This is a genomic window from Winogradskyella sp. KYW1333 (assembly GCF_003335675.1).
Lineage (GTDB): Bacteria > Bacteroidota > Bacteroidia > Flavobacteriales > Flavobacteriaceae > Winogradskyella.
Genome location: NZ_QPHL01000017.1, coordinates 519,043 through 576,713 on the forward strand (window position 1 = coordinate 519,043; position 57,671 = coordinate 576,713).

The window sequence follows — 57,671 nt, forward strand, 5'->3', positions numbered from 1 at the left end:
TATTATAGAAAAAACTTTCACCATTACGACCACCAACAATAATTATTTTCCCGTTATGTACAATAGTACCAGGTTCAAAATGTGATCTTTTTGCAGGAAGGTCAGCAAGGCGCGTCCAACTATCTGTTGTAGGATTGTAAACATCTAAAAACTTTTGATCATCGACACTAACATCATGCCCAAACTGTCCACCAATCGCATATACAAGACTATTGAAACTGGCACCACCGAGGTGATTTCTTGGATCTGGAAGTTGAGCTGCTGCAATCCAACCCAATCCTGGATTATTTGTGTCAAAAATATAATGTTCTCCTACATCAGTTTGTCTATCAGGCATCAATCCACCGAAAAAATGAACTTTTCCATTATTGAAAGCACTCGCCCCAGATGCTCTAGGTGCTGGTAGATCTGGGCCATAGCTCCAGCTATCGGAGACAGTATTATAGATTTGGACCTTATCGGTAGCAACGCCTGGGTGACTGCCAATAAAACCACCAATAATCCAGATGTCAGTGCCTACTTTAGCAATCCCAGCATGGGTTAAGGGTTCAGGCATTGGTGCACCATAACTCCATGTGTTTGAAATAGAATCGTAAATTTCAGTTGCTCCAGTAATTTGTAAACCACCTAAAAAACCTGCAAAAACATACAATTTGTCACCAATCTTAGCACTTTGTGCTTCAATTTTCTCTAAATCAGAGTCTGCAAGAGGATTCCATTGACAAATATCAGGTGAGGTTACATTTATGTTTAGACTCTCTGTATCTGTGTTACCTTCTTCATCGGTAACTGTTAAGGTAACTTGGTAGCTTCCTGGTTGATTAAACGTATAATTAGGGTCTGCAATATTTGAACTATCACCATTTCCAAAATCCCAATTATAGCTTACAATACTATTATTGTCATCTGTTGATGCAGTTCCAGTAAAATCGACGTTGAGAGGAGTCTCACCAGTTAACACGCTGGCGGAAGCCACTGCGTTTGGTGGTTGATTTCCAGTTAGGGAAACTTGAATAACTTCAATGGCATTGATTAGAGGATTCTCTACTTCATGACCAAAAGAAATATTTAGTATGCCATCATCTACTGATGCTGGGTAAGACAGCATCCCAGCAACTTGATGACCAAAGCGAGTTATTAAATCAATATTATCTTGAACTAAATTACCTTCAATAAAAATATCATAAATTCTATTCCCGGTCTGATTTGTGCCTTCAAAACTGTTACCCGAATATAAATTAACTGTATAATTTCCATTTGTAACAGGTATACTGAACTCCATTTCTGGGGCCGATGAAGAATCATATCTTTCACTATTGAATAATCCATTAAAGGTTACCTCATCAATATAATCTGGAATAGAATTATCCCTATTTGAATATTGGAAACTCGAAGCAAAAATTTTGCCAGTGTTTACCGAATATGAGCCACTATTGTAAGCCCCTTCGGAAGGATTTGACTCCCAATCTGGACCAGCATCAGTACTGTTAATTATTGTTGGGCTACCAGCACTTATTCTTACCACAGGTACTTCAATAGTTATTTCAGATGTTAAAGAAACAGATAAGGGACTATTGGAACCATTATGTATAATCTCTAATGTTGCGGTTTTAGTGCCTCCATTATTATCTGGAGTGAACGCTATTGGAATTAATGCGTCAGCCTGCGGGCCAATTTGTATGGGTAAACTTAAATTACTATTAAATAGATCGGCGTTTGTACCAACAAAATTGAGTTGCGTAATCTCAATGGCTCCATTATTTGGATTTCCAAGATTCTTTAAGGAAAGATTTAATTCATTTATGCTACCTCCGGTATTTGATTGCCCAAAATCTAACATATTTGGCAATGGTTCTAAGGAATTTACAGAATCTTCAACAACATTTATGAAATCCCAAGTAGCTATATATTCACTTTCTGAACTACCAGATGTACTAATAATTCCTACTGCCACACCAACACTATCATTTGGATCTAAAAAGCTTGCAGGTAATGTTATTGTTGAACCCAAAGAAGATATTGTTATACCATTATTTAGAGAGTAATAAACTTGAGCTGAATTAGTACTGGGATTCACGGAAATGTACAAATTTACACCAGTGGCTTGAAGTAGATTTGCAACATCATAGGTTGCAGAAGTACTAACTCCATTTTCTTCTAAGACAACTTTAAAACCATAAGTAGAGTCACCACTAACAGTTCCGTCCATTATAGCAACTTGGAGGTAATTGTCTTGATCTCCATTACCGATATAAATTCCATAAGATTGACCTGCCAAGGGAGCACTACCATTAAATGGAGTTTCTATTTTTGAATAAACAGTAAATGGATTTGAATTGGTATCTAAATTAACTCCAAATTGAAATGCATTTTCTTGGTTATTAGTTTCATTCAATGAGGTGCCCGAAGAGACTTCATCTACTGTTGCTTTTCCTCCTGCACCTCCAAAAGACAAATTATCAGAATTAAATTGATTAAGATAATCTGTAGCTCCAGATGGGTTTAATTGTAAACCAGTAAATCCTAAACCAAAAAAGCCTGTTCCAGGATCATTATTCCAAAACGGATAGTTAAGGGGTAGATTAGTACCAAGACCATTTTGAGCATCAATGGGGAAAGCATCATTAACATCTAAAATTCCATCATTGTCATCATCAGGATCAGTCAAGTCAGAAATAAAATCTGCATCATTGTCATCTGGTTGACTGCCGGCTGAGCAATGATTTGTTCCATTACTAATTTCGTCATCATTTATATAACCATCATTATCGTAGTCCTCAGAACCAACATAATTTATATCATTGGGTTGAGGGCATTCACCAAAATCGACAGGTTCAAAAACAGTTACATCATTAGCTCCATAAGTTACTACCCAAATCGTTCCTGCATAAGTATGTGAATCACCTAAAGCTATTAAATCTAGTGGGATGCTACCGAAACCATTTAGAAATCCATTGTCTTTTGATAACAAGGTTGTCCCATCTGTATTAAATACATATCTGTTTATATTACCATTAAATGAAGCTGAAAGTATATCACCTTGCATTGCGCCATCAAAATTTGTGGCGGTATATTCACAAATTCCATTTGTAGACGAATTTACAATATCAAGAATGTTTACATCTACACTATTCAGTGACCTGTCATAATTACCTTGTCTTGGATCATTTGGAAAATCAACCATTGTAAATCCAGTAGGATTAAAGTAGCCAGTTACACCAGAAATTAAACTTGACCAGTCATAAGCGCCATTCTCCACCCAACTTGAACCATTATATTGATATTTATACACTCCCGCTTTATCAGGAAATGCTCTTATTGGCACCGGGTGACCACCATAGTATGTGTTATTAGCATCGTTGATAGTACCAACATAATGTAAGGCATCACCCTGTGTAGTCCCATTTTCTATATTGAATTGATTCGTTACATAATCTCCAGAACCTGAATTATATGTGGTTGAATTCTGGGTACCCTTAAGAGTATCATTATTATCATATATCAATGGAGCTCCACCCCAACCTGCATTAGGTCCATTATCATAAGTAAAAATTCGACCATCTTCCGTTATAACTACATCATACGCGTTTCTGTAACCTGGCGAAAAAATTTGAACTGGGCCACCATTTTCTGAAAATGTTTGATTAAGTCCGTTATTGCCTCCAAAAGGATCGCCTAAATCTATGGTGGCATTATACATTGGGTGTGAGGAATCATATGGAAAACTTGGGTGTGTATTATCAATATCCTGACGCTCTGGATCGTTAAGTGAAGGTAAATCATATATGTAAGCGGTGTTGGCAGTTCTAGGATCTAAGTAAGGCCCACCATTATTAGACTCCATTTGTTCTAGTTGCGTAAGGTTAACAATAAGTAGAGCACCACTTAAATAAAATTCAGTAGAACCAGCAAAATTATTACTAGGCGCCCCTTCATTAGTATTTCCACCTACTTGTATTAATAGATATGTGTTTCCGCCACTTGTAAACAAATCTAAACCGTTCGTGGAATGATTCTCTTCACACCTAGGAAGTCCACGCACCAAATCAACTTTTTCCCAAGCGTTTCCATTCCAGCTAAGTCTTGATAAAACTCCTGAATTTGTATCTAAATTTACATCATTTCCAGCACTGCCTCCACCACCTATGCGCGAATCCGAAGATGTGATATATAAAATTGGATTAGAAGCTGTACCTGCTGTTAGTATTCCAGTAATCTGTCTTGCTTGAGTTGAATTATTGGTCCCATCATCGTTATGATTTGGAGTATTATTTTTTATTAATGTTATTTGATTTGTATTAGTAATTGAATATGTGCCATTTCCAGCCGAAGCACTATCTCTTTCAACATCATACTCCCATATTGTTCCATTTTGTTGGGACACATACAATTTTCCATTTGGACCAAAATCCAAAGATGTAGGGTTATTTATGTTGGTTCCAACTAAACCTGAAGAACTAAAGCTTATTGACTGGGAGTTGATAATTTTATGGCTGAAAAGTAAAAGCAGACATAAAAATGTGAATCTAATTTTTAGGAACATAACGGATTGATAAATAGCGGCATAAAATTCTATAAAGTTTTATAAATACCCAATATATTTATATAATATTTGATGTTTAACGAGATTTATCGATGAAGTACTTGGGTTATATTTTTTCGACTATTTATGTCAAAATGCTTAGTTCAAAATAAAGCTGTAAATATTACCTCCTTCAGTGCTATGGCGCTCGTCAGTTATTATTAAGATGGAGTCATTTTTAAAGCAGATTCCTTCTTTTTGCGAATTATGCTTAAGGGGTAGTTTTTCTTTTTTACCTGAGAAAAAGTTGGTCTCATCATAATCAGTGAATTTCCATAGCCGTTTATGGTTTAATAACACTACAGATTTGCCGTCAAAACTGATATCGGCTGAGGTCACCCTTGTGTCTTTACCTTCGAGTTCCAAAGAAGATATATAAGTTGCTGTATGAGTACCAACAGCATTTGGTACGGTAAAAACACTAAAAATCTTATGCTCTTTGCTGAATAAATAAAAGATGTCTTTATGTATAAAAAATGCCTCGAAATCTTTTGGCTTTGTGTCAGCTGGAAGAGTAAATTGGATTGTATGAGCTTTAGCGGTGCTATTCTCTAATTCCTTATTGTAGACTTTATAAATTTGAAAATAGGTACGTTTTTTATTATTGTTTCCAAAATCACCTATATAAATATTACCATATTCATCGGCTGTAATATCCTCCCAGTCAATATTTTTAGCCTCATTTAATGTTATATATTTAGATATTTCACCTGTTGTTTCTAAGCCATATAGTATATTCTCATTTCCAGAATCTTCTATAACCCAAATTAAATTTGAATTTGGAATTTTTTCAGATGCTGAAACTTCCTTGAGGCTATTTGGTAAATCCCCAAGTAATTCTAATTTCCCAAACGAAGTACAAGCAATTGTGATAAGTAGAATAAAAATTAGTCTTTTGGGTATTAACATAGTAATTTTATAATTTCAATCTAAGACTTTGAGTAAACACAAAGATATTATAATTATTGGTGGTGGTGCAGCAGGATTTTTTGCTGGTATAAATATTGCAGAAAAGTTTCCTCAATTGTCTATTGCCATTTTAGAACGTGGTAAAGAAGGATTGCAAAAGGTTAAAATATCTGGTGGTGGAAGATGTAATGTAACACATGCAGAATTTGTCCCATCTGAATTGGTAAAGAACTATCCTAGAGGCGAAAAAGAGTTGTTGGGTCCGTTTCATTCATTTATGACAGGTGATACCATTTCTTGGTTTCAAGAGCGTGGTGTAGAATTAAAAATTGAAGAAGATGGCAGGATGTTTCCTGTTTCAAATTCTTCCCAAACTATAATAGATTGTTTTATAAAAGAGAGTAATAAGCACGGTGTTGAAATATGTTATAATCAAGCTGTAAAATCATTTGAATTAGTTGAAGATGGTTTTTTAATTCATACCATCAAGGATCAATTTACATGTAATAAGCTTGTGATTGCCACTGGAAGTAATCCTAAAATGTGGAATTTATTAGAAGGGATTGGGCATTCTATAGTAGAACCAGTTCCATCTCTATTTACTTTTGATATTAATGATGAACGAATTAAGAATATACCAGGAGTCGTTGCAAAAAATGTAGATGTTAAAGTACTGGGAACTACCTTAAATTCTCATGGACCATTATTGATTACCCATGTAGGTATGAGCGCACCAGCAATTTTAAAACTTTCAGCCTTTGGTGCTATAGAACTTGCAGAATTAAATTATAACTTTAAAATTAAAGTAAACTTTATTCAAAAAGATACTGATACTTGTATTGAGGATTTAAAAAAAGCAAAGATTTTATTCGCAAAAAAATTAGTTGTAAACACTACCCAATTTGATTTGCCAAAGCGACTTTGGAAGAAATTGGTTGTTGCCTCTGGTATTTCTGACGAAATGAAATGGGCAGAAATCAACAAATCTCAATTGGTTTCATTGGCCCAACAACTAACCCAAGCCGTTTTTCATGTAACTGGGAAAAGCACTTTTAAGGAAGAATTTGTTACAGCTGGTGGATTAGATTTAAAGGAAATAAACTTTAAATCCTTTGAAAGTAAATTAATACCGAATCTTTACTTTGCAGGCGAGGTAATAAATGTAGATGCTGTAACTGGAGGTTTCAATTTTCAAAATGCTTGGACAGGAGCATATATTGTGGCACAATCAATTACTAAATAATGAAAACATATATCGCACTTTTAAGAGGAATAAATGTCGGTGGTTATAGAAAAGTGCCTATGGCTGAACTTATATATATTTTAGCTAATATTTGACTTGAAGGTGTAAAGACTTACTTTCAAACTGGCAATATTATTTTTCAATCTGATGAACAAAAAAAACAGAATTAGAGAGAAGAATTCAAAATTCGATTCTCAATCATTTTGGCTTTGAAGTTTCTGTATTGGTAAGAACAAAACAGGAGCTAAATTCAATATTTGAGAATTGCCCCTTGTCAGAAGATAAAAAATCAACAGTTATTTTGCAATACTTAGTCATGTGCCAAACAAAAAATCAGTAAACAAAGCTAGTCAAAAGACCTACGAAAATGAGGAGTATTTCATTATTGGTGACTGTATCTACTTTTATTGTACAACCAGTTATGGCAAAACTAAATTTAAATTACTTTGAGCATAAATTATCCATTGGTGTCACAGCCAGGAATTATAAAACTATGCTAAAATTGATAAGCATTACAGAAGAAAATAGACCAAACCTCTAGATTTTCTCTATTTTTGTAACTGAATTAAAATTAAATGATAGATCAAGATTTTATTCTTAAATCCTACAACTCCAAAGTAGAAAGAGGATCGGTAAAATGGTCGTCTCCAAGTAACATAGCTTTGGTGAAGTATTGGGGAAAACGCAAAAATCAAATTCCTGAGAATCCGTCGATTAGTTTTACACTATCAAATTGTAAAACTATAACCGAAGTAACATATACCAAGAAAAAAAGTACAGAATTTAGTTTTGAAGTTTTTTTCGAAGGTGAGAAGAATGAAGCTTTTAAACCTAAGATTCAAACCTTTTTTGAACGTATTGAAAGCTATGTCCCATTCTTAAGAGATTATCACTTTAATATTGAAACATCAAATACTTTTCCTCATAGTTCTGGTATTGCTTCTTCTGCTTCAGGTATGAGTGCATTGGCACTTTGTTTAATGAGTATTGAGGAAGACTTGGGTGTAGATTATGCAGATGATTACTTTAATCGTAAGGCATCTTTTTTAGCGCGTTTAGGATCAGGAAGTGCTTGTAGAAGTATTGAAGGAGAACTTGTGGTTTGGGGTAAAAATAAGAGTACAGAAAGCTCAGATTTATTTGGAGTTAGGTTTGATGGTGATATACACTCAAATTTTAAGGATTATCAAGATGCAATTTTACTAGTAGATAAAGGAGAAAAACAAGTTAGCAGTACTCTGGGACATAAGCTTATGTACGGTCATCCATTTGCTAAGGAGCGATTTTTACAAGCACATGACAATTTGGACAAACTAAAGGATATACTGTCATCAGGTGATTTGAAGGAGTTTATAAAAATTGTTGAAAGTGAGGCCTTAACCTTACATGCAATGATGATGACAAGTATGCCATATTTCATTTTAATGAAGCCAAATACTTTGGAAATCATAAACCGAATTTGGAAGTTTAGAGAAGAAAACAATTCAAATATTTGCTTCACTTTAGATGCTGGAGCTAACGTTCATGTATTGTTTCCCAAGGCTGAGGAATCAAAAGTTTATGACTTCATTAAGAGTGAGTTAGTTGCATATTGCCAAAACGGTCACTATATTTGTGATAGCGTTGGGAATGGTGCAAAACGGTTGTAGCCAAACCTGGCAACTTAAAAAACTATGAAAGGACCATTATTTTATTCTAAAATTCTATTATTTGGAGAATACGGAATCATAAAAGATTCTAAAGGATTATCTATCCCTTATAATTTCTATAATGGAGCTCTTAAAGTTGACGAAAACCCTTCAGACGAAGCAAAAAAATCAAATAAAAGGTTAATTGCCTTTGTTGATTATTTGCGAAACATTGAAGAAGACTTGGTTTCTTTTGATTTTGACACTTTGCAAAAGCATGTAGATGCAGGTATGTACTTTGACTCATCAATTCCACAAGGTTATGGTGTTGGTAGTAGTGGTGCATTGGTTGCAGCTATTTATGATAAATATGCAATGAATAAAATTACTGTATTAGAAAATTTGACCAGAGAAAAGTTGTTGAAACTTAAAACCATTTTCTCTTCAATGGAATCTTTTTTCCATGGTAAGTCTTCCGGTTTAGATCCATTAAATAGTTATTTGAGTTTGCCTATTTTAATAAATTCTAAGGATAATATTGAAGCTACAGGTATACCATCTCAGAAATCTGAAGGTAAAGGTGCGGTCTTCTTATTAGATAGTGGTATAGTTGGTGAAACTGCTCCGATGGTTAAAATTTTCATGGAAAACATGAAGAACGAAGGCTTTAGAAGTATGTTGAAAGAACAATTTATCAAACACACAGATGCCTGTGTGGATGATTTCTTAAAAGGTGATATAAAATCATTATTTAAGAATACAAAACAATTATCTAAGATTGTACTTAATAATTTCAAGCCAATGATTCCTAAACAATTCCATGAATTATGGAAGAAAGGGATTGAAACTAATGATTATTATTTAAAACTTTGTGGCTCTGGTGGAGGAGGATATATTCTAGGATTCACCGAAAATATTGATAGAGCAAGGGAAGCACTCAAAGGACAGAAATTAGAGGTTGTATATAACTTCTAATATAGATTTTCCTGAACTTATTTCAGGATTTAATTTTCTAAATCCATGCTTTCAAGACAGCAAAAACATATACTCCTTAAATTTTTCAGCTTATTTTCTGTTGTACGTGGATATAATATTCTTATTGTTGTTATCGCTCAATATTTGGCTTCCATATATATTTTTGCGAACCACCTACCCGTTAAAACAGTTTTGTTAGATGTTAATTTATTAATGCTTGTTTTGGCTTCTTCGGCAACAATAGCTGCTGGTTATATCATTAATAATTTTTACGATTCAGAAAAGGACCTTATCAATCGTCCGCAAAAAACAATGTTGGATAGATTAGTTAGTCAAAACACCAAACTCTCATTTTATTTTGTGCTAAATTTCTTAGCTATAGTCTTTGCAAGCTATGTATCTTTCAAGGCTGTTGTTTTCTTTGTGCTATACATCTTCGCTATATGGTTCTATTCGCATCGTTTAAAAAGACAACCAATAACAGGTAATATTGTTTCGGCAGTATTGACGGTGACTCCATTTTTTGCTATTTTTATTTACTATCGAAATTTTGAGCTGGTAATCATCGGTCATGCGATATTCTTGTTTTTACTGATTTCCATGCGTGAGCTTATAAAAGACTTGGAAAATATTAAAGGAGATTTGGCATTGAATTACCGTACTGTTCCTGTTGTACACGGAGAACGAATAACAAAACTGATGCTAAGTATTGTAGCACTATTAACAATTACTGTAGCAACAATTCTGATACTTTATTTTGAAATAGGACATATGTATTATTTCTTTTATCTATGTATATTTTTGTTGTTGGTATTTCTTTTTGTTTTATGGAAATCAGAAAAGAAGACACACTATTTACTTCTTCATAATGTACTTAAGTTTATAATTGTTGCTGGTGTATTTTCAATATTATTAATTGATATATCTATTGTTTTAAATCGTATATAATGGAGCATAACTTAAAAATTGCAATGGCTCAAATCGCACCAGTCTGGTTAGATAAACATGCCACATTAAAGAAAATTGAACAGTCTATAATTGATGCCACTAGAGAAAATGTAGAGCTTATAGTTTTTGGTGAAGCTCTTTTACCAGGATATCCATTTTGGTTGGCTCTTACTGGAGGGGCAGAGTGGAATACAGATATTAACAAGACGCTTCATGCGCATTATGTAAGCAATTCTATATGCATTGAAAAAGGGGATTTAAATTCAATATGTAAATTGGCTAAAACGAATAATTTAGCCATTTATTTAGGGATTATGGAGCGACCTACTGATAGAGGAGGGCACAGTATTTATGCATCATTGGTCTATATAAATGAAAGGGGTGAAATAAAATCTGTACATAGAAAGCTACAGCCAACTTACGATGAACGCTTAACTTGGGCTCCTGGTGATGGCAATGGGCTACAAGTTCACCCTATAAAGTCATTTACAGTAGGTGGTTTAAATTGTTGGGAAAATTGGATGCCTTTACCAAGAACAGCATTGTACGGTCAAGGTGAAAATTTACATATAGCCGTATGGCCTGGCAGTGATCATAACACAAAAGATATAACAAGATTTATTGCACGGGAGTCACGCTCTTTTGTGGTTTCGGTTTCAAGTTTAATGAACAAAATGGATTTTCCTGAGAACACACCTTTCTATAATGAAATTATAAAAAATGCGCCTGATATATTAGCTAATGGAGGCAGTTGTATTGCAGGACCAGATGGTGAATGGATTGTGGAGCCAGTAATCAATAAAGAGGGTTTAATAATTCAATCTATTAACTTTAATAGAGTATTAGAAGAGCGTCAAAATTTTGATGTTGTTGGCCATTACTCTAGACCCGATGTAACAAAATTAACTGTCAATAGAGATAGGCAAACTACTGTAGAAATTAAATAGTTAATGTAAAGTATTGTTATACCTTTGCAGCCTAAAATTTAAGTGTTATGAGCAGAAATCAAGATGGAAGAGGAAAAGGGAAAGCTTCAAGCAGAAAACCTCCCAGAAGTAATGCAAAGGGTTTTGCTAAGGATAACAGATTTTCTAATAAAAAATCTCAGCCGAAAAAAACATCGAATCCAGATGAGATTCGTTTGAATAAATACATTGCAAATTCTGGAATTTGTTCTAGGCGAGAAGCTGATGAAAATATTGCTTTAGGATTAGCCACTGTAAATGGGAAGATTATTACCGAAATGGGTTATAAAGTGAAGCTTGGTGATGAAGTTAAGTTTGATGGAAGGCGTATTAGTCCAGAGCCAAAAGTTTACGTACTTCTAAATAAACCGAAAGGATTTGCTACTACTACAGCAGAAGGAAAGGGTAGAACGGTTATGGATTTAGTTGCCAATGCAACCAATGCTAAAATTAAACCCATTGGCCGATTAGGTAGAAATTCTTTAGGCTTACTCTTGTTTACCAATGATGATGAGGTGATTCAAAAGTTTACCAATTCTAAAACAGGTGTTGCGCGACTATTTCAAGTAGAACTAGATAAAAATCTAAAATTTGAAGACCTTAAAAAAATTCAAGAGGGATTCAAGGTTGAAGGAAAGCTCATTGCCGTTGAAGAAGTTAGTTATATACAAGGTGAGTCTAAAAATAAAATAGGCATAAAAATTAAAAATACTGGTAACACCATATTAAGAACAATTTTCGATTACCTTAAATACGATATTGTAAAAATTGATTGTGTTGCAATTGGTCATTTAACTAAAAAAGATATTCCTAGAGGGCATTGGAAACACTTAACTACACAAGAGGTTAATACTCTTAAAATGCTTTAAGTTATATTATACATTACAACAATTCAATAGTCTTGAAGCCAATTTTAATATAATATTTCATTAATATTTATTTTAATTTCATTTGTATCTTAGTATTACTAATCAACCCTAACTAAGATGAAAGATAATCTTAAACGTGTAATTGTAGATTTCAAGAAGCTAACACCTGAGATACTCGCATTGTTAGTAGAAAAGTATCCCGACGGCTATGACGATAATCATATTATTTCATTTAGAAATGCCAAAAATGAAATTGTTGAGGCTGTTGAAGTTACCACAGAAGACACAAAGTATTTAGTTAAAGTAAGTACTAAATTAGCGGTGACTATGGAGAATTATGATGAAGATGATTATGAGGATTTTGAAGGAGATGATCCTGATGCCATACAACCACCTGAAGATTTAGAGGATTAAATATTTATCTTTTTCTTCAGCACGACTTCCCAAATAAATACAGAAAACACAATGAGGTATTCAAAAGCTAATACCCATAGATTTTCGGTATAATCAATGTCGGCATAAGCAAAATAGCTTAATATTATTACAACAGACCAAATTAGAGCGTATCTGTAGGCAGCGTAAATAGAAAGTATGATTAGTGTTGTTAAATACCATGGATGTACTGTAGTACTTAAAAACAGATAACAACTAAGTGTCAAAAGCATTGAAGTTGCCAATTCAGTTATCGTGTGTGTTGCTCTGAAAAAGGAAAAGTAAAGGATTATAGATAAGGATATCAGTGGAAATATTTTAGTAATTATTGCTATTTCATTATATCCAGTAATGGCATAACCAATTTCTCTGGCCAAATAATATATGCTACCATTAAATTCAAAATTACCGAACCATAATCCAATGGTTTTCGAGTAATTAGTAATAAATTCCATTGAAAAAAATGGTATAAAGAAGAGAATTAGGGTTACTCCAACAACTGAGTAAAACTTTATCAATTTCTTAAAATTTACCTTTCCATTTTCTTTTTTAAACCATTTAAAAAATAATGGTAAAAACATTATTGGGATTAATTTTATGGAGATTGAACAAGCCAAAATAATTGCGGATATTAACCACTTCCTGCAATGCAGTAAGTACAGACTCCAAACGAAAAAGAAAACCATTACACCTTCAAAATGAAGGTTACCTGTTAGCTCTATAATTATAAAAGGGTTAAGTATGTACCAAAAGATTCTGCCGGATGGAATATTTAATTTCTCAAGGAGTTTTTTACCAAAATATAGTGTGCCTAAATCTGCACCAATAATAAGTATTCTCATACCGACAATCGAATTCAAAATACTGTGGCCAGGAAACAAATTTGCAATGACAAAGCATAGCTGGTTTAATGGTGGATAGTTTGTGTAATTTGAAGCACTTAGACTTCCCATTCCATGATATAGTTCTAGTTGATTTGGAAAATTTGTTAGAGCTCCTAATTCCATCTGATAATCAGGAGTACTTAAATACGGATTTAAACCAGACAATATCATCTGACCATCCCAAATAAAACGATAAAAATCTTGTGAAAGATTTGGTATTGCAAATAGAAATAAAAGTCTAAATAGAACAGAAGCAATAACTAGAATCCTAAAGTAGAATCCACTTGACTTAATAACGAGATAAGCAAAAACAAAAAGACCCACATATAGCAGAGGGAGTTTTAAAGTATCGGTTCTTGCTAAATCATAGGCAAAGATTAAATACAATATGGAACTCAAAATAATAAAAACAAGTGGTAACTTTTTGTATTTAATTATATTGATTATTCCGAGCATATAGCCAAAGATAAAATTATTTGCTTCGCGACATTTAATGCCTTTATAAAAAGATTTTTAACTTTAAGAGCAATACTTAAATTATGAGTTATTCTATTCACCACAATTTTTTATTTCTTAAGGACATCGAATCAGTATATAATGCTATATCTCAGCCCGAGCATCTTGTCAAGTGGTGGCCATTAAAATGCAGTTGAATTCCAGAACTTGGAGAATTATACAATTATAACTTTACAGATAAGTATAACTGGTATGCCGAGGTTAGTTCATGCAAGAAAAATGATCACATTCATTTTAAAATGACGGAATCAGATGAAGATTGGAATCCAACAACATTTGGTTATAATTTAGAGGAAAAGGAAAATAGGACCTACATTAGATTTTTTCATAAAGATTGGTCTGAATGCAATGATCACTTTAAGCACTCGTCCTTTTGCTGGCCACTTCTATTAAAAGGTTTGAAAGATTACTTAGAGAAAGGAATTGTTATTGCTTTTGAGAATAGAGCCTAAACTTTAGAACCTAAAGATTTAAAAAAGACATACCCAAACCCAATAAATAGCATCAGGTGAAATGGAAATAGTCCAAAGTCACCACCCTGATCACCAACAATAAAAGCGCTGTATAATCCAAATCCAAAATACAGCATTAGAAGACCTTCTATGATGACGTGTGGAGATACTTTTTTACGTAGGTATTTATTGTTTTTCCAATTATCTTTAAACATTCTAATATTAAATTTAGGTGTGCGTACAAACTCACTCTTCTTGCCTGCATGACCTTCAAGTACTGCAATGGAATTATGCAATGAGAAGCCCATGGCAATAGAAAAGAAAGTGAAAAACATGCCTGTGTATCCAAAGAATTTCTTAAATCCACTACCATAAATATTTCTGTACATAAACCAATAGCAAACAAAAAAGATAATAGTACTCATTACAAAGAAACTCATAACGTAGAAGTAGTCTCTGAGATGAGCATATTCATTTTTAATGTAGAGCATAGGTATACTTAATACTGCTACCACAAAAATGCTTAAAAACATGGAACTGTTTAGTAAATGAAGAAGTCCGTGTATTTTAGTTTTGGTAGAAATATTTTTAGATTTAATTACGCGCCACAGCATTTTTCTGAAATTCTCTGCACCTCCTTTATTCCATCTAAACTGTTGAGAACGCGCGGCACTTATTACAATCGGTAATTCTGCAGGTGTTTCTACATCTTCTAAATACTTAAATTTCCACTTCTTAAGTTGTGCTCTATAACTTAAATCTAAATCTTCAGTCAATGTGTCTCCTTCCCAATTACCTGCATCTTCTATGCAGGTCTTTCTCCAAATACCAGCTGTTCCGTTGAAATTGATAAAGTGTCCTTTTGAGTTACGACCAACCTGTTCTAAGGTAAAATGTGCGTCTAATGCAAAGGCTTGGATTTTGGTTAACAAAGAATAATTTCTGTTAATGTGTCCCCAGCGCGTTTGTACTACGCCAATTTCTTCATCTTTAAAATAAGGAATGGTGCGTTTTAACCAGTTTGGTTGAGGTAAAAAGTCTGCATCAAATATTGCTATAAAGTCACCTTTGGCAATTTTTAACCCTTCCTTTAATGCGCCAGCTTTAAATCCAGTTCTATCAGTTCTGGTGATGTGTTTGATATCAAGTCCAGTAGATGCTAATTTTTCAACATGAGCTTTAGTAGTATGAATAGTTTCATCAGTAGAATCATCTAAAACCTGTATTTCTAATTTATTCTCAGGGTATTCTATGAGAGCAATGTTGTCTAGAAGACGTTCCATAACATACATCTCATTAAAAACCGGTAGTTGAATAGTTACATATGGAATTTCATTAGGATTATTCAGGTCAAAAGTTTCACATTCTTCACGTTTCTTTTTTGAACTTAAATAATTATAAAGCAAGTTGAGTTGTGCGAGTGCATACATAAAAATAAGCACTATTGCTATTGTGTAAACTACAATTATGAAATACTGAAGATAAATCACCTGAAACTATATTTAAAAATCCACCAAAGGATTTTTACGCCTGCAAATATAGCACCTTTTATGGTACCTGAAACTTTTGAGACACCTATTCTGTTTCTGTAATTGACAGGGATTTCTCTGTAGGTGAATTTTTGTTTGAGTGCTTTCAGTTGCATTTCTACTGTCCAACCATAAGTTTTATCCTCCATTTTAAGATCTAATAATTTAGAATACTTGATAGCACGAAATGGTCCTAAATCTGTAAAGGTTGATCTAAAAAATAAGCGCATTAAACTCGTTGCAAGCCAGTTGCCAAAAATTTGAGGTAAGGTCATTGATCCTTTTTCTCGTAGTTCTTTTACACGTGCACCAACTACAAAATCCACATTATCTTCTATAATCGGATTGACAATTTTTACTAGCTCTTCAGGATAATCACTATAATCCCCATCTAAAAAAACAATGATACCTGCTTTTTTTTCTTGTTGAGCAATGTAATCCATGCCTTTGAGACAAGCATAACCATACCCTTTTTGTGTTTCGACCAACACTGTGGCACCTGAACCTTTGGCATTCTTTTCTGTATTGTCTGTAGAATTATTGCTTACTACAATAACTTCATCTACAATATCTGGGATATCGTTTATGACATGTTTAATAGAATCCTCTTCGTTAAAAGCAGGAATTATAACTTTAATGATGGGCATTACCTCAATTTGAAGTTGCAAAAATACAACTTCTTAATTCTCATTTACCAATTTCCTCAAATCAACATCATTACCTAGAAGTATTTCATTAGGGTTAATTCGTCCTTTCATACTATCATTTTCTAATTTTAGGACACCCCTTGGACAAACCGCAGCACAAATGCCACAACCAACACAACTTGAGCGCACAATATTTTCACCTTTTTGGGCATAATGTCTTACATCAATACCCATTTCGCAACTGTTTGAGCAATTTCCACAAGAAATACATTGGCCACCATTGGTTGTTATTCTAAACTTTGAGAATAGGCGTTGCTGAAATCCTAGTACAGCAGCCATAGGACAACCAAAACGACACCAAGCTCTACTTCCTAAAATTGGGTAAAAACCTGTACCGATTACACCTGAGAAAATAGAACCAATATATATACCATAAGCTGATCTTAAGTTTCCGGATTTTATGTAAAAAAGTTGATCCGTTGTACCTGTGAAATGCATTATCAGAAGAAGAGTAATTACAAGAAAAAACCCAATAGCACCATATTTGGCATCCTTACCAAGTTCATTTCGTTTAAAAATCATTACACCAGCGAAAATAATTGTCAAAAAGCCTATCACAAGTGAAATGAAAACACCTCTTGTTAACCAAAAATCATTACTCTTATAACCTAAATATGTATAGATCATTGCAGTTGTCATAACAACTGAAAAGACAAGTACTAAGTGAATTAACCAACGTTCTAGTTTCCATGCTGACAATTTTTTTGAAGATAAATGCCTAAAAGAATCACCCGCTGTTTCAGCAAGACCTCCACAACCACAGACCCATGAGCAATACCACCGTTTCCCATATTTGTAAGTTAAAATGGGTGTAATTACAAATATTGATAGAACACCGAATAATATAAGAGCTAATCCAGTATTACCATTAGATAAAAAGGCTTTTACAGACCATTCATCAAAAATATAATAGTTAAGTGGCCAGATGCTCTTAAGATCATAATATGGTAAATCATTATTCATTATATACATAAATTCCGGAATCAAAAAGGCAAAACCTAATTGAAAAAACATTACCGATACAGTTCTAATTTGTTGATAACGATTATGTCTGTATTTTAAAATGAACTTATAACCAAAAGCTAAAATTGCAATTGTGTAAAGTGTACCATAAACAAACCATTGGCTTGCATTTCTGCCACTTAACAATTGACTAAGAGGGTCAAATAAACTGATTAAGCCTGTATTCGCCACACCATCTTTTCCTAGTCCTAAATATTGAGGATAGAAATAAAGAACAATATAAAAGGCAGTAAGAATAATCCCTACCGACCAGCCCCAAAATCCTCTTGAAGAAATTGATTTGAACCATACTCCATCATTTTTTATGCCTTCTAATTTGTTTAAATAGGCTTCCCTAGAATAAAAAATCGTTCCAATTACAATTAGACCCAAAGCAAATGTTAGAAATAATCCTTTGTTTGGAAAACTTGTATTGAATAGAGCAAGAGTTAAAATAAATAGACCAATTAGTCCTAAACCTAGAGCTATTTTCTGTTTGGTTGTAATGTTTAAAGCATCTGGTGTTGCCAATGACATGCTATGATTTAATTTATTACTCATTACTAGGCAGTTTGTAGTTGATTGTTATAGGATTGAATTATTTGTTTTTCAAATCTTGAATAAAACTCAGGATCAAAATTTGCTTCAGCAAGATGATTAATTACATAATCAACATCTCTTTTTTCGGTAAGCCACGTGTCAAATGTTTCATGTCGCATCCTAATTCCAAAGGTGTTGATGCCTAGAAATTTATTTGTGTTCTTATCATAAGCTACTGTTATGCATTTAGTGTCATCTTCGTGTTTCCAATGAAAATGGGCTTCATTCTCAGGTCTGCCTTTTTTGCCATGTACCCAGCCATAGGTTTGGTATTCTATATCTAAAAATTTAGCCGAGTTAAACCAGTGTCCTGGATTGTACTTTATGCGATTGCCACAAATAGTTTGTGCAAGTACTTCACCCATCATTCGACCAGTATACCAAACCGCTTCAATTGGCCTTCTATTTCCTATGGCTTCGTGTTGCTCCGCACAATCTCCTATAGCGTAAACGTTGGGAATATTTGTTTCTAAATATCGATTTACTTTAACGCCTCGACCAGTTTCAATTTCAGAATCCTTTATAAAATCTATATTAGGAGAAACTCCAGCAGTTAACCCAACTACATCGCATTCAATTTCTTCTCCAGTTTCTTCGATGATTACAGATATAACTTTACCGTTTTCATCAGATTTAATTTCCTTAAGGTTTGTAGATAAACGTAAATCAATATGATGATTTCTTATGTGTCTATTAATTATTCCACTTTCGCCTTCAGGTAATACACCATTCCAAAAGCTAGACTCTCTAACAAGAAATGTGACAGGGATTCTACGACTATTTAACATTTCTGCAAGTTCAATACCAATTAAACCACCACCAACAATTACAGCACGTTTACACTCTTTATTATTAGGAGCAAATTTTTCAAGATTTTCTAAATCCTGTTTGTGGTACATTCCCATAACACCTTCCAAATCTTGTCCTGGCCACCCAAATTTATTTGGTTTGCTTCCAGTTGCAATTACAAGTTTGTCATAGTTCAATGTTTCACCATGAGAAAAATGAAGAACTTTAGAGTTAGTGTCAATGAATTCTACAAAACCTTGTTTAAGATCAATACGATTTTTATCCCAAAACCAATCCTCGTAAGGTTGGGTATGTTCAAATTTCATATGTCCCATATAAACATACATCAAAGCAGTACGTGAGAAAAAATATTCTGCTTCTGCTGAGATAATGGTAATTTTTTTATCCGATAGTTTTCTGATGTGTCTTGCAAGTGTAACACCAGATATACCATTGCCGATTATTACGACGTGTTCCATATTGAAATTGATTGTTAGTATAGACAATAGGTCGAAGGTTTTGTTAAAACCTTAACAGCCATAGTTGAATTTCTTTAAATTTAGGCATTATTTAGTTTTATGAAACATTTAATTTCTTTGATTTTTTCCATTTTAATATTTGGCTGTGCAGCTAGTGTTTATAAATCTGAGAAAATAAATGGCGTAAGTTTTGTGGCTATGAATACAGCTGTAGATAGCACTAATATAGTACCGGTAGTTGAGGTAAATGCTAATTATGCTGCTGTTATGCCATTTGGATTTATAAGAGATTTAGATCAACCTAAGGTTATACATAATACGGATAGACAATGGTATGGTGAAACTAGGGCAGGAGCAAAGCAATACATATACGAATTACAGAAGAAAAATATTTCCATTATGATAAAACCTCAAATATGGGTTAGTCGTGGAAAATTTACTGGAGAAATAATGATGCAATCTGAAACCTCTTGGAAAGAACTAGAGGATTCATACAGTAATTTTTTAATGGAATATGCAGAACTTGCTGAAGAAGTAAATGCAGAAATTCTTTGTGTTGGTACCGAACTAGAACTGTTTACAAAATACAGACCTGAATATTGGTACTCGCTAATAGAAAAGATTAGGTCAGTCTACAAGGGTAAGTTAACTTATGCTGCCAATTGGAATGAATATAGAAAAACACCTTTTTGGGATAAATTGGATTTTATTGGTATTGATGCCTATTTTCCAGTAAGTGATCATAAGACTCCGAGTTTTGAAGATTGTTTGGCTGGATGGCAAAAACATAAATTTGAAATATTAAAATTATCAAGTACCTATAAAAAGAAAGTACTTTTTACTGAGTATGGTTATCGCAGTGTAGATTATGCAGGTGAAAAACCTTGGGATTATTCTAATAGGGAAGGGTCTGTAAATCTTGAAGCTCAAGTAAATACCACAAAAGCGCTATTTGAAACATTTTGGTATGAAGACTGGTTTGCTGGAGGATTTGTTTGGAAATGGTTTCATATTCACAATAAAGTCGGTGGTCCAGATAATAATATGTTTACACCACAGAATAAACCAGCCCAGGAGGTTATAAGAGTTCAATACGGATATTCAAACAACTATTAAATGCGAAACTTAGTTATTGGAGATATTCACGGTGGTTTAAAGGCCCTTGTTCAGTTATTAGAACAATTGAAAGTTAAATCAGGAGATAAACTTGTTTTTCTTGGTGATTATGTTGATGGCTGGAGCGAATCTGCACAAGTTATTCAGTATCTTATTGAGTTGTCTAATGCTGTAGAGTGTGTTTTTATTAAGGGTAATCACGATGTTTGGTGTGAAGATTGGCTCAGGGAAGGATTGGCAAATCCAGTGTGGTTAGCTCATGGTGGTAAAGAAACTGTTGAAAGTTATTCTGAATTTACGTATGAAGAAAAAAAGCAACATCTACAGTTCTTTCAAGCTATGGAACTTTTTCATTTAGACAAGGCAAATAGATTATATGTACATGCTGGGTTTACATCTATGCATGGCGTACAACGAGAATATGAAATAAGAAATTTTTACTTTGATAGAACCCTATGGGAAATGGCTTTAACAATGGATAAACGTATTTCTAAAACATCTGACAGATATCCTCAGAGATTAACCCATTACTCGGAAATTTATATTGGCCATACTCCAACATTGAATTATCATAAGCATGAACCTATGAATGCTGTTAATGTGTGGAATGTTGATACAGGTGCCGCTTTTACAGGGAGGCTTTCAGCTATGAATGTTGATACAAAAGAAGTCTTTCAAAGTGATCCTGTTACTTATTTGTATCCTAAAGAGCGAGGCAGAAATAAGTAATTATTTTACATGATTTTTGTAATAGTGATAGATGTCATTGGCATCAGCACCCAACCAACGTTTTACATAAATGGTCCAGAAGTGATATTGTAATTTCCAAATGCCAACTTTTTTGTATTGTCTTGCTGAGGTTCTTATTTTACTATTTATAACTACAAATTGTTTTCGGGCATATAGTTCATTAATTAAAATATTGTCCTCATAAATAAGGTAATCTTCATCATAGCCACCAATATCTTTGAATAGTTCTCGTGTTATAAATTGACTTTGATCGCCTCCACGACATGGTCTCCAATTAAATTGTGTGAGCCAACTGGCAAGTCTTAACCACCAATGATTACTATCAAACTGCATTCTAAAGCAACCAGCCTTATTTTCTTTAGAAATATCATCTAAAATTAAAATATCGAAATTCTTTGGAGGTAAAGCATCAGCATGAAGAAAATATAAGACCTCACCATTCGAAGCTTTAGCACCCAAATTCATTTGTTTTGCTCTTCCTTTTTCTGAGTTTAAAAGTTGAACATCAGCAAAGCAAGCAACAATATCCTTTGTTTTGTCCGTACTGCCACCATCTACTACAATTATATCTGAAATATTGGAGCTATTTGAATTGGCATCGATATGATGCAATAGTTTCCCGATGAATTTTTCCTCATTAAGAACAGGAATAACAATTGAAATCTTACTCATTCAAGTCCCAATTATAGTCCTTGAAACTTTTACTTGCAGTGTCAGAAATCTGAACTTCAGAATACAAATTCAGAAAATCAATTAGGTTTCTGTATTGTTTGAAATCTTTAGCAAACCACTTAAATATTTTGGAGAGTCTAATTCTGTTAGTAGAAATTTCGTTCTTAGATGAATCACTAAGAAATTCTTTGGTTGAATTTGTCAGTAACGTTTCAAGGTTTGAAGCTGTGAAGGCTTCATTTTGAAGTTTGGGGCAAGATTCTGAAGCACAGACAATGGCAAAGTGGATTCTAGGTTCATTCATCTTACGCAATATTTTGTGTTCAATATCATTGAGATTTAAACACTTATCACCAAATTTCCATAATCGCTGGTCCCATGGATCTTTTATGTCCTTAATGCTTTTGATAGGATAATTACGTAGAATCAAGTCGACAGTTAAGGCATTATAGGCGTTGATCCAAAAGGCTAATTTTTCTTCCTGGGAATAATCATTAATTTTAGAAAAACCCATTTTTAGCATCTTTATATAAACTGCTAAACCTTTTGCGTCTTTTTGAAATCCTTTGTAATTAACAGAACCATCTTCTGTTACATATTTTTTTAATAGGGCCTCCCAGATTTCATGGTTTTCATAAAATCGTTTCGAAATATTTTGATGAAAACTTAGATCATTAATAGAATCATTTTGTTTTTCTTTCATAAGTTCCTTTGCCTCATCTAAACTTTCGGCTTCAGCTATTGTAGTTCCTTTATCATCAGTAACCTCAATCATTTCAAATATTTCGCCTTCTTCTGGTATTGGAGGAGGAGGTGGAGGAGGTGGCATCGTTGCATCAGGTACCTTCGTAATAATCAATGAATCTATCACAGCTTTATCTTGTGAAGTATTCTTAACAACTTCTTTTTTTGTACCACAGGAAAACAAACCTAGTGCAACAAAAAGGATTAAAGTTCTAATAAGTGTCATGCCATTTTGTTTAGCAACATCCACCACCATCGTAGTGAAATGTTGATTCACTAATGTAGACGTCGTCTCTACCCAACCCTTTCAATGCACCTGCGGTTTTATCGCAAACTGCTAAAGGTTGGTTTTTGAGTAATGTGTGGCCTGCCTTATCATCAAAATAATCATTTTCACCAAAATAGATGGCGGCTTTTCCTGTAAAAACACAAGGCCCATCCACTGGCATAGGATCTTTTATAGCTGCAACTTCTATGGATTCTATATATATTAATTCGTCTGTTGGATAGTGTTTAGGGTCCAATATTCTATAAGGTTTTCTGGCTCTTATTTCAATTGTACCAAATCCCGCATCAGTAAGGGCTTTTACATATTCTGCAATTGGCAAGCTACCGCTGAGGCACAAAGCTCTTAATCTCTCGTCATTACGTAATGCATCATTCATCGGTTGTTCGCATGTAGGGTCGCTCATTACTAACCTGCCATGAGGTTTAAGTACACGGTACATCTCATCAATGGCTTTTTTAAGATCATCTGCTTTGAAGATATTGAAAAGGCAATTTTGTGCTGCTACATCTATGCTATTATCTTCTACGGGAAGATTCATAGCATCACCCTTTTTAAGTTCAACAAAATCACTTTTAAACCATGGATTTAGTTCTTCAGCTTCCTTAAAATTTTTACGTGATGCCTCTAACATTTCATCAACCACATCAATACCAATAACGCCACCTTTCTGCCTGTTGAAATATGCAAACTGCAAAAGTTCCATACCACCTCCAACACCAACATAAAGCATTTTGGGATTGTTGGTTAAATCTCGTGCATGCACTGTACTGCCACAACCATAGTTCATTTCTTGCATTATTCTAGGAATCTTTAAACCTGGAAGTTCCCAGATAGGATTTGTGGTACAGCATAATCCAACATCTGGCGTTAAAGCAGCTTCCTTATATACATCGTGTGTGGTTTCTAAATAACTCATTTATAATGTCTTTATTAATTCTTTAAATAGGGTTATCATATTAGGTTCGGCTTTGTTTGCCATTTCTATGATTTCGGTGATATTTACAGGTTTAAGATTATCAGGATCACATTCGTCTGTTAAAACTGAAATTGCCGAGGCTTTTAGACCTAAATGATTTGCAACTATTATTTCTGGTACTGTACTCATACCTACCGCATCTGCACCAATAATCTTCAGCATTCTGTACTCAGCTCTGGTTTCTAATTGCGGTCCAACAACACTTGCATATACACCTTTATGTAGTTTAATATTATTAGTGTTTGCAATTTCTTCTATTGTTGTATTTATCTCAGAATTATAAGGAGCGCTCATATCAGTAAAACGCTCACCTAATTCTGATACACCTTTAAAGGCTAATGGAGAGCTACCTTGCAAATTAATATGATCATCAATTAACATTAGCTCGCCTTTCTTAAAATCTAAATTAATAGCACCTGCAGCATTGGAAACTAAAAGAGTTTTTATTCCGAGTTTTTCCATTATTCTAACTGGGAAAGTAACATCTTGAAGTGAATAGCCTTCGTAAACATGGAAACGGCCTTGCATTACAACAACCTTTTTGCCTGCTAATTTACCGAAAATGAGTTTTCCCTTATGAAACTCTACAGTTGCGGTAGGAAAGTTTGGAATGTGATTATAACTGGCCTTTGCAATTATCTCAACCTCGTTTATGAGTTGACCAAGTCCAGTACCTAAAATTATACCAATTTCAGGTTTGTCAAAGCCTTTGCTCTGCAAATATTCTGTGCTTTCAGTTATGTATTTAATCATTTAACTGTTGTATTTTTTCTTGTAATTCTAAGTTTGATTTATAGAAATCTGAAGCAATTAAATCTTCATAAGTATCAATGTCATTTAATGTTTCTAAGGTACTTACTGAAACGTTTAATTTTTGTAACTCCTGTAACGTTGTCTTCAATAGATGATTTTGACTCCATGGTTTATTCTGAAATATTTCAGGCACCATCGATCTAAGGCCAATTAAATAATAACCACCATCTTCTGCAGGTCCGAATACTGAAACTGAATCATCAAGTGAATTAATACTCTCTTTAATATGACAGGATGTAATTGTTGGTAAGTCAGAACCAATTAAGACTATTTTTTTATAACCAGCATTAAAACTATCATTGAAGGCATTATACATTTTTTCGCCTAAATCTTCCCCTTGCTGAACAGTTTTGTTTTCATTTGGCCAATGAGATTCTGTTATAGAACTAGAGTAATAAATTTTAATGTCACAGTTTAGGTTTCTTGTTGCTTTCTCTGTAACTTTTACGAGTTCTGAGTAAACTTCAAAAGCACCAATGTCTCCAATGGTCTTTGCTAATCTTGTTTTTACAGTACCGAGAGTTATATTTTTTACAAAAACTATTACTAATGCTTTAGTCATATACCTTTTTACCTTTTAAAAGCCATTTGCTCCAATCCTTTGAAAATGCATGTACATTTTCAGTTGCTTCTTCTTTCGAATTATAAACCGTGAAGTTATTGTTTTTCCATTCAAAAATACCGCCAAACAAATTGTAAACATTTTTATGGCCCTCTTTCTTTAGTTTTTCTGCAATGTCTTCAGATCTTACACCTATGGAGCAATACACAACTATCATGGCATCATTATCCGATAAAAATTTTTTAGTTTCAATAAGACTAAAATTATCATAGCCTACATGGATAGCATTTTTGAGATGGCTAACTTTATATTCTTCAATTTCTCGAGCATCTAATAATACTGCTTCTACACGTGGCGTTGCCAATTCATTTGCAGTAATATATGGGATACTTTCTTTATTGTATTTTTTTAATACGTCAGCTATAGTTTCTTGAGAAAAAGAAAATAGGTTAACTATTGAGAATATGATTAATAGGGAATTTTTCATAATGTTAAGCAACGGTTCCTTGGCAGCTGCTTCCAGCGCCCGCTGTACAGCCGTAACAATGTTGTGAAATAATAATATTTCTTCCTTCTAATAGCTCTTCATTGTATTGAGAAATGTGCTTTACTTTGCTATTTACAGGTAACTCTAACATCTGGTTAAAATCACAATCGTATAAATATCCATCCCAGCTTATTGATAAGGTATTTGTGCACATAACATTAGCTACAGCATCAGGATTGTAGGCATCTACCAATTGATACATGTAGTCTTCGTAGTTTTCTGAAGCAATTAAATAATCCAAGAATCTACTTATCGGAAGATTTGTAATAGCAAATAAATTATGAAATTGAATACCAAAATCTTCTAGTAATGCCTTTTTAAAATCCTTTTCCATCGAAGCCTGATTGCCAGGAAGAAATGCACCAGATGGGTTGTAAACTAAATCTAACCTCAAGCTACTATTGGGCATGCCATAACCAATATCATTTAATTCCTGTAACGCTTTAATGGATTTGTCAAAAACACCATCACCACGCTGTTTGTCGGTTTTGCCTCTTGTCCAATGTGGCATGGAGCTCACCACGTGAACATTGTGTTTTTTGAAGAATTCTGGTAAATCATAATACTTTTTATTTGCTCTAATTATGGTGAGATTTGATCGCACTATAAAATCTTTAATACCTGCTTTTGATGCTTCTTCAACAAACCATCTAAAATTAGGATTCATTTCAGGTGCACCACCTGTGAGATCTAAAGTATGTGCCTCCGTATTTTTTATTACTTCCAGACATTGAATCATTGTCTCTTTGGTCATAATTTCCTTTCTGTCAGGGCCAGCATCTACATGACAATGCTCGCAGACTTGATTACACATATAACCAACATTAATCTGTAATATTTCAAGTTTTTTCGCCTTAAGTGGAAATTGATTCGTATCCGCAATTTTATCTTTAAATTTTGGTAACTCACCATTCTGAAAAATTCCATTTGATAGAATTTCTAACTGTCTTTTGCTCTGAGCTAATAAACTCTCTCGCTTATGAAGAGATTGGGTTTTAACTTTTGTCATTTAATACTATCCATCAAGTTTATTCACTTTATTCATCATCTGAACACCATGCACTAAGGTTGCACCACTTTTAATTGCAGCTCCTACATGTATGGCTTCCATCATTTCTTCTTTGGTAATTCCACGTTCTAATCCATCTTTAGAATAAGCATCTATGCAATAAGGACATTGCTCTGTATGTGCGACTGCTAATGCAATTAATGATTTTTCTCTAGCAGTTAATGCACCTTCTTCAAATACCTTACCGTAATAATCAAAGAATTTGTTTCCAAGTTCTTCGCTCCAGTCATTGATTTTGCCGAATTTCCTGAGGTCTGCAGGGTCGTAATATGTTTTAGACATTGATTAGTTTATTATTGGTTTTTACAAAAAATCAAGATAGTATTTTTTGTCGAAGTTAATTCTTAAAGATTACAGAAAATATCAATATTCATAAAACAAGTTGTTTGCCAATAAACTAATAATCAATTTTGTCTTCTTTATCTTCCCAATTTTTAAAAACTTTTAGAGCAGTTTCTCTTGCCAATTATTTCACCATCTTTTACAACTATATATCCAAATGGGCCACCTTCATTATTTTTCACTCCATTTATTGCAACTTCTATTGCCTTTATCATAAACTGTTATTTGTTATTCATAGGACATCAACTTTCATTAATTCGTATAGTAATCTCAATATTATTTTAAGGATATTTATTATTAATAAAAAATTTCGAGAATTAGGCTAATATCTTAAATGATTTTAAATCTAAAAAATAACCTTTAATACTAGAATCTTCGGTCTGGATGAAAGCCATCAATATTTAAGGATGTCTTTTTATTTGAGATAATCTCTGAAACTAAAAGACCTGTTGCAGTACTCATACTCCAGCCCATCATGGCATGACCAGCAGCTATAGTAAGGTTAGGGCACCTTGTTGATTTTCCAATATAGGGTAATCCATCTGGTGAAATAGGGCGTAATCCACATGCGGCCATTTCTTTTTCTGAATGAGTTAATTCTACAGTTGGATAATAACGTTTAGCTGCATGTGCAATAGCGTCAACTCTTACTTTATTAATATTATGGTTAATTCCTGCAATTTCCATTGTACCAGCGAAACGTGTAAACCCATTCATAGGTGTTACAGCCGCTTTTGCTTCGGTTAATATGGCTGGAATCGTTATGCCTGTAGGTTTTTCTGTATTTATACGATAACCTTTCCCCGCCTGTAAGAGCAATTTTAAACCTAATTTTTTACTTAATAATGAACTCCATGAGCCAGCAGCAAGAACGACTTCATCCACATTTAAGGATTGTTTATTAGTTTTAAGAGCTTTTATGTTTTGTTTTTCAACCACTAAGTCTTCAACTTTTTCATTAAGGTAAAAAGTAACCCCTGCTTTATGTAAATAGTCCTTCATGTCTCTCATAAATTCATGAGGAGTGGTGTGGTGGTCACATTTAAAGTAGGCACCACCGATGGTATCAATTTCTACATTAGGTTCTAATTCTTTAATTTCTGAGGGTGTTACTCCTTTAGCTTCTAATCCAAGTACTGTTGCCATTGCTACAAGCTTAAGTTCTTCGTCTAACATTTTTTGAGTTTGACAAAGCATAAATAAACCCTTCTTCTCGTAATGTGCCGTAAATTTTTCAGTTGATTTTATTTCATCAAAGAGCTTCTGACTCAAAACAGCAATATCTCTAATTAATGGAGCAGATCTTGTAACATGATCTGCATTGCATGATTTGTTAAAGGCCCATGCCCATTTAAAAAAATCTAAATTTAATCGAGGTTTTATATATAAAGGACTTGAAGAATTAAACATCCATTTTAATCCTTTTTTCATTACACCTGGTGCGGATAATGGAATTATGTGACTAGGAGATAAGTATCCTGCATTAACGTAAGAAGTACCGGAATTTAGATTTGATTGATCTACAACAGTTACCTGATAACCTTCCTTAAGTAGAAAATAGGCTGAACATAAACCTATAATTCCGCCACCAATAATAACAACATTTTTACTCATATTTAATTCGCACGCACCTAATAAATATAAACTAAAAATAAATTTTGTAATTGAATTAAATAAAACATTAATTAAGAATTTGATTCTAAACTGGAAAACCTAAACAAGACTGTCTGGGTTTTTGAGATAAATAGCACATTAACTTAAGCAACACATTTCGACTTAGTGATAATGGTACTTGAGTTAACTTTAAATATTGGATTCAAGAATCTTTCCAATTGGTCAAATTCAATTAAGAATGCATCATGCCCATGGATAGATTTAATTTCGTGAATTGCCACATTGTTCTTTACGCCTTTTAAATCAACAAAAGCAGACCAGTTTTCTTCTGGTTTGAAGAATAGATCTGAATTAATCGTGACAATATGGATGTTTGATGATATCTGACGTGCAACCTCAATAAAATTACCTCTTCCTTCGGTTATGTCAATAGTTCTTAATATATGATTCATCATTTTGTATGCAGAAAGTATAAATCTATCGCTTAGTCTCTTTCCATGATGATTTAACCAAGATTCTACATTAAATAAATTTGAGTTTCTCTTTGATCGCTCAAATTTTTTGGTAAAGGATTCAGGTGTTCTATAAAGAGTCATAGCATGCATCCTTGCATCTTCTAAAGGTTTTCTAGAATTATTTAGAATAGCATCTTGAATATGGCAATTTGCAATTAGCCAATCTGTAGATTTCCAATCAGTTGCGATTGGAATAAGGTTATTAATAAGATTTGGTTTTAGTGTTGCTAATTCCCATGCAATGCCTCCACCAACGGAACCGCCAATTACAGAAAATACAGAATCAATACCAAGCTCCTCAATTCCAAAAGCAAAAATTTTGGCAATATCCCTAGCGTTATAATCTTTATAATTATCGATTAAATCGTTTGCCGAAGTATCAAAACCATTCCCGGGAATATTGAACGCCAAAATGGTATAAGTACTAGTGTCAATACACTTATCTGCACCAATCAGGTCATTCCACCAGCCATTTGGTCCAATAACAGTAGAGTTTCCGGTAAGTGCGTGAATTACTAAAACAATCGGTGCTTTTCCTAAATCAATACCAAAAGTCTGGTAAGACAAGGAAAGTTCCGAAGTCTTACCAGAATTGGTTTTAAAATTTGAAATTTTGATATGTTTTAATCTACTCATTATAGATTTATGAAATATTATATTCTTTTTCTACCGCAATTGAAATTGGTGTTGAATTTTGAAGATTATCCTTAACAGGGCAACGGTCTTCAACTATCTGTAACCATTTTGTTAAAGTTTCAATATCTGCATCTGTATCAGGGATTAAATGAAGTTTAATAGATTTAAAACCTGCTCGTTCTACATTAGAGCTTCCCAAAAACCGATTTGGGTTTAATTCGCCATTAACTTCAATCTTTAAATTATTGATGGTAAATCCTAGTTCTTTCGCAACAACATGTCCAACCACGTTTATACAACCAGCAAATCCTGCTAGTATATACTCAACTGGATTTGGATAGTCGTCGGTGCCACCCAAGGCTTCTGGTTCGTCAACTGTTAATGTAAATTGTCTTGTATTTCCTATGAATTTTGTTTCTGAAGTACTAACTCCTGAAACACTAAATTGTAAATTACTCATTTTTCTGTCTTTTAGATTTTTAAATTATAACAGATGCCCTAATAAAAGCGCATTTGTTTCAACTAAACAACACTAAAGGCTAGTTTTGAAGAGCTATTTGCTGTTTCACAACGGCAAAGGCTTCTTTTAAATCGGCTTTTAAATCTTCGATATTTTCAATTCCAACAGAAAGTCGAATAAGATCTTTGGTTACACCAGTGCTCTCTTGTGCCTCATCACTAAGTTGTTGATGTGTTGTGCTAGCAGGATGTATTATTAGCGATTTGGTATCGCCAATATTTGCTAAAAGAGAGAACAGTTTTGTTTTGTCTGCAATAATCTTCGCCGCGTCATAACCCCCTTCTACTCCAAAGGTTACTATACCGCTTTGTCCTTCAGGTAAATATTTGTCAGCAAGGACCTTGTAATTGCTGGTTTCTAGTCCAGGATAGTTTACCCAAGTAACTTCAGGTTGATCTTGCAACCATTTTGCTAATTCTAGTGCATTTTCACTGTGTTTCTTAATTCGTAATTCTAAAGTCTCCAATCCTTGGATGATCTGAAATGCGTTAAACGGGCTTAAAGAACCACCATAATCTCTTAACCCTTCAATTCTCACCTTAGCAATAAAAGCTGCAGCTTCAAGAGCTTCACTATAAACTAGACCATGGTAACCAGCAGACGGTTCTGTGAATTCTGGGAATTTACCATTAGTCCAATCAAAAGTACCAGCATCAATAATTACGCCTCCCAACGCTGTACCATTACCATTAATGTATTTTGTTAATGAATGGATTACAATATTAGCGCCATATTCTATTGGATTTAGTAGATACGGTGTGGCAACGGTATTATCTACGATTAAAGGCACCTTATATGCTTTTGCTTCATTAGCTATAGCTTCAATATCAAGAACATCTAGCTTTGGGTTTCCTAATGACTCAATGAAGAAAGCTCTTGTATTTTCTTGAGCTGCTCTATTAAAGTTTTCAGGATTAGATGGATCCACAAATGTAGTGGTTATACCATGTCTAGGTAATGTAACACTCAATAAATTATAGGTGCCACCATAAAGACTGTTCGATGCAACAATATGGTCACCTGCTTTCAATAGTGTTAATAAACTAGTTGCAATTGCAGAAGTGCCTGAGGCTGTCGTTACTGCAGCAATCCCACCTTCTAGCGTAGCCAATCGCTGTTCTAAAATATCATTTGTTGGATTGTTAATTCTGGTATAAATATTACCAGTTTCGGCTAATGCGAAAAGATTAGCCGCATGATCTGAATCATTGAACACGTATGCTGTTGATTGATAAATTGGAACAGCTCTTGTTCCGCCATTTTTTTCAACATCGTGTCCTGCATGCAACGCATTGGTTGCGAATTTTTGTGTACTCATTTTTCTAAGTTTTTGAGTTAATAAATAATTAAACCAAAAGCCAAATAAGCTTCTTGTGAAGCGTACTTAATAGAAAAATGTTATAAAGAAATAAGCCAATTGCAGATGAGTAATTGGTCTTTAGTTATCTATCCAAACTTGCAAAAAATGACTTGCTCGTTTAAGTAGAATTTAGCACCTTCTCAGTAAATCTGAGGGTTGCTAAGGTTTCATCGGGTCTAATCCCTCCACCTTTCTTGATAACATTTCAGTAAGTTTTTGAACTTTATGAGTACAAATATTGCATCACAGAAATTTAAAATCCAAATTTAATTTTGGTTTTTATGCTTTTTTTATGAATTCGTGAAAATCAAGGCGCGTATTTTGTCAAATATTTATTTTTAATGATCTCACTAACGGTTTTATTCTCAATTTTACTCTCTAACCAAGAAATAATATCAAGATAAAGAAATGATCTGCGCTCAAAAGGATGGTCTTCATAAACCTTAAGTCTTTCTAGTAAATCTTTAAATGCGTTCTTAAGATCGTGTGGATAAATATCTTGTAAGCCTCTGATAAATTTTATCATTTCCTTTTGAACTTCATGTAAGTCGTTCATTTTAATCAAGAACTTGTAGGTGCTTCTCAACAAAGAATCTAAATGATAATCTAGGCCTGCTTCATAATGAGCAACAAGATTCAAAACTCTAGAAAAACAGAGTAAATCCTCGCGCATTGATAGAGATTTGTTAGTGATAATCTTATTAAGATGTTTTATACAAGCTTTATTGTTGCCAGCTCCAAATTCTAAACTAGCAAATTTGTAGTAAAATATCATTTGATGATGAGGGTCAATACGATTGCTGTATTCTAACAACTGGTTTTCTATTTTAGGAATAAGTTCTAGTCCATCTTCAAAACTCCCATCAATAAAATGCTGGTTTATACTATGAAAATTAGTATACAAGAAAACCAATGTAGAAACATTTTGATCTTTAATAAATTTTGTATTATCAACCGTTTCTTTTAAGTGATTTAATTTCTCTACAAACTTGGGTTTATTTCTCAAATAGAAAATTGACTCTAAGAGGTAATTATTTCCCTTTAAAAAGAATACAGGGTTTAGGTTTATCATTTTGGGGTTGTCATAAAAAAGATCGACAAGTTTAGATGAGTACTTATAACAACTTAAAAAGTCTTGCATTAAAAAACTGTACCATAGATGTGCTTTATATAACCATAGTTTTTCTCTAAAGCCAATTTTTTTGAAATCAATCTTTGGTAGCCTGTCATTAAAATATTTTGTAACAACTTGGCTTTCATCTTGATTTTTAACATAGCCGGTTTTTAGCATTATGCTATATAATTGAAGAGATAGGTTTGATAATTTCGAAGCAATAACATTTAATGAGCTTAACTCTTTAGCTTGTATAGCAAGTTCATCTGCACGATTACTGATACTTCGTGTAATGTACTGGGCTTCAATAATTTTTTCGAGTTCAACAATTTCAAATGCCATATTTTTTTCTTCGTTTGAAATTGCCAAATCTTTGGCTTTATCTAAAATTTTTAGACTTTGCTTGTATAATCCTTTGTGATAAAGAATTGAGGCAAAATCTAGTTGTTCTCTAATTTGAGAACGAACATTTTGATGTGATGGGTTTAGCTTTAAACTAATTAATATTTGCTTATAGAGATGAGCTTTAACATTGGGGAGTTGTTGTTTTTTAACAATCCCTGTCTTAATTATAGCAGCTTCATCATAAACTTTAGCCTTATCTAAAAAGTTGAATAAATTTAAGAATTTTGAGTCTGTATTTACACCTAGTCTACCTACATAAAGCTTGAACTGTCTTTTTTCGGACTTGTTCAAGGATTTTACCAGTGAAAATAAGTTGTCTTTTTGACCTTTAGTTATCAATTGAAATATGGCTTATGTTACTGATTATCATATATATAATATACTTTATTGAGTTTGAACATCGTAAAATCAAAAGGCATGGAATATACAAACTAAGTTTCAAGGTATAAATTCGTATAACAATACTAAACTTTATTTTGATAAATGTCAAAAAACAATATTCAAATATTTGATACAACCTTACGAGACGGAGAGCAAGTACCAGGTTGCAAACTAAACACTGAACAGAAGGTTGTCATTGCGTCAAAATTAGATGCTTTAGGTGTAGATGTGATTGAAGCTGGATTTCCAGTATCAAGTCCAGGAGATTTTAAATCGGTTGAGGCTATTTCCAAAATTGTTAAAAATGCAACAGTATGTGGTTTAACAAGGTCTGTTGAAAATGATATAAAAGTAGCAGCTGAAGCTTTAAAAAAAGCTAAGAAGCCACGAATCCATACCGGAATTGGAACTTCTGAGTCACATATTCTTCACAAATTTAAAACTACAAAAGAGGATATTTTAGAAAGAGCTTATGTTGCTGTAAAATATGCCAAGTCTTTTGTTGAAGATGTTGAGTTCTATGCTGAGGATGCTGGTAGAACAGATAATGAATACTTGGCTAGAGTATGTGAAGTTGCCATAAAAGCAGGTGCAACTGTTTTAAATATTCCTGATACTACGGGCTATTGTTTACCAAGTGAGTATGGTGCGAAAATTAAGTACCTCATGGAGAATGTAAAGGGGATTGAAAAGGCGATTTTGTCTTGTCATTGTCATAATGATTTGGGATTGGCAACTGCAAACTCAATAGAAGGTGTTATTAATGGTGCAAGGCAAATAGAATGTACTATAAATGGTATTGGTGAACGTGCTGGAAATACTGCTTTGGAGGAAGTAGTTATGATTTTGAAACAGCATCCATATCTTAACCTTGATACTAATATTAATACATCAATGCTATATGGCATTAGTCAATTGGTGAGTGATAATATGGGTATTTATACCCAACCTAATAAGGCTATAGTTGGTGCTAATGCCTTTGCACATAGTTCTGGTATACATCAAGATGGTGTGATTAAAAATAGAGAGACTTACGAGATAATTGATCCTAAAGATGTTGGTGTTACTGACTCTGCTATTGTTCTTACTGCACGAAGTGGGAGAGCTGCTTTAGCATACAGAGCTAAAAAAGTTGGTTACGAATTAACAAAACTTCAATTAGATGAGGTTTATAGTAACTTTTTAAGTTTTGCTGATAGAAAAAAACAAATAGATGACAATGATATTCATCAAATTATAGAAACGAGTAGAGTTTATAACGAAATAATATCGGCATAGGCTATGGGAAAAACATTATTCGATAAAGTCTGGGATGCTCATGTTGTAAGTAATATTGAAAATGGTCCTCAGATCTTATACATAGATAAGCATTTAATACACGAAGTTACGAGTCCTCAAGCTTTTAATGAATTGAAAGAGCGAGGAATTCCTATTTATAGGCCAAGCCAAACAGTTGCAACTGCCGACCATAATACACCAACCCTGAATCAAGATAAACCAGTTAAAGATGAGTTGTCAAGGAAACAATTACAACAACTTTCAGAAAACTGTAAAGCCAATAATATTACATTATACGAGTTAGGCCATAAATATAATGGAATAGTGCATGTAATGGCTCCGGAGTTAGGTATTACGCAACCAGGAATGACAATGGTATGTGGAGACAGTCACACATCAACTCATGGAGCATTTGGAGCCATTGCTTTTGGTATTGGTACAAGTCAAGTAGCTCAAGTATTTGCTAGTCAATGTTTGTTGCTTACTAAACCTAAAAGTCTTAGAGTTTCTGTAAATGGAAAGCTAAAGCCAGGTGTTCTTCCTAAGGATGTAATCCTTTATATCATATCAAAACTTGGCACAAATTCTGGTACGGGTTATTTCTGCGAATATGCGGGAAACGTGTTTGAAGAAATGAGTATGGAAGGTAGAATGACGGTCTGTAATATGAGTATTGAAATGGGGGCAAGAGGTGGAATGATTGCGCCAGATGAAATTACCTTTGAATATGTAAAAGGAAGAGAGTTTGCACCAAAAGATGATGATTTAACCAAAAAATTAGAATATTGGAAAACTCTACCAACAGATAAAGATGCAAAATTTGATAAAGAGTATTTCTTTGATGCTGAGGATATAGAGCCTATGGTAACCTATGGTACTAATCCAGGAATGGGAATAAAAATCAATGGTAATATACCTGTTGAAAACAACCTGTCTTTTAAAAAGTCATTGAAATATATGAATTTTGAAGCTGGTGAGAGTTTAATTGATAAACCAATTAACTATGTGTTTATTGGTAGCTGTACAAATTCTAGAATTGAAGATTTTAGAGTTGCCGCTAATTATGTGAAAGGGAAGAGAAAAGCAGATAATGTTACTGCGTGGTTAGTTCCAGGAAGTAAACAAGTAGAAGCACAAATAATTAAAGAAGGACTAAAGGATATTTTTGATGATGCTGGTTTTGAATTACGACAACCTGGTTGTTCTGCATGCTTAGCTATGAATGATGATAAAATTCCTCAAGGTGAATATTGCGTGTCAACCTCTAATAGAAATTTTGAAGGTAGACAAGGTCAAGGTTCAAGAACCATATTGGCCAGTCCGTTAGTGGCAGCTGCTACAGCTGTTGAAGGAAGAATAATTGATATTACAAAACATTTAAATTAATGGAGAAGTTTATAACACTTAGGTCAACAGCTATTCCGTTGAATATAGAAAATGTTGATACTGATCAAATTATACCTGCTCGATTTTTAAAAGCTACTGATAAAAAGGGTTTTGGTGATAATGTTTTTAGAGACTGGAGGTATAAAAAGGATGGTTCTGTAAATACTAGTTTTGTTTTAAACAATTCAGATTATAAAGGAAGTATTTTAGTCGCAGGAAATAATTTTGGATGCGGATCTAGCAGGGAACATGCTGCTTGGGCCATTGTTGGTTACGGTTTTAAAGTTGTAGTTTCTAGTTTTTTTGCTGATATATTTAAGGGAAACGCATTAAATAACGGACTACTACCTGTTCAAGTTTCTGAACCTTTTTTGAGTGACATCTTAAACGAAATTGAGTCTAATCCAGAAACAGTTATTAAAGTTAATCTTGAAGAGCAAAAAATTTCTATTGAACGAAAAAATATTTCAGAAAAATTTGAAATAGACCCATATAAGAAAACTTGCATGATCAATGGTTATGATGACATTGATTACCTTGTTAATAATAAAGAATTAATTGAAGCTTTTGAAGCTCAAAAAATATTTTAAAGAATTAGATGAAATTAAAAATAGCATTATTACCAGGTGATGGTATAGGGCCAGAAGTAACTAACCAAGCGGTTAAGGCATTAAAGGCTATTGCTTCAGAATACAATCATAATTTTCAGTTTACTCAAGCGAATGTAGGAGCTGTTGCAATTGACAAGTTTAACGATCCCTTACCCAAAGAAACATTAGATTTATGTAAATCTAGTGATGCGGTTTTATTTGGTGCCATAGGTCATCCTAAATATGACAATGATCCTTCAGCTAAAGTTAGGCCAGAACAGGGTTTGTTGAAATTGAGAAAAGAGTTAGGGCTTTATGCAAATATTAGACCAGTTAAGGCGTATCCAACTTTATTAAATAAATCACCCTTAAAAAAGGAAATAATTGAGGGCACGGATATTTCTATTTATAGAGAATTAACTGGTGGAATTTATTTTGGAAAGAAAGAACTTAGTGATGATGGAAATATTGCGTCAGATTTGTGTGAATACTCAAGACCAGAGATTGAGCGTATTGCACATTTGGCATTTAAATCTGCACAAACTAGAAACCATAAAGTTACATTGGTTGATAAGGCAAATGTGCTAGAAAGTTCTCGATTATGGAGGCGGGTAGTCACAGAGGTTGCAAAGGGGTATAGTCAGGTAACTTTAGATTTTCTTTTTGTAGATAATGCGGCCATGCAAATGATTCTTAACCCTAAGCAGTTTGATGTTATCTTAACTGAGAATATGTTTGGCGATATTATAAGTGATGAAGCTAGTGTTATTGGTGGTTCAATAGGATTGTTAGCTTCGGCATCTGTTGGAGACAAATATTCCATGTTTGAACCTATACACGGATCCTTCCCTCAAGCTACGGGAAAAGGAATTGCGAATCCAATTGCCTCAATTTTATCCGCAGCAATGTTGCTAGATCATTTTAATTTAAATACAGAAGCAGAATTAATAAGAGCTGGTGTGGAAAAATCTTTAAAACTTAAAATTTCAACACCAGATATTAATCCAGCGTCAGATAAAGTGACAACTTCAATTGTTGGTGATTTCATTGAAGATTTTATCTTTAATCCCAAGGAGACAAATCTAAATTTCATGAATATTCATTTAGGTCAATCAACAATTATTTAAATTATGCCAACAGAGCCAAAACTGAAGCGTTTTAACCAAAACGTTTTATCTAAATATCAGATATACAATAGTATATTTATGACCCTTCCTTTTGACACCCTCTCTAAAACTGTGGCTTTACTGCCATTGTTTTATGAAACATGTAAAAAAGGATTTGACAATCATGAAGATCCTACCATTATTGTTAATACGTTTTTTAAGAAGTATCAAGCAAGAAGATCTGCACAGAGTCAGATAAATCTATTGTTCAGGTTCATTCAATATATAGAACGACAAGTGGTTTTGTTTGATGCAGTAGAGGATGCGGCCTTTCCTGTAGTTAACAATATGGAAGGTATTGGGACATTGAGAAGTTTAAAAGAAAACGCCCAAGCAGAAAATAAAATTGAATTATTGCAAGAGTATTTAGAAGCTTTTAAAGTTAGAATAGTATTAACAGCACATCCAACGCAATTTTATCCTGGCACCGTTTTAGGGATAATTACAGATTTAGCTGAAGCTATTAAAGTTGATAATCTTACTGAAATTCGAAGTTTACTTGGTCAGTTGGGTAAGACTCCTTTTTTCAAAGATAAAAAGCCGACACCTTATGATGAAGCTGTCAATCTTATTTGGTACTTAAAAAATGTATTCTATCATTCATTTGGAGATATATATGATTATGTTCAAACAAATATTTTTGAAAAAAAAGAAATTGATAATTCAATTGTAAATATTGGTTTTTGGCCAGGTGGAGATAGAGATGGCAACCCGTTTGTGACACCTCAAATAACGCTAAATGTAGCGCGAAAATTAAAAGAATCTATAATTAAAAGTTACATTAAAGATGTAAAGTATTTGAGAAGGCGACTAACCTTTAAAGGAATTAGAGAAAGAATTATAGATTTAAATCATAGACTTCATAACACATTATTACATAAAGACCATTCTACTAGAATTTCACTTATAGAATTTAGGCGAGAGCTTTATGATATTAGAGATGTACTAATAAACGAACATCAATCATTATTTGTAGATAAAGTAACCACTCTAATTAATAGAACTACTCTTTTTGGATATCATTTTGCAAGTTTAGATATAAGACAAGATAGTCGTGTGCATGATGCCATGTTTAGAGCTTTGGTAAAGGAATTAATTGAAAATAAAACTGAATTGTTCCCTGAAGACTTCCATGATTATTCGCTTGATAAACAATTAAAGCACCTGTCTGAAATAAAAGGTTTAATAGCAGATGATATTGAATTTAAGGATGAAATGGCAATTAATATTGTTGAGACAATTAGAGCCATGAAAACCATACAAGATAAAAATGGTGAAATTGCATGTAATAGATACATCATAAGTAATAATCAAACAACAATGAATGTGCTTCAGTTGTTTGCAATGCTTAAGATAATTGCCTTTGGAGACAATCTGACGGCCGATTTAGTTCCATTATTTGAAACAGTTACGGATTTGGAAGCTTCGCCAGCAGTAATGGAGGAGTTATATACAAATCCAAATTACAGAAAACACCTTGAGGAAAGAGGAAACAAGCAAACAATTATGCTTGGTTTCAGTGATGGTACTAAAGATGGTGGATATTTAATGGCTAACTGGGCAATATTTAAAGCAAAAGAGAGATTAACTGCATTATCAAGAAAATATGATATTGATGTGATATTTTTTGATGGTAGAGGTGGTCCACCAGCAAGAGGAGGAGGTAAGACTCACCAGTTTTATGCATCTTTAGGACCAACCATAGAAGACAAAGAAATTCAGCTTACAATACAAGGACAGACCATTAGTTCTAATTTTGGTACTGTTGATTCTTCTCAATATAATATGGAGCAATTGATAAGTTCGGGTATTTCAAATAGATTGAATGATAAGAATTTAGAGATGCTAAAAGAAGATAAATTGGTTATGGATAACTTGGCGAATCTAAGCTATGATACCTATATCAATTTTAAAAAGCACCCGAAATTTTTATCATACCTTGAACAAATGAGTACTTTGAAGTACTATGCTAAAACCAATATTGGCAGTAGGCCTTCAAAAAGAGGTAAATCTGACAGTTTAGTTTTTGCAGATTTACGTGCTATACCGTTCGTGGGATCCTGGAGTCAATTAAAACAGAATGTTCCTGGATTTTTTGGAGTTGGTACAGCATTAAAGCATTATGAAGAGAAGGGTGAGTTTGAAAAAGTACAACACTTGTATCAAGAATCTAGATTTTTTAGAGCACTTATTGCAAATAGTATGATGTCTTTGTCTAAGTCCTTTTTCAACTTAACTAGATACATGTCTGAAGATCCAGAATATGGTGATTTTTGGAATCTTATTTATGAGGAGTATTTAACCTCAAAGCGCTTGATATTAAAACTTACTGGTTCAAAAGAACTCATGGAAGACGAACCAGTTTCTAAAGCTTCAATTGATGTTAGAGAATCTATAGTCTTACCTTTGCTGACCATACAACAGTATGCCCTTAAGAAAATTCAAGAGTTAGAGAAAGATAAGTCTAACAATGCGGAAGAAATAAGGGTGTTCGAAAAAATGGTTACTAGATCATTGTTTGGGAATATTAATGCAAGTAGAAATTCTGCTTAACATATAAAAATCAATAAAAACTAAAAAGCCTTATAGATTTCTATAAGGCTTTTATGTTGTTTATTAGAAGACTATAGTGAATTAAAAAACCCCCAAAAACATTACATTTCAGAGGGTTTTTAACTAACAACTAATTATCTAAACAATCAATCTAAAATTTATATTTAATGTTCGTTCATTCTAAAATCAGGGTATGCATCCATACCATGTTCATGACCGTCTAAGCCCTCTAACTCCTCGCGCTCAGAAACTCTGATTCCAACGGTTTTCTTAAGTATAAATATTATTATGAAAGATGATACAATACAAATGGCAGCGTATGAAGCTACACCTATAAGTTGACTTAAAAATTGTGCGCCACTAGCCAGGTTTCCAAAGAGACCTACAGCTAATGTTCCCCAGATACCACATATTAAGTGTACTGCAATTGCTCCAACAGGATCATCTAATTTTAATCTGTCAATAAAGCTAACTGCAAATACGATAAGTGCGCCGGCAACTGCTCCAATTAAAATGGCATCGGTTGGACTCATTTGATCAGCTCCTGCTGTTATACCAACTAAACCACCTAGAATACCATTTAAGAACATAGTTAAGTCTAAGTTTTTAAACATAGCACTAGAGACTAATGCTGAAACAACACCACCTGCAGCTGCGGCTAAACAAGTTGTTACAAGAGTTAAAGATGTAAGTTCAGGGTCAGCTGATAAAACTGAGCCACCATTAAATCCAAACCAGCCTAACCAAAGAATCAAAACACCTGCTGTTGCTAGTGGTATATTATGACCTGGTATTGCTTGAAGCTTTCCATCTTTAAACTTGCCAATTCTGGCACCAAGCAAACAAACTGCAACAACAGCTGCCCATCCACCTACTGAGTGAACTAATGTTGAACCTGCAAAATCATAAAAAGGAGTCTCCATGCTGTCTAAGAATCCACCACCCCATTTCCATGATCCGGCAATTGGATAAATAATACCAACATATAGCACGGTAAAAATCATAAACGGACCAATTTTAATACGTTCTGCAACAGCTCCAGAAACAATCGTTGCTGCCGTTGCGGCAAACATTCCTTGAAATAAGAAATCAGTCCAGTAAGTATAACCTTCGTTATATGCAAGATCTAGAGCACCAGCATCTGTTAATGGTGCATCTAATCCAAAACCTGCGAATCCTAAAAACCCATTAAAATCCCCAGGATACATTAAGTTAAATCCAACAAGACAATAAAGCAAAAGGCCAACTGTAATTATAAATATATTTTTAAATAAAATGTTAATCGTATTTTTTTGACGTGTCAGTCCAATTTCCAGAAATGCAAAACCTAAATGCATAAAGAAAACTAGCGCAGTACAGATCATCATCCATACATTATTTGTAGTTAATAATTCCATGTTTTTTATTTTAAAGTATTTCCTCCTTTTTCCCCTGTTCTTATTCTATAGACTTCCTCGATATTTGATACGAAGATTTTTCCATCACCTATATCTCCGGTTGCACCAGATTCTAAAATGGCTTTTATGGTTACATCCTCAAAATCATCATTAACTACTATTGATAAATAGCGTCTTTGAATATCACTTGTGCTGTAGGAAATACCGCGGTAAACGTGTCCTTCTTTTTCGTTTCCAAGTCCAGTTACATCCCAATAAGAGAAGAAGTTGACACCTACATCGTGTAATGCTCCTTTTACCGAAGAAAACTTGGATTTTCTAATAATTGCTTCGATTTTTTTCATGTTGTTATTTGTTAGTATTTAGATAATTATTTAAACACTTAAAGATGACTTATATAGTTAAGTCACCTTTAAGTTTGTATAGTTAGTAAAGTTTAGATTTATTCATTATCAAGTTCTCTCTGTCTTTTACCTGGATAAGCAATTGACCCATGTTCAGAAATATCAAGTCCTTGAATCTCTTCTTCCTCAGTAACGCGTAGTCCTAGAGTCTTTTTAAGTATAAAAAAGACTATTGCTGAAAGGACTATTGCCCAAGCCGCATATGCCAAAACACCTATGGCTTGAGAACCTAATTGAGAAGCACCACCACCGTTAAGTAAACCAATGCCTGTATCACCATCAACACCCCAAAGACCAATAACTAATGTTCCCCAGGCTCCTACTACACCATGAACTGAAACAGCACCTATAGCATCATCAACTTTAAGCTTTTTTTCAATAAACTCAATTGAGAAAACCACTATTACACCACCAATAAGACCTGCTAAAACGGCACCACCGTCTGTCATATTTCCACACCCTGCAGTTATACTTACAAGACCAGCAAGTGCACCATTAAGTGTTTGGGATAAGTTTGGTTTACCATACCATATCCAAGTTGTAACTAACGCTCCTAAGGCTCCAGCTGCTGCAGCCAAATTGGTTATTAAGACCACTGTTGAAGCACCAACGGCATCATCTCCTCCCCAAGCTAGTTGAGAACCACCATTGAATCCAAACCATCCTAGCCAAAGGATAAAAACTCCTAATGTTGCTAAAATTTGATTATGACCTGGAATCGGTAACACTTTGCCATCAACAAATTTTCCAATTCTTGGGCCTACCATAATTGCAGCTATCAATGCAGCCCAGCCACCAACGGAGTGTACAATTGATGATCCAGCAAAATCTATAAATCCTAGTTCGGTTAACCAACCTGAACCTTGCCACTGCCATCCACCAGAAATAGGATAAATAATTGCAGTCATAACAATTGAAAATATAATATATGTTGTATATTTTGTTCTACCGGCAATTGCTCCTGATACAATTGTAGCCGCAGTTGCTGCAAACATTGTTTGAAAGAACAGGTCTGCTCCTTCTCCTTGCATTAACCCACTCCAAAAGAACCATCCATTTGAAGTGTCACCATACATTAACGAATAACCTATGAACCAGTAAGTCAATGATCCAACGCATATATCTAGCACATTTTTCATTGCTATATTCACTGCATTTTTTGACCTAGTCATACCAGATTCAACCAACGTAAATCCTGCTTGCATGAAAAACACTAGGATACCAGATAATAACATCCATAGCATTCCCATGTCACCTTCAACAGCTGAAGTATCTTGAATTATAAGGGGCATATTTAATAATGACATAATTTTTAATTTTTTTAGTTAGATAATCTAGCACCTACTAATAATCTTTAGATATTAGGAGGTGCTAAATATGTATTTAGAATGTATAGATTGCGGCTAAAGTAAATGCAGCTAGGTTATCAGTGGCATCCCCGTCACTATCTAAGTATGGCATGGATTCACTCCAAGAATCTAATCTAATTTCTGGTTTAATGATTAAATTATCAACTACATAGCTCCCAGTTAAAGTGAGTGCTAGAACACTTTCTTCAGCTGGATTTGCGTCACCGTGCAAACCAAAATATTCACCTCTTAGACCAATAGAAAAATCATCTGAAGTTGCCAACTGTGGATAAAGAGCAGCGCCATAAAAACCTGAACCATCATTATCGTTATATGCACCATTAATTCCTAAAAAGAAACTATCTGATAAATCAAAACCTCCCGTATAGTCTATTTCGAATCCTAAACCTCCATTATTTCCACTGTCATAATATAAATTAAGATATTGTCCATAAAAACCTAATTGTGCACCAAAACCGTATTCTCCTGTAGCCGACACATTATTCGTATCCCACGGATTAGTTATTGCTAACATTAAGCTTATATCGTCTGACAATGTGAAATCAGCCTTTAAACCCATGTGCGAAAATGGGCCGTTAGAAAATAAATATGAACAACTGTAATTAAAGTTTGCTGCTGGCGCTATAACCTCATATCCTAAAAATGTATTCCATCTACCAAAAGTTAAAGTAGTATTTTCAGATACATTCCAATATACATAGGCTTGATTAACAATACCATCAATTATATCGGAATTGAATGTAGCTCCTGCACCTCTTGGTCCAGTGACCAGATCAACCACTGCACCAACTTTTTTTCCTTCATAACTGAAAATTACATTGGCCATACCCAATGCAAATCCAGTTTGGTCTGCAAAAGCAGTTCCAAAAGATTGATTGCTGTCGTCGGATGCTGTCAGATATGTTTGAAAATAGGCATCAACTGATCCGCTAATTGTAAATTTCTTTTCTTCAGTTTCTTGCGCATTAATTATTAATGCCGTGAAAAGTAATGTTAAAGTAAATAATCGTTTCATAAAATTCATCTTTTATTAGTTAGATGAGCCAAAACTATATAATATTTAAACATAACCCCTAAAAAAAAGGGGTACAAAATTAATTTTTACGAATATAAGATATTTTACCCCTAAAAAATAAAGGGTAAACTAATTTTTATTGATTTTTTTATTGAAATGATAATTAGGATTTTCAATTATTTCTAAAATTTATTCTCATTTAATATTGAATTAATAATAAAACAATATTTTCGCAATCGTTTTCGTAATATTTAGCTGTGTTTTATTAAAAAATCATGATTGAATATTTAGCATTATACGGGCAAAAATTTATCATTTTATCAATTAAAATCTCTTCAATTATCGATATGGGAAAAGTGTTTTCACTTTTTTTTTTATCGAACAACTGCGCCTATATTAGAGGAGTGAATTGTTGTGAAAAACCCTCTAAAATTTTGAATTATGCTGAAGAAACAAGGACTTTATTTACCGGAATTTGAACACGATAATTGTGGTGCAGGATTTATATGTAGTTTAACGGGTAAAAGATCAAATGATATAATCCATAAAGCGTTAGAAATACTTGTAAAACTTGAGCATCGTGGTGCTGTAAGTTCTGATGGGATAACAGGTGATGGCGCTGGTATATTAATAGATATTCCTCACAAGTTTTTTAAGATATTCTGTGAGTTTGAATTACCTGAAACTGGTCAATACGCTGTAGCCAATGTTTTTCTACCCAGAAAAGAAAACCAAAGGCAATATTGTATTGATATTTTTGAAAAGGAAATTGAATCACAGGGTCTAGAATTAATTGGCTGGAGAGATGTTCCGGTTAATAGTGAAATACTTGGTGAAATTGCTAAAACTACAGAGCCGTCAATTAAGCAAATATTCATTGGTAAAGCTGATGAAAAAATGTCCGATAGGGACTTTAATCTTAAATTATTTGCAGCAAGGAAAATTTCTGAACATATCATATACGATTCAAAATTATCAGAAGCTCAATATTTTTATTTACCGAGTCTCTCTACAAAAATTATAATATTTAAAGGTCTTCTTAAGCCAGAACATATAAATGAGTATTATCTAGATTTATTCAATTCGGCATTAGATACGAGGTTAGCTTTGGTGCACCAGCGTTTTTCAACAAATACATTCCCAACATGGGATTTGGCGCAGCCTTTTAGATATATATGTCACAATGGTGAGATAAATACCTTAAGAGGAAATGTTTCTAGAATGTTTTCACGAGAAGAAATCATTAAAAGCGATGCATTTGGTGATGACATTAAGAAAATTATACCAACTGTTTTAAAAGGTAAATCTGATTCTGCAACATTAGATATGGTTGTTGAATTACTTCTAATGACAGGACGTTCTTTACCTGAGGCCATGATGATGTTAGTGCCAGAGGCATGGGAAAAAAACCCTGAGATGTCTGATGCTAAGAAAGCTTTTTATGAATACAATTCCTGTTTAATGGAGCCATGGGATGGTCCTGCTTCCATACCATTTACAGATGGTAATTATATTGGTGCTGTCTTAGATAGAAATGGATTAAGGCCTTCTCGATATACCGTTACAAAAAATGGCAATGTTATAATGTCTTCTGAAACTGGTGTTGTAGATGTAAAACCAGAGAATGTTGAATTTCATGGTCGATTAGAACCTGGTAAAATGTTCTTGGTGGATATGAATGAAGGACGAATAGTTAATGATGAAGAAATTAAAGAGAAAATTGCCAATAAATATCCATACCGAGAGTGGTTGGATAAAAATTTAGTGCATTTAAGAGACCTCTCCGCTAAAAAAGGGCCAATCCTTTATGATGAAATTGATCTTAAAAAACGCGAAGTAATTTTTGGGTATACTCAAGAGGACTTAAACACTATTATCAGGCCAATGGCACAATTGGGCAAGGAACCTATTGGCTCAATGGGTAGTGATACGCCTATTGCTGTTTTATCAGAGCGACCACAATTGGTATATAATTATTTTAAGCAACTGTTTGCACAGGTTACTAATCCACCATTGGATGGTATTAGAGAAGAATTAATAACAGATATAAGTTTAACACTTGGAAGAGACGTTAATATTTTTGACATAAATGATGAGCATTGTAAAAAGCTAAAAATTCAAAACCCTGTTATTTCAAAACACGATTTAGATAAAATTAGAAATTACGATTCTAATCCAGATTTCAAGGTTGAAACTATTTCAATGTTATATGAAGTTAATCGAGGATTAAACGAATTAGAAGTTGCTTTAGAAAAACTTGTGAATCAAGCATCAAAAGCCATTGATGAAGGCATAAATATTATAATCCTTTCAGATAGATATGTCGATGAAAACCATGCTCCAATTCCAGCCTTATTGGCATGTTCATATGTAAACCATGCTTTGCACAAGTTAAAAAAACGTTCTCAGGTTAGTTTAATAATTGAATCTGCTGAACCTCGTGAAGTTCATCATTTTGCCCTGTTATTTGGGTTTGGCGCAAGTGCTGTAAATCCATACATAGTTAACGAAATAGTACAGAAACAAATCAACATTAAAGATGTTACAGATTTAGAATATCTAACGGCAATAAAAAATTACAATAAGGCCATTGGGAAGGGTATTTTAAAGGTGATGAATAAGATTGGTATTTCAACATTAAATTCGTACAGAGCTTCTCAACTTTTTGAATGTATAGGGATCAATACAGCTACAGTTGATAAATATTTTCCAAACACACCAACACGTATTCAAGGTATTGGTTTAAGGGAAATTGAGCAAGAAATTGTTAAACGTCATCGTAAGGCATTTAGGCCAAACCAAACCAATTTAGATATAGAAGTTGGTGGAGATTATAGATGGAGACGTGGACAAGAAAAACATATGTTCAATCCATTAACTATTGCCAAATTACAAGAATCTGTTAGAACTAATAAAGCATCAACTTATAAGGAATACTCTGAGTTAGTTAATAACCAATCTAAGAGTTTAATGACAATAAGAGGTTTGTTTGAGTTTGATAAATTCGATCCAATACCTCTAGAAGAGGTAGAGTCATGGACTGAAATTGTAAAGCGTTTCAAGACAGGAGCAATGTCTTATGGTTCAATTAGTAAAGAGGCTCATGAGAATTTAGCGGTAGCAATGAATAGAATTGGTGGGAAATCTAATTCTGGTGAGGGTGGTGAAGATCAAGAACGTTTTTATAAGAGTTCTCAAGGCGATTGGCGTAATTCTGCAATAAAGCAGGTTGCATCAGGACGTTTTGGTGTTACTTCAAATTATTTGACAAACGCTAATGAGATTCAAATAAAAATAGCCCAAGGAGCAAAACCTGGAGAAGGAGGTCAGTTACCTGGTCCTAAGGTGAATCCTGAAATTGCCAAAACAAGAAATTCTACACCGTATGTAGGATTAATTTCTCCACCACCACATCACGATATTTATTCAATTGAAGATTTATCACAATTGATTTATGATGTTAAATCAGCCAATCGTGAGGCGAGAATTAATGTAAAGTTAGTTTCAGAGGTTGGTGTAGGTACTGTTGCGGCAGGTGTTGCAAAAGCCAAAGCAGATGTTGTTTTAATTTCAGGATTTGATGGTGGTACAGGAGCATCTCCTTTAACGTCATTAAGACATGCAGGCTTACCATGGGAACTTGGTATTGCAGAAGCGCAACAAACCTTGGTAATGAATGATTTAAGAAACAGAATTGTTTTAGAATGCGATGGGCAATTGAAGACTGGTCGAGATGTTGCTATTGCATGTCTATTAGGAGCTGAAGAATTCGGATTTGCCACGGCTCCATTAGTCGCTTCGGGTTGCATTATGATGCGTGTTTGTCATTTAAATACCTGCCCAGTTGGTATAGCGACTCAAAATCCAGAATTGCGTAAAAAGTTCAAAGGAAGACCCGAGCATGTTGTGAATTATATGTATTTCGTGGCTCAAGAGTTGAGAGAAATTATGGCTAAGCTCGGATTTAGAACCGTCAATGAAATGGTAGGTCAGGTTCAAAAATTAAATCGAAATAAAGCGATAGAACATTATAAGGCATCTGGTATAGATTTAACTCCAATTCTTCATAGAGTAGAGGTTTCTGAGGATGTTAAACTTTACAACACAAATCAGCAAGATCATAATCTAGAAACGCATTTAGACTTTCAAATTATTAAAAAAGCTCATCAGGCATTGTTCAGAAGACAACGAACACATCTAAAATTACCAATAACTAATATCGATAGAGCTGTTGGAGCAATTGTGAGTAATGAAATTTCAAAAATTTATGGAGCTCAAGGATTACCTGATGATACCATTAATATTGATTTTGAAGGTTCAGCTGGCCAAAGTTTTGGAGCTTTTACAACCAAGGGTGTAAGTATGACGGTTCACGGCAATACAAATGATTATTTGGGTAAAGGACTTTCGGGTGGTAAACTAACCATAAAGGTTCCTGAGGGATGTACCATTGTGCCACAAGAAAATATAATTACTGGTAATGTTACATTATATGGAGCTACTTCTGGTGAGGTTTATATAAATGGTAAAGCTGGTGAGCGTTTTTGTGTGAGAAATTCTGGCGCTTCCGCCGTTGTAGAAGGGATTGGAGACCATGGTTGTGAGTATATGACAGGAGGTATTGCTGTGATTTTAGGAGATGTAGGTAGAAATTTTGGAGCAGGTATGAGTGGAGGAATTGCATATATTTTAGACAATGATAATTCATTTATTAAAAAATGTAATAGTGCAGATTTAAATATAGATCCAATATCCTCACAAGAGGATGAGAATCAGTTAAAAGTATTAATTGAACATCACTTTGTAGCCACAAGTAGCCCGTTGGCAAAACAAATTTTAACTGAATGGGAAAGCTATGTGCTAAAGTTTAAAAAAGTCTTACCAGAAGAGTATAGGCAAGCACTATTGAGATTAGAGGAAGAACAATTAAAATTAGCGTAAGAAGATGGGAAAGATAACAGGATTTTTAGAGTTTGAACGTCAGAACGAAAGTTACATTGAACCAAAAAAACGAATTAAAAATTATAAAGAGTTTACAGTTCCCTTAGAAGAAAACAAGCTTAAGGATCAAGGTGCGCGTTGCATGGATTGTGGTATACCTTTTTGTCATAGTGGTTGTCCATTGGGAAATCTTATACCAGATTTTAACGACAAGGTTTATAAAGGTAAATGGAAAGAGGCAGCAGAAATACTTCATAAGACTAATAATTTTCCAGAATTTACAGGAAGACTTTGTCCGGCTCCTTGTGAAGAGGCTTGTGTACTTGGCATAAATGAAGATCCTGTGACTATCGAGAATATCGAAAAGAATATTGTTGAAACTGCTTTTGAGGAAGGTTGGATTGTTGCAAATCCACCAGAAAAAAGAACAGGAAAATCAGTTGCTGTAATTGGATCTGGTCCTGCTGGTTTGGCGGCAGCACAACAATTAAATAGAGCTGGTCATACTGTTACGGTTTTTGAGCGAGATGCTAGAATTGGTGGTCTTTTAAGATATGGAATTCCAGATTTTAAAATGGAGAAGTATGTTATTGATAGACGTCTCAAAGTCCTTGAGGAAGAAGGTATTGTCTTTAAAACAAACGCATATGTTGGTGAGAATGTTAAGGCAGATAAATTGAAAGAAGAATTTGATGCCATTATTCTATGTGGTGGTGCAACGGTTAGAAGAAGTATTCCAATTCCTGGTGCAGATTTAAACGGTGTTGTACAAGCCATGGATTTTTTGAAAAAGAATAATGAATTTGTTGATGGTTTGAGGGATTTTGAAGATGTTATTTCTGCCAAGGATAAAAATGTTATTGTTATTGGAGGTGGAGATACTGGATCAGATTGCATAGGAACTTCAAACAGACATGGTGCGAATAAAGTGACCAATTTTGAGATTTTAAGCAAACCAACAGAGGGTAGACCTGCTCATCAACCTTGGCCATATTGGCCAATGAGATTAAAAACCTCCTCTTCACATCAGGAAGGAGTTGAACGCTTTTTTAGTGTATCAACAAAAGCATTTGTTGCTGATGAAAATGGAAATTTAAAAGCACTGAAAACAGTGGAGGTAGAATGGATTTTTAAAGAAGGTGAGCGTCCTCAATTAAAAGAATTACCAGGCACTGAAAAGGAATGGGAATGTGATTTAGCACTATTAGCATTAGGATTTACTGGTGCGGAGAAAACATTGGCTGATCAGTTTGGGTTAGATATGGACTTTAGAACAAATATTAAAGCTACAACAATGGATTATGCCACTAATGTACCTGGAATATTCGTTGCTGGAGATATGAGGAGAGGACAGTCTTTAATAGTTTGGGCTATTTCGGAAGGTAGGCAAGCGGCGTACCATATTGATAAATATTTAATGGGAGAGTCGCATTTGCCACTTAAGGATAATAGCGATTTACCTAGAGTGTAATTATTCTTATATTAGTAATACAAAGAACAAACTGATAGAGAATTATTAGGGTTAGGGCTATTAAATAACTAGTAGAGTTCAAAAAGCATCTGGAGATAGATGCTTTTTTTTAACTTGGAAATTTAGCTTTGATGTCTTCTAAACACAAATTATGTATACTTCCGATATGGGAGTGTTCCTTACCTAAATCTGGTTTGTAATTTCCAGATTGTACTTCATCTCCAATTTGTTTGTAGGCATCTCTAAAACTCATTCCATCCACTACCAAATTGTTTATGCTGTCAACAGTAAATAGGTATTTGTATTTATCATCGTTAAGGTTTATGTCTTTTACAATGACTTGTGCTATAGAATAATTGAAAATATCCAATATATCTTTTATACTTTCAATGGCATCGATCATATTTTCCTTAAGTAGCTGAAAATCTCTGTGATAACCACTTGGTAAGTTGTTTGTAATTAGCAACATTTCGGTATGTAATGCTTGAATTTTATTACACTTCCCTCTAATAAGTTCAAACACATCAGGATTCTTTTTATGTGGCATAATACTACTTCCTGTAGTTAATTCATCTGGAAAACTAATGAAATTGAAATTTTGGCTCATGTATAAACAAACATCCATAGCAAATCTTCCAAGTGTATTACTTAAGCTACCAAGGGCACTCGCCATACAGCGTTCACTTTTACCCCTGCTTAATTGAGCAGCCACAACATTATACTTCAATGTTTTAAATTGGAGTTTATCTGTAGTAATAGTTCTATCAATAGGAAAGGAGCTACCATAGCCTGCTGCTGAACCCAAAGGATTTTGGTCTACAATATTCTTTACTGAATTAAGCAAATAAACATCATCGATTAATAACTCAGCATATGCTGAAAACCATAAACCGAAAGATGATGGCATTGCAACTTGTAAATGAGTATAACCAGGTAATAACTTAGACTTATGAGTTTCTGCTAAAACAATTAATGTATCAAAAAGAGATTTTACTTTTTGATTAATGATATTCAGGCTGTCTTTGTAATATAACTGTAAAGCGACTAAAACTTGATCATTTCTAGATCTCGCAGTATGTATTTTTTTGCCTGTTTCACCTAAGTTTTTAGTGAGCTCGTGCTCAATTTTAGAATGGATATCCTCAAAGGATTCTTCAATTATTAATTGACCTTTTTCTGCGTCTTGATAAAGCTTGTTTAGTTCATTTGTCAACGCAGTTAATTCATAATCATTTACAATACCAATAGAATTTAGCATTATAGCATGGGCTATTGAGGCTTGTATATCATATTTTGCAATGTGCAGATCTATAATTCTGTCCTTGCCAACTGTAAAGTTTTCTATTTTTTTATCTATTGAAAATCCTTTATCCCAAAGTTTCATAATACTCGTTTTAGTAATCCTATATATATTTTAACACCTTCCTCAATTTCTTCTAAATAAATGAATTCATCTGCTGTATGGGATCTTGTACTATCACCAGGCCCAAGTTTTAAAGATGGGCAACTTAAGGTTGCTTGGTCCGATAATGTTGGTGAACCATAGGTTTCTCGACCCAATTCAATTCCGGCTTTAACTAATTCGTGATTCAAGGGTATAGATGAAGAGTTTAATCTAAGACTTCTTGCTTCAATACTGTCACAAGGTGATTTTTTCTTTAAAATTTTAGCGATTTCTTCATTGCTATATTTGTCGTTTACTCTAACATCTATTACAAGATCAACTTCCGAAGGTACTGCATTGTGTTGTTGACCAGCATTAATCTGGGTAACGGTCATTTTCACATTTCCTAGAACTGGTGATTTTCTTTCAAATTGAAAATCTTTAAACCAATTTAAAACGTCAATTGTATTATAAATTGCATTATTTTTATTTGGATGGGCTGCATGGCTCGGTGTACCTTTTACTTTAGCATCAAAAACCACAAGGCCCTTTTCTGCAATAGCCAAGTGCATTTGGGTAGGCTCACCAACAATGGCTACATCAATTTCTGGAATAATAGATAACATACTATTTAAACCATCTGGGCCACTACTTTCTTCTTCTGCAGAGGCCACTATTATGATATTATAATTTAGGTTCTTTTTAGAATAGAAGTATGTAAAACACGCTAAAAGTGAAACAAGGCATCCTCCTGCATCATTACTTCCGAGACCAAATAATTTACCATCTTCTACAATTGCTTTAAATGGATCTTTAGTATAGCCTTTATTTGGTTTTACTGTATCATGGTGAGAATTAAGCAATAAGTTTGGTTTTGATTCATCAAAATATTTATTTGTTGCCCAAACATTGTTTTTGGTTCTCTTATAAGCAATATCGTAGTTTTTAAACCACTTTTCAAGTAAAATCGCTGTATCCTTTTCTTCAGAGGAGAATGAAGGAGTTTCAATGAGGTCTTTTAATAATTCTTTAGCGTCTTGGATTAATTTCTTTATCATTTTACAATGGTTGTATATCCTTTTTTGTTTGTAAATAATTTGTCGTGTTTACCTATGCAAACCTTATCAATATTATGGTTTACGGCATTAATGCAATTACTTATTTTTGGTAGCATACCATCAGTAATTATACCTTCGGATACTAGCTTTTTGAATGAAATAGTATCTATTTGTTCAATTACCGAATCTTCATCATTGATATCTTTTAAAGCACCATTTTTTTCGAAACAATAATAAAGTTCCACATTATAACTATCGGCAAAAGCCATTGCAATTTCCGTTGCAATTGTATCTGCATTTGTGTTAAGTAATTGCCCTTCCTTGTTATGTGTTATTGCACAAAATACGGGAGTGACGTAATTGCTTATTAGAGTTTCAATTATCTCAAAATTCACCTTTTTTACATCACCTACATAACCATAATCAATTTTTAACACAGGTCTTTTGTCAGCTTCGATTGTATTGCCATCTGCACCAGTAAGACCTAGTGCATTGCAGTTAGTTGATTGTAGCTTAGCGACAATGGATTTATTTATTTTACCAGCAAAGACCATTGTTATAATATCTAAAGTGGCTTCATCTGTAATTCTGCGACCTTCAAACATTTTTACAGGAATATCTAAACTTCTTGCCATTTCGGAGGCAATTTTCCCACCACCATGTACTAATATTTTTGGGTCTTCAATTTTTGTAAAAGTCTCCAAGAAATCATCTAGACTTTTTTGGTCATCAATAATGTTACCACCTATTTTTATGACTTTAAGAGATTTCATTATAATTGCTCTAAGATATTTTTTAATACAATTTGTGCTGCAAATGTTCTATTATTTGCTTGTTGAATAACAATAGATTGATCACTATCCAATACATCGTCGTCAACCACAACGTTTCTTCTAACCGGTAGGCAATGCATAAATTTTGCTTGGCCTAACTTTTCTTTGGTAATTTTCCAATTGGTGTCCTGATTTAGAATTTGACCATAATTAGTGTAACTGCTCCAGTTTTTTGCATAAACAAAATCTGCATCTTTTAATGCTTCATTTTGGTTATAAGTAACATTTGAGTCTTTTACTGTTTCAGGATTTAATTCGTATCCCTTTGGGTGAGTAATTGTAAAATCTACATCCATTAATTGCATTGTTTCAATAAATGAATTAGCTACGGCTTGTGGAAGTGCTTTAGGATGTGGTGCCCAGGTTAAAACAACTCTAGGTTTTCTTTTTTCCGTAAATTCTGAAATTGTTATGGCATCAGTTAGCGATTGAAGAGGATGGCCTGTAGCACTTTCCATACTAATAATTGGTACGGTTGCATATTTTATAAAACTTTTCAAAATCAATTCTGATTCATCCTTATTTTTATCGGTCAAAGTTGGAAATGCTCTAATGGCAATTATATCTGCATATTGCGAAATAACATGAGCTGCTTCCTTGATGTGTTCTGTTGAATTCATATTCATCACCGAGCCGTCTTCAAATTCTAATTTCCAAACATTGTTTATATCTAAGGTCATAACTGACATGCCAAGGTTCTTAGCTGCTTTCTCGGTACTCAATCTTGTTCTTAGACTTGAATTGAAAAACAACATCATCAATGTTTTATTTTTACCAATGTCTTGATTTTTGAATGGATCCATTTTCAATAAAATAGCATCCTTAATCGTAGTTTTTAGATCAGATAAGTCTTTTATGTGTGTATAGTGTTTCATATTAATTAAATTCTTTCTGCAAAGCATTAATTAAACTGTCTATATGTTCTTTTTTTATGGTCAAAGGAGGTAATATTCTAAGAAGGTTTGGGTTTTTAGAACTTCCAGTAAAAATGTGATGCTTATAAATAAGTGTTTTTCTTAAGTCGGAAATTGGAAAATCAAATTCTAGCCCTAACATTAATCCTCTCCCTTTTACATTCTTTACTTCAGGTATACTAATGACTGCATTTTGAAGGTGTTTTGAAATTATTAAGGCATTTGTCATTAGGTTTTCTTTCTCAAGTATCTCTAAAACAGCCAATGTTGCGCTACATGCGAGATGATTACCACCAAAGGTTGTACCTAATAAACCATAAGAAGCTTCGATCTTTGGATGAATAAGAATACCACCTACGGGAAAACCGTTACCCATTCCCTTTGCTATAGATATAATATCTGGTTGGATATTGTGTGCTTGAAAGGCAAAAAAATCACCTGTTCTTCCAAAACCAGACTGTACCTCGTCTGCAATGAGCAAGGTATTATATTTTTTACATAGCTTTTCTAGTCCTTGGTAAAAATCTGTTGAACTCTGTTCTAATCCACCTACACCTTGGATACATTCAATGATTACTGCACATGTTTCATTTTCCTTTAAAATATCTTCAACTTTTTCAAGTTCATCAAGTGCAACAAAGTCCACACGTTGCTGTGCATTTACCGGCGCAACTATTTTCTTGTTATCAGTTGCTGCAACCGCAGCAGACGTTCTTCCGTGAAATGAGTTATTAAATGCTAGTAATCTTGATTTCTTATTGTGAAAAGAAGCTAGTTTAATTGCATTCTCATTAGCTTCGGCACCAGAATTACACAAGAATAATTGATAATCTTTACAGCCTGAAATTTCATTTAGTTTCTCAGACAGTTTATTTTGTAATGGATTTTGCACTGAATTGCTGTAAAATCCAATTTTTTCAATTTGATTTTTGATTGAATTCACATATTGTGGGTGTGAATGACCTATGGATATTACGGCGTGGCCTCCATATAAATCAAGATACTTTTTACCATCATCACCATAAACAAAAACATCATTTGCCTTTATAGGTGTTACGTCGTACAATGGATATACATCGAATAAACTCATATTTGTTCTTTTTTGATGGTATTTATTTTCTTAAATGAAGCCACCATTCCTTGTATTAATGAAGAACTTAACCCTTTATGTTCCATTTCATTTAACCCTTCGATAGTGCAACCCATTGGAGTTGTAACTTTGTCTATCTCTTCTTCAGGGTGATTCCCATTTGTGATTAGCAAGTTTGCAGCACCTTCGGATGTATACATTGCTAATTCTTGTGCTTCTTTAGCGTCAAATCCTAATTGAATTGCTGCTTGGGTAGTGGCACGTATTAATCGCATCCAAAAAGCAATTCCGCTTGCACATACAACTGTTGCGGCTTGCATTTGACCTTCTGGAATTACAATTGAATTTCCAAGCCTATTAAATATAGAGATTGCAACCTTAATACGGTTTTCTCCTTTTGCATTGCTGCAAAGACAGGTCATTGATTTACCAACGGCAATAGCTGTATTTGGCATTGCTCTAATTATAAAATTGTCCTCGCCAATTATATTTTCAATTTTGGAAATGCTAAATCCTGTAATGGTAGAAATAATTACATGATTTTCATTTAAAAATGGCTTAATTGAAACTAATATATTTTCTAAATGTGCAGGTTGTACTGCAAGAATCAAGATATCTGAATTCTTTACAGCTTCAATATTGTCCGAAGACAGGCTTACATTTTTGTAACCGTTAAATTCACTTAATTCGTCTAAATTTCTTTTGGTTAAGTATAATGTTGTTATTGCATTATTGATAATAAGTCCGTTTGCTATGGACTTACCTAAATTTCCTGTTCCTATTATTGCGATTTTCATAATTCTTAACTTTAGAAATAATTAGCTTTTAGTTTTAATCCTTCGGATTCGTCAAAACCAAACATCAAATTCATATTTTGAATGGCCTGA

52 protein-coding genes and 1 riboswitch (2 of these 53 only partly in view) are annotated in these 57,671 nt (G+C 33.7%); of the genes, 20 read left to right on the forward strand and 32 right to left on the reverse strand.

Features of this window, described 5'->3' with window-relative positions:
• Positions 1-4,543, reverse strand: the 5' portion of a protein-coding gene (locus tag DUZ96_RS12125) for a malectin domain-containing carbohydrate-binding protein (protein WP_114302197.1). 3,317 nt of this gene lie to the left of the window's left edge; 4,543 of the gene's 7,860 nt are visible here — the first part of the coding sequence; it begins with the start codon at positions 4,541-4,543; its stop codon lies off the left edge, out of view.
• Positions 4,544-4,681: 138 nt separating this feature from the next.
• Entirely contained in the window at positions 4,682-5,491 is an 810-nt protein-coding gene (locus tag DUZ96_RS12130; protein WP_114302198.1) for a hypothetical protein, read from the reverse strand.
• Positions 5,492-5,519: 28 nt separating this feature from the next.
• Between DUZ96_RS12130 and DUZ96_RS12135 the strand changes: the two genes are divergently transcribed.
• From DUZ96_RS12135 to DUZ96_RS12175, 10 genes are all read left to right on the forward strand, one after another.
• Positions 5,520-6,734, forward strand: a complete 1,215-nt coding sequence (locus tag DUZ96_RS12135) for an NAD(P)/FAD-dependent oxidoreductase (protein ID WP_114302199.1) — start codon at positions 5,520-5,522, stop codon at positions 6,732-6,734.
• Positions 6,734-6,829, forward strand: a complete 96-nt coding sequence (locus DUZ96_RS13150) for a DUF1697 domain-containing protein (RefSeq protein ID WP_114302200.1) — start codon at positions 6,734-6,736, stop codon at positions 6,827-6,829. Before DUZ96_RS12135 ends, DUZ96_RS13150 begins: the two co-directional genes overlap by 1 nt.
• 95 nt (positions 6,830-6,924) lie before the next feature.
• Positions 6,925-7,074, forward strand: a complete 150-nt coding sequence (locus tag DUZ96_RS13155) for a DUF1697 domain-containing protein (protein ID WP_258774392.1) — start codon at positions 6,925-6,927, stop codon at positions 7,072-7,074.
• Between the two features lie 27 nt (positions 7,075-7,101).
• Positions 7,102-7,275 (forward strand): hypothetical protein, encoded by a 174-nt coding sequence (locus tag DUZ96_RS13160; RefSeq protein ID WP_181855281.1) that lies wholly within the window; start codon positions 7,102-7,104, stop codon positions 7,273-7,275.
• 34 nt (positions 7,276-7,309) lie between these two features.
• Positions 7,310-8,383, forward strand: a complete 1,074-nt coding sequence (gene mvaD / locus DUZ96_RS12150) for a diphosphomevalonate decarboxylase (RefSeq protein WP_114302202.1) — start codon at positions 7,310-7,312, stop codon at positions 8,381-8,383.
• A 24-nt stretch (positions 8,384-8,407) separates the two neighbouring features.
• The gene (locus tag DUZ96_RS12155; RefSeq protein WP_114302203.1) at positions 8,408-9,337 is read left to right on the forward strand and encodes a mevalonate kinase; all 930 of its coding nucleotides are present in this window, start codon (positions 8,408-8,410) and stop codon (positions 9,335-9,337) included.
• A 45-nt stretch (positions 9,338-9,382) separates the two neighbouring features.
• Positions 9,383-10,285 (forward strand): geranylgeranylglycerol-phosphate geranylgeranyltransferase, encoded by a 903-nt coding sequence (locus DUZ96_RS12160; protein WP_114302204.1) that lies wholly within the window; start codon positions 9,383-9,385, stop codon positions 10,283-10,285.
• Positions 10,285-11,232, forward strand: a complete 948-nt coding sequence (locus tag DUZ96_RS12165) for a carbon-nitrogen hydrolase family protein (protein WP_114302205.1) — start codon at positions 10,285-10,287, stop codon at positions 11,230-11,232. The genes DUZ96_RS12160 and DUZ96_RS12165 overlap by 1 nt, the downstream gene beginning before the upstream one ends.
• 47 nt (positions 11,233-11,279) lie before the next feature.
• Complete coding sequence (locus DUZ96_RS12170) at positions 11,280-12,119, forward strand: pseudouridine synthase (RefSeq protein WP_114302206.1); 840 nt, start codon at positions 11,280-11,282, stop codon at positions 12,117-12,119.
• 117 nt (positions 12,120-12,236) lie between these two features.
• Positions 12,237-12,533, forward strand: a complete 297-nt coding sequence (locus DUZ96_RS12175) for a hypothetical protein (protein WP_114302207.1) — start codon at positions 12,237-12,239, stop codon at positions 12,531-12,533.
• Here DUZ96_RS12175 and DUZ96_RS12180 read toward each other — a convergent pair.
• Positions 12,530-13,891 (reverse strand): mannosyltransferase, encoded by a 1,362-nt coding sequence (locus tag DUZ96_RS12180; protein ID WP_181855282.1) that lies wholly within the window; start codon positions 13,889-13,891, stop codon positions 12,530-12,532. The genes DUZ96_RS12175 and DUZ96_RS12180 overlap by 4 nt on opposite strands.
• 197 nt (positions 13,892-14,088) lie before the next feature.
• On the opposite strand from DUZ96_RS12180, the gene DUZ96_RS13165 reads away from it, so the two are divergent.
• Positions 14,089-14,403 (forward strand): SRPBCC domain-containing protein, encoded by a 315-nt coding sequence (locus DUZ96_RS13165; protein WP_409010774.1) that lies wholly within the window; start codon positions 14,089-14,091, stop codon positions 14,401-14,403.
• Here DUZ96_RS13165 and DUZ96_RS12190 read toward each other — a convergent pair.
• Genes DUZ96_RS12190 through DUZ96_RS12205 form a run of 4 tightly spaced genes read right to left on the reverse strand, consistent with a single transcriptional unit; the run spans position 14,400 to position 19,509 of the window.
• Positions 14,400-15,833 (reverse strand): cellulose synthase family protein, encoded by a 1,434-nt coding sequence (locus DUZ96_RS12190; protein WP_258774386.1) that lies wholly within the window; start codon positions 15,831-15,833, stop codon positions 14,400-14,402. The genes DUZ96_RS13165 and DUZ96_RS12190 overlap by 4 nt on opposite strands.
• 56 nt (positions 15,834-15,889) lie before the next feature.
• Entirely contained in the window at positions 15,890-16,579 is a 690-nt protein-coding gene (locus DUZ96_RS12195) for a glycosyltransferase family 2 protein (protein WP_114302208.1), read from the reverse strand.
• 33 nt (positions 16,580-16,612) lie between these two features.
• On the reverse strand, positions 16,613-18,202 hold the full coding sequence (locus tag DUZ96_RS12200) for a 4Fe-4S dicluster domain-containing protein (protein ID WP_114302209.1): 1,590 nt from the start codon (positions 18,200-18,202) through the stop codon (positions 16,613-16,615).
• A 2-nt stretch (positions 18,203-18,204) separates the two neighbouring features.
• Positions 18,205-19,509, reverse strand: coding sequence for an NAD(P)/FAD-dependent oxidoreductase (locus DUZ96_RS12205; protein WP_114302210.1), 1,305 nt, complete (start codon positions 19,507-19,509; stop codon positions 18,205-18,207).
• Positions 19,510-19,608: 99 nt separating this feature from the next.
• Here DUZ96_RS12205 and DUZ96_RS12210 point away from each other — a divergent pair, with 99 nt between their 5' ends.
• Together DUZ96_RS12210 and DUZ96_RS12215 are read left to right on the forward strand one after the other, a co-directional pair.
• Positions 19,609-20,625 carry a glycoside hydrolase family 113 gene (locus DUZ96_RS12210; RefSeq protein ID WP_114302211.1) on the forward strand — a complete coding sequence of 339 codons (1,017 nt, stop codon included), beginning with the start codon at positions 19,609-19,611 and terminating at the stop codon, positions 20,623-20,625.
• Positions 20,626-21,354: a metallophosphoesterase gene (locus DUZ96_RS12215; RefSeq protein ID WP_114302212.1), complete on the forward strand. Its 729-nt coding sequence runs from the start codon at positions 20,626-20,628 to the stop codon at positions 21,352-21,354.
• Here the strand turns inward: DUZ96_RS12215 and DUZ96_RS12220 are convergent, their stop codons facing one another.
• The 14 genes from DUZ96_RS12220 to DUZ96_RS12280 all read right to left on the reverse strand — a co-directional run bounded on the left by DUZ96_RS12220 (position 21,355) and on the right by DUZ96_RS12280 (position 33,889).
• The gene (locus DUZ96_RS12220; RefSeq protein ID WP_114302213.1) at positions 21,355-22,047 is read right to left on the reverse strand and encodes a TIGR04283 family arsenosugar biosynthesis glycosyltransferase; all 693 of its coding nucleotides are present in this window, start codon (positions 22,045-22,047) and stop codon (positions 21,355-21,357) included.
• Complete coding sequence (locus tag DUZ96_RS12225) at positions 22,040-23,068, reverse strand: DUF547 domain-containing protein (protein WP_258774387.1); 1,029 nt, start codon at positions 23,066-23,068, stop codon at positions 22,040-22,042. The genes DUZ96_RS12220 and DUZ96_RS12225 overlap by 8 nt, the downstream gene beginning before the upstream one ends.
• On the reverse strand, positions 23,028-23,996 hold the full coding sequence (arsM, locus tag DUZ96_RS12230; RefSeq protein ID WP_114302214.1) for an arsenosugar biosynthesis arsenite methyltransferase ArsM: 969 nt from the start codon (positions 23,994-23,996) through the stop codon (positions 23,028-23,030). The genes DUZ96_RS12225 and arsM overlap by 41 nt, the downstream gene beginning before the upstream one ends.
• Complete coding sequence (locus tag DUZ96_RS12235) at positions 23,997-24,809, reverse strand: purine-nucleoside phosphorylase (RefSeq protein ID WP_114302215.1); 813 nt, start codon at positions 24,807-24,809, stop codon at positions 23,997-23,999. It lies immediately after the preceding gene.
• Positions 24,802-25,431: a TIGR04282 family arsenosugar biosynthesis glycosyltransferase gene (locus DUZ96_RS12240; RefSeq protein WP_114302216.1), complete on the reverse strand. Its 630-nt coding sequence runs from the start codon at positions 25,429-25,431 to the stop codon at positions 24,802-24,804. The genes DUZ96_RS12235 and DUZ96_RS12240 overlap by 8 nt, the downstream gene beginning before the upstream one ends.
• Positions 25,424-25,918, reverse strand: a complete 495-nt coding sequence (locus DUZ96_RS12245; RefSeq protein ID WP_114302217.1) for a rhodanese-like domain-containing protein — start codon at positions 25,916-25,918, stop codon at positions 25,424-25,426. The genes DUZ96_RS12240 and DUZ96_RS12245 overlap by 8 nt, the downstream gene beginning before the upstream one ends.
• 4 nt (positions 25,919-25,922) lie before the next feature.
• Entirely contained in the window at positions 25,923-26,987 is a 1,065-nt protein-coding gene (gene arsS, locus DUZ96_RS12250; RefSeq protein WP_114302218.1) for an arsenosugar biosynthesis radical SAM (seleno)protein ArsS, read from the reverse strand.
• A 6-nt stretch (positions 26,988-26,993) separates the two neighbouring features.
• Positions 26,994-27,329 carry an arsenosugar biosynthesis-associated peroxidase-like protein gene (locus DUZ96_RS12255; protein ID WP_114302219.1) on the reverse strand — a complete coding sequence of 112 codons (336 nt, stop codon included), beginning with the start codon at positions 27,327-27,329 and terminating at the stop codon, positions 26,994-26,996.
• A gap of 152 nt (positions 27,330-27,481) precedes the next feature.
• Positions 27,482-27,604 (reverse strand): hypothetical protein, encoded by a 123-nt coding sequence (locus DUZ96_RS13170; RefSeq protein WP_258774388.1) that lies wholly within the window; start codon positions 27,602-27,604, stop codon positions 27,482-27,484.
• Between the two features lie 151 nt (positions 27,605-27,755).
• On the reverse strand, positions 27,756-29,003 hold the full coding sequence (locus tag DUZ96_RS12260) for an FAD-binding oxidoreductase (RefSeq protein ID WP_114302220.1): 1,248 nt from the start codon (positions 29,001-29,003) through the stop codon (positions 27,756-27,758).
• Between the two features lie 143 nt (positions 29,004-29,146).
• Entirely contained in the window at positions 29,147-30,154 is a 1,008-nt protein-coding gene (locus DUZ96_RS12265) for an alpha/beta fold hydrolase (protein ID WP_114302221.1), read from the reverse strand.
• Positions 30,155-30,161: 7 nt separating this feature from the next.
• A complete protein-coding gene (locus DUZ96_RS12270) occupies positions 30,162-30,614 on the reverse strand; it encodes an OsmC family protein (protein WP_114302222.1) in 453 nt (150 codons plus the stop codon).
• Positions 30,615-30,693: 79 nt separating this feature from the next.
• Positions 30,694-31,992 carry an O-acetylhomoserine aminocarboxypropyltransferase/cysteine synthase family protein gene (locus tag DUZ96_RS12275; protein ID WP_114302223.1) on the reverse strand — a complete coding sequence of 433 codons (1,299 nt, stop codon included), beginning with the start codon at positions 31,990-31,992 and terminating at the stop codon, positions 30,694-30,696.
• A gap of 121 nt (positions 31,993-32,113) precedes the next feature.
• A riboswitch (SAM riboswitch) is annotated at positions 32,114-32,238 on the reverse strand.
• 103 nt (positions 32,239-32,341) lie between these two features.
• Positions 32,342-33,889 (reverse strand): hypothetical protein, encoded by a 1,548-nt coding sequence (locus DUZ96_RS12280; protein WP_114302360.1) that lies wholly within the window; start codon positions 33,887-33,889, stop codon positions 32,342-32,344.
• A 147-nt stretch (positions 33,890-34,036) separates the two neighbouring features.
• On the opposite strand from DUZ96_RS12280, the gene DUZ96_RS12285 reads away from it, so the two are divergent.
• From DUZ96_RS12285 to DUZ96_RS12305, 5 genes are read left to right on the forward strand one after another with little or no spacing between them, the layout of a single operon-like run.
• Positions 34,037-35,212 (forward strand): 2-isopropylmalate synthase, encoded by a 1,176-nt coding sequence (locus DUZ96_RS12285; RefSeq protein ID WP_114302224.1) that lies wholly within the window; start codon positions 34,037-34,039, stop codon positions 35,210-35,212.
• A gap of 3 nt (positions 35,213-35,215) precedes the next feature.
• On the forward strand, positions 35,216-36,598 hold the full coding sequence (gene leuC, locus DUZ96_RS12290; protein WP_114302225.1) for a 3-isopropylmalate dehydratase large subunit: 1,383 nt from the start codon (positions 35,216-35,218) through the stop codon (positions 36,596-36,598).
• Positions 36,598-37,188, forward strand: a complete 591-nt coding sequence (leuD, locus tag DUZ96_RS12295; protein ID WP_114302226.1) for a 3-isopropylmalate dehydratase small subunit — start codon at positions 36,598-36,600, stop codon at positions 37,186-37,188. The genes leuC and leuD overlap by 1 nt, the downstream gene beginning before the upstream one ends.
• Positions 37,189-37,196: 8 nt before the next feature.
• Entirely contained in the window at positions 37,197-38,315 is a 1,119-nt protein-coding gene (gene leuB / locus DUZ96_RS12300) for a 3-isopropylmalate dehydrogenase (protein WP_114302227.1), read from the forward strand.
• 3 nt (positions 38,316-38,318) lie between these two features.
• Positions 38,319-40,907: a phosphoenolpyruvate carboxylase gene (locus DUZ96_RS12305; protein ID WP_114302228.1), complete on the forward strand. Its 2,589-nt coding sequence runs from the start codon at positions 38,319-38,321 to the stop codon at positions 40,905-40,907.
• Positions 40,908-41,071: 164 nt separating this feature from the next.
• Here DUZ96_RS12305 and DUZ96_RS12310 read toward each other — a convergent pair whose 3' ends face one another.
• From DUZ96_RS12310 to DUZ96_RS12325, 4 genes are all read right to left on the reverse strand, one after another.
• Complete coding sequence (locus tag DUZ96_RS12310; RefSeq protein WP_114302229.1) at positions 41,072-42,304, reverse strand: ammonium transporter; 1,233 nt, start codon at positions 42,302-42,304, stop codon at positions 41,072-41,074.
• 5 nt (positions 42,305-42,309) lie between these two features.
• A complete protein-coding gene (locus tag DUZ96_RS12315) occupies positions 42,310-42,648 on the reverse strand; it encodes a P-II family nitrogen regulator (protein ID WP_114302230.1) in 339 nt (112 codons plus the stop codon).
• A 98-nt stretch (positions 42,649-42,746) separates the two neighbouring features.
• On the reverse strand, positions 42,747-44,000 hold the full coding sequence (locus DUZ96_RS12320) for an ammonium transporter (protein WP_409010771.1): 1,254 nt from the start codon (positions 43,998-44,000) through the stop codon (positions 42,747-42,749).
• Positions 44,001-44,091: 91 nt separating this feature from the next.
• Complete coding sequence (locus tag DUZ96_RS12325; RefSeq protein ID WP_114302361.1) at positions 44,092-45,093, reverse strand: outer membrane beta-barrel protein; 1,002 nt, start codon at positions 45,091-45,093, stop codon at positions 44,092-44,094.
• Between the two features lie 441 nt (positions 45,094-45,534).
• Here DUZ96_RS12325 and gltB point away from each other — a divergent pair, with 441 nt between their 5' ends.
• Both gltB and DUZ96_RS12335 read left to right on the forward strand, forming a co-directional pair.
• Positions 45,535-50,034 (forward strand): glutamate synthase large subunit, encoded by a 4,500-nt coding sequence (gene gltB / locus DUZ96_RS12330; RefSeq protein WP_114302232.1) that lies wholly within the window; start codon positions 45,535-45,537, stop codon positions 50,032-50,034.
• A gap of 4 nt (positions 50,035-50,038) precedes the next feature.
• Complete coding sequence (locus DUZ96_RS12335) at positions 50,039-51,505, forward strand: glutamate synthase subunit beta (protein WP_114302233.1); 1,467 nt, start codon at positions 50,039-50,041, stop codon at positions 51,503-51,505.
• Between the two features lie 109 nt (positions 51,506-51,614).
• Here DUZ96_RS12335 and argH read toward each other — a convergent pair whose 3' ends face one another.
• The 7 genes in view from argH to argC are tightly spaced (at most 11 nt apart) and all read right to left on the reverse strand, a layout consistent with a single transcriptional unit that may run on beyond the window.
• Positions 51,615-52,889: an argininosuccinate lyase gene (argH, locus tag DUZ96_RS12340; protein ID WP_114302234.1), complete on the reverse strand. Its 1,275-nt coding sequence runs from the start codon at positions 52,887-52,889 to the stop codon at positions 51,615-51,617.
• Positions 52,886-53,947 (reverse strand): M20 family metallo-hydrolase, encoded by a 1,062-nt coding sequence (locus DUZ96_RS12345; RefSeq protein ID WP_114302235.1) that lies wholly within the window; start codon positions 53,945-53,947, stop codon positions 52,886-52,888. The genes argH and DUZ96_RS12345 overlap by 4 nt, the downstream gene beginning before the upstream one ends.
• Positions 53,944-54,720, reverse strand: coding sequence for an acetylglutamate kinase (argB, locus tag DUZ96_RS12350; RefSeq protein ID WP_181855283.1), 777 nt, complete (start codon positions 54,718-54,720; stop codon positions 53,944-53,946). Before argB ends, DUZ96_RS12345 begins: the two co-directional genes overlap by 4 nt.
• On the reverse strand, positions 54,720-55,655 hold the full coding sequence (locus DUZ96_RS12355; RefSeq protein WP_114302237.1) for an N-acetylornithine carbamoyltransferase: 936 nt from the start codon (positions 55,653-55,655) through the stop codon (positions 54,720-54,722). Before DUZ96_RS12355 ends, argB begins: the two co-directional genes overlap by 1 nt.
• A 1-nt stretch (position 55,656) precedes the next feature.
• Complete coding sequence (locus DUZ96_RS12360) at positions 55,657-56,784, reverse strand: aspartate aminotransferase family protein (protein ID WP_114302238.1); 1,128 nt, start codon at positions 56,782-56,784, stop codon at positions 55,657-55,659.
• On the reverse strand, positions 56,781-57,581 hold the full coding sequence (gene proC / locus DUZ96_RS12365; RefSeq protein ID WP_114302239.1) for a pyrroline-5-carboxylate reductase: 801 nt from the start codon (positions 57,579-57,581) through the stop codon (positions 56,781-56,783). The genes DUZ96_RS12360 and proC overlap by 4 nt, the downstream gene beginning before the upstream one ends.
• An 11-nt stretch (positions 57,582-57,592) precedes the next feature.
• On the reverse strand, positions 57,593-57,671 hold the final stretch of the coding sequence (gene argC / locus DUZ96_RS12370) for an N-acetyl-gamma-glutamyl-phosphate reductase (RefSeq protein WP_114302240.1). Its footprint extends 899 nt past the window's final position; only the last 79 of its 978 coding nucleotides appear in the window; its start codon lies beyond the right edge, outside the window — the gene reads right to left on this strand; its stop codon occupies positions 57,593-57,595.

Bases quoted from the DNA above. Each gene is read 5' to 3' on its own strand.
- DUZ96_RS12355 (WP_114302237.1), bottom strand. From the start codon at position 55,655: ATGAAACACTATACACACATAAAAGACTTATCTGATCTAAAAACTACG.
- DUZ96_RS12165 (WP_114302205.1), top strand. From the start codon at position 10,285: ATGGAGCATAACTTAAAAATTGCAATGGCTCAAATCGCACCAGTCTGG.
- DUZ96_RS12240 (WP_114302216.1), bottom strand. From the start codon at position 25,431: ATGACTAAAGCATTAGTAATAGTTTTTGTAAAAAATATAACTCTCGGT.
- DUZ96_RS13160 (WP_181855281.1), top strand. From the start codon at position 7,102: ATGAGGAGTATTTCATTATTGGTGACTGTATCTACTTTTATTGTACAA.
- leuB (WP_114302227.1), top strand. From the start codon at position 37,197: ATGAAATTAAAAATAGCATTATTACCAGGTGATGGTATAGGGCCAGAA.
- DUZ96_RS13170 (WP_258774388.1), bottom strand. From the start codon at position 27,604: ATGATAAAGGCAATAGAAGTTGCAATAAATGGAGTGAAAAATAATGAA.
- arsS (WP_114302218.1), bottom strand. From the start codon at position 26,987: ATGACAAAAGTTAAAACCCAATCTCTTCATAAGCGAGAGAGTTTATTA.
- DUZ96_RS12285 (WP_114302224.1), top strand. From the start codon at position 34,037: ATGTCAAAAAACAATATTCAAATATTTGATACAACCTTACGAGACGGA.
- DUZ96_RS12275 (WP_114302223.1), bottom strand. From the start codon at position 31,992: ATGAGTACACAAAAATTCGCAACCAATGCGTTGCATGCAGGACACGAT.
- DUZ96_RS12210 (WP_114302211.1), top strand. From the start codon at position 19,609: ATGAAACATTTAATTTCTTTGATTTTTTCCATTTTAATATTTGGCTGT.
- DUZ96_RS12360 (WP_114302238.1), bottom strand. From the start codon at position 56,784: ATGAGTTTATTCGATGTATATCCATTGTACGACGTAACACCTATAAAG.
- DUZ96_RS13150 (WP_114302200.1), top strand. From the start codon at position 6,734: ATGAAAACATATATCGCACTTTTAAGAGGAATAAATGTCGGTGGTTAT.
- DUZ96_RS12260 (WP_114302220.1), bottom strand. From the start codon at position 29,003: ATGAGTAAAAATGTTGTTATTATTGGTGGCGGAATTATAGGTTTATGT.
- DUZ96_RS12315 (WP_114302230.1), bottom strand. From the start codon at position 42,648: ATGAAAAAAATCGAAGCAATTATTAGAAAATCCAAGTTTTCTTCGGTA.
- DUZ96_RS12235 (WP_114302215.1), bottom strand. From the start codon at position 24,809: ATGATTAAATACATAACTGAAAGCACAGAATATTTGCAGAGCAAAGGC.
- DUZ96_RS12160 (WP_114302204.1), top strand. From the start codon at position 9,383: ATGCTTTCAAGACAGCAAAAACATATACTCCTTAAATTTTTCAGCTTA.
- DUZ96_RS12215 (WP_114302212.1), top strand. From the start codon at position 20,626: ATGCGAAACTTAGTTATTGGAGATATTCACGGTGGTTTAAAGGCCCTT.
- DUZ96_RS12200 (WP_114302209.1), bottom strand. From the start codon at position 18,202: ATGAGTAATAAATTAAATCATAGCATGTCATTGGCAACACCAGATGCT.
- argB (WP_181855283.1), bottom strand. From the start codon at position 54,720: ATGAAATCTCTTAAAGTCATAAAAATAGGTGGTAACATTATTGATGAC.
- DUZ96_RS12175 (WP_114302207.1), top strand. From the start codon at position 12,237: ATGAAAGATAATCTTAAACGTGTAATTGTAGATTTCAAGAAGCTAACA.
- DUZ96_RS12155 (WP_114302203.1), top strand. From the start codon at position 8,408: ATGAAAGGACCATTATTTTATTCTAAAATTCTATTATTTGGAGAATAC.
- DUZ96_RS12270 (WP_114302222.1), bottom strand. From the start codon at position 30,614: ATGAGTAATTTACAATTTAGTGTTTCAGGAGTTAGTACTTCAGAAACA.
- argH (WP_114302234.1), bottom strand. From the start codon at position 52,889: ATGAAACTTTGGGATAAAGGATTTTCAATAGATAAAAAAATAGAAAAC.
- DUZ96_RS12130 (WP_114302198.1), bottom strand. From the start codon at position 5,491: ATGTTAATACCCAAAAGACTAATTTTTATTCTACTTATCACAATTGCT.
- DUZ96_RS12310 (WP_114302229.1), bottom strand. From the start codon at position 42,304: ATGGAATTATTAACTACAAATAATGTATGGATGATGATCTGTACTGCG.
- arsM (WP_114302214.1), bottom strand. From the start codon at position 23,996: ATGAGTTATTTAGAAACCACACACGATGTATATAAGGAAGCTGCTTTA.
- DUZ96_RS12305 (WP_114302228.1), top strand. From the start codon at position 38,319: ATGCCAACAGAGCCAAAACTGAAGCGTTTTAACCAAAACGTTTTATCT.
- leuC (WP_114302225.1), top strand. From the start codon at position 35,216: ATGGGAAAAACATTATTCGATAAAGTCTGGGATGCTCATGTTGTAAGT.
- DUZ96_RS12325 (WP_114302361.1), bottom strand. From the start codon at position 45,093: ATGAAACGATTATTTACTTTAACATTACTTTTCACGGCATTAATAATT.
- mvaD (WP_114302202.1), top strand. From the start codon at position 7,310: ATGATAGATCAAGATTTTATTCTTAAATCCTACAACTCCAAAGTAGAA.
- DUZ96_RS12220 (WP_114302213.1), bottom strand. From the start codon at position 22,047: ATGAGTAAGATTTCAATTGTTATTCCTGTTCTTAATGAGGAAAAATTC.
- DUZ96_RS12265 (WP_114302221.1), bottom strand. From the start codon at position 30,154: ATGAGTAGATTAAAACATATCAAAATTTCAAATTTTAAAACCAATTCT.
- leuD (WP_114302226.1), top strand. From the start codon at position 36,598: ATGGAGAAGTTTATAACACTTAGGTCAACAGCTATTCCGTTGAATATA.
- DUZ96_RS12170 (WP_114302206.1), top strand. From the start codon at position 11,280: ATGAGCAGAAATCAAGATGGAAGAGGAAAAGGGAAAGCTTCAAGCAGA.
- DUZ96_RS12245 (WP_114302217.1), bottom strand. From the start codon at position 25,918: ATGAAAAATTCCCTATTAATCATATTCTCAATAGTTAACCTATTTTCT.
- DUZ96_RS12195 (WP_114302208.1), bottom strand. From the start codon at position 16,579: ATGCCCATCATTAAAGTTATAATTCCTGCTTTTAACGAAGAGGATTCT.
- DUZ96_RS12255 (WP_114302219.1), bottom strand. From the start codon at position 27,329: ATGTCTAAAACATATTACGACCCTGCAGACCTCAGGAAATTCGGCAAA.
- DUZ96_RS12345 (WP_114302235.1), bottom strand. From the start codon at position 53,947: ATGATAAAGAAATTAATCCAAGACGCTAAAGAATTATTAAAAGACCTC.
- DUZ96_RS12320 (WP_409010771.1), bottom strand. From the start codon at position 44,000: ATGCCCCTTATAATTCAAGATACTTCAGCTGTTGAAGGTGACATGGGA.
- DUZ96_RS12190 (WP_258774386.1), bottom strand. From the start codon at position 15,833: ATGTATGCACTCGCACAACTCAACTTGCTTTATAATTATTTAAGTTCA.
- gltB (WP_114302232.1), top strand. From the start codon at position 45,535: ATGCTGAAGAAACAAGGACTTTATTTACCGGAATTTGAACACGATAAT.
- proC (WP_114302239.1), bottom strand. From the start codon at position 57,581: ATGAAAATCGCAATAATAGGAACAGGAAATTTAGGTAAGTCCATAGCA.
- DUZ96_RS12335 (WP_114302233.1), top strand. From the start codon at position 50,039: ATGGGAAAGATAACAGGATTTTTAGAGTTTGAACGTCAGAACGAAAGT.
- DUZ96_RS12180 (WP_181855282.1), bottom strand. From the start codon at position 13,891: ATGCTCGGAATAATCAATATAATTAAATACAAAAAGTTACCACTTGTT.
- DUZ96_RS12205 (WP_114302210.1), bottom strand. From the start codon at position 19,509: ATGGAACACGTCGTAATAATCGGCAATGGTATATCTGGTGTTACACTT.